Consider the following 56,103-nt stretch of genomic DNA (forward strand, 5'->3'; position numbering starts at 1 on the left):
TATTACGACACATTTCCCGAAGATTTGCGAAAAGCCATCGATTTTTGGAAGGAGTTCGCCAAGGGTGATTAGTTTCCCCAGAAGCCCTAGCCCCGCCAGCGGCTGGGGCTTCTTCGTGGCACGGCCCGGCGGGAGCGACAGCCTTTTGCTGGTCCCTGGCTGCTTCCCGGGGTTGTGGCGCGGCGGCAAAGGAGCGACATAGCAGTGCGGGCACGGGTTGCGGGCAGCGTGCTACTTTGGCCCGGTGCCAAACAGGAAACGTAGCGCGTCGTATTCCGCAATAAAGGGAACCGACATGTGGCTGTCGTTCGGGTAGTATTTTCCTCGATACTTCAACCCGTTTTGCTGGTTGTGTTCAAAATAGCCCTGCAATTTTAACACGCTCCGCATGTGCAGGGTAGCTGCGGTGGTGTCGGTGAGCACCCTCGCTACGCTCATGCCCTCGTCTGCCGTGTTGGCGATGCCCAGGTAGAGGGAGGTGCCGGGAAAACGCCGGGTTTCCAGCGCCCGTTTTGTTTCTTTCAACAGGGCTTGGTTGTCCCACCACATGCTGGGGTCAAGGCAGATGTAGGAATCAAACAACTGGGTATGGTACACAAAAACCTGCATTACGGCAAGCCCTCCAAGGGAGTGGCCGATGAGCATTTTGCGGGGTTGGGTGGGGTAATGGCGGTCGATGTACGGCATCAATTCCTGCTCGATAAACGCAATAAAAGCTTCGCCCCCTCCGCTGGTTTTGCTGGCCCCCGCTGGCCAAAACGGCGGGTCGGCGGTTACGTGGGTGGGGGTCAAATCCTTGCGCCGGTCCGGATGCAGCAGGCCGACCACAATCATTTCCGGACACAGCGCATTGTAGTTGGTGCTCAGGTATTGAATCATGCTGGTCGTGGCGGCAAACTGGGCGTCGGCATCGAAGAGGTAAACCACCGGGTACCGTTTGGCCGCCGCCGGGCCCGCCGCACCAGCGGGCACATGGACGTAAAATTTTCGGTTTTCTTTCAGTATCGTGGACCGCAGGCTGTCTAGGTGCCCCAGCACCGTTTGGTTGCCTGGCTGCGCCGCGCTGTGGAAGCAGACAAAAACGCACGAAAGGAAGAGAATGAACTGGTTCATGTGAGTAGCGGCGTCTGAGGTGTCAAAGGTCCGCCGCATCGATGGAAGTTTTTCGCTGCACCTCGTGTGACGATGAAACCAGTGCCTGGATAAGGTGGCGCGGTTAAAACGCCGCCCGGAAATAGGGCCACATGAAATACAGAGCTGCCCCTTGCAGCAGCGTCAGCCCCAGGGTAACGCCCCAGAAAGCGGCTTTGCGGTTTTTATGGTGCAGCAGTAACATTGCGGCCCACGCGCCGGGGGCCGCACCCGGCAGCGTGGCAAGGTGCAGCGTTTTTTCGGCAATGCGCCGCTGGCCCCGTTGGGCTTTGCGCTTGTCCAGGGCGAAGAGCAGGAAACACAGCAGATTGAAAAACAACAGGCAGCTCAGGAGAATGGTCATGGGGCGGGCGGCGGGCCTTGCGGCTTAGGCTGGGCGGGGTTTCGGCCGGGGTGGTTCCGGCATGGGTCTGAACCGGTTGGGCGGGTTCAAAAAGGGGCGAGGAATACGGGCTACTCGTGGTTTGGCCGACGAAGAGGACACCAGCGGGGCCGCAAGTTATGGCGCTGCCTTCAAGGGAAAGGCGGGGTATCTGCCAGAAGCCCCAGGCGGGGGTTTCTTCGTGGCACAGCCCGGCGGGAGCCCAGCACCCGTGGTTTTCGCACTACCTGCCCAGTGCCGACCTTTGCGGCACTCATGCCCGCAACTGCTGCTCCCGCTTCCCGCCCCTACTCCGCCGGCTTTTGGCTGATGTGCCTGTCGTCGTTCCTGTTTTTTCTCAGCTTCAACCTGCTGCTGCCCGAGCTGCCCGACCACCTCACCCGGTTGGGCGGGGGCGAGTACAAGGGCTTCATCATTGCCCTGTTTACCCTCACGGCGGGGCTGAGCCGGCCGTTTTCGGGCAAGCTGGCCGATACCGTGGGCCGCATTCCAGTGATGGTGTTTGGCTCGCTGGTGTGCTTCGTGTGCGGGTTTTTCTATCCGTGGGCGCTCACGGTCACCGGGTTTCTGGGGCTGCGGCTGCTCCACGGCTTCAGCACGGGCTTCAAGCCCACGGGCACGGCCGCTTTCATCGCCGACATCGTGCCCGTGGAGCGGCGCGGCGAGGCCATGGGCCTGCTGGGCGTGACGGGCAGCCTGGGCATGGCGGCCGGGCCGGCCTTCGGCTCGTGGGTGGCGGCCACGTTCTCCCTCAACACCATGTTCTACTGCTCCAGCGCGGCGGCCCTGCTCTCGCTGGTGGTGCAAGGCACCCTCACTGAAACCCTGCCGGTGGCCCAGCGCGAGAAGTTCAGCTTCAAGTTGCTGAAGCTGAACTGGGGCGAGGTGCTGGAGCCCAAGGTGCTGCCGGCGGCCCTCACCACGCTGCTGTGCCTGTTTCCGTTTGGGGCAGTGCTCACGGTAATACCCGACCAGAGCCGGCTGCTGGGCCTCACGGGCTCGCACAAGGGCTGGTTTTACCTGTGCTACACCATTGCCTCGCTGGTGGTGCGGCTGGTGGCGGGCAAGTCGTCGGACAAATACGGGCGGGTGCCGGTGCTGCGCTGGTCCACGGCCGCCCTCGCCCTGGGGCTGGCCCTGCTGGTCTGGTCGCCCTCGGTGCCGGGGTTTCTGCTGGGCGCGGTGGTGTTTGGGCTGGGCACGGGCCTGAACTCGCCCACTCTCTACGCCTGGACCATCGACCTGAGCGACCCGCTGCGCCGGGGCCGGGCTGTGGCCACCATGTACATCGCCCTCGAAGCCGGCATCGGGCTGGGCGCGCTGGCGGCGGGCTGGATTTTTAGCAACCACGCCACCCACCTGCCCTACGTACACGGCCTGAGCCTGGCGTGCGTGCTGGCGGCGCTGGTGTACCTGCTGCGAGTGCCCGCCGACCGGCCCGCCGGCCATTCGGCCGCCACCGATGCAGTGCCCGAGCCCTCGGCCGAGGAAGTGGTATAGCCGCGCCGCGCTGTGATACTGAAGTTCAAAAAGTCGGTTCGCCGATGTAGAGATGCATATTTGCGTTTCTACTTTCCAGACAACTTTATTCTACGGGCAGAAGGTTTAACACCTACATGCGCCAGCACAGTCCGCATAAACAATGGTAGCCGCCAGCTATGCTTTCTTAACGATATGAATTCCCCCAATGCTATAGGCTAAATCAATAGAGACTGGTTTGCCTTTTAAATAAAAAACGCCGTTTTGAAAAGGCGTAATTCTATCGTCAATTAAGAAAAAATAATGTTCCCTATCTGTCAGAATGCTTAGGTTGTCGCTGTTGAGCGCTACTTGTTCAACGTACTCAACCAAGCCCAGCTTATTTAATTCAGGAACGGTAGTTTCCTGCCCATTTATTTCACAAACGTGTTTCTCGCCAAGTCCTGGCATTCCAAACCAAGGCGTAGCTTGTCCCACTTGCAGTGAAACTCCTGAAGTATCGCCGGCAAAAAGAAAATACCTGGTTTTAAACGTTTCAAATTCCGGTGGCAACGATTTTCTCGGAAACGGTTCTTCCGCTTTCCAGAAGAACATGACTTTATTTCGCCATGCCGGGTCATTGCGGTCAGTACCAACCAGATTATCTGTCCAGTAATGCATGTAAAGCTGTCCGGTTCTAAGCAGGATTGTTGATTTAGCAATTGCCCCTTTTTGTTCTTCAGTTAATGGCCGGACAACCTTAAAGGCCTCATTATCGCCGGTCGAAATAAGGGTGTCGCCTTTTTGTAATTGCACCGTCACTGTTTCATCGGAGCCAGGCCCTTTGCCAGCCGAGGGTTCCTTGCCAAATAACTTATCAAATAGTCCCATGGGTATTGTCTATTGAAATGGTGGGGTTGCGGTGGTGGGTAATATTACAGCCAACAACCGAATACGCGTAGTTTTAGGGGTTCAACGATTGTCTACTCCCTTCTTGATGCCAATGCCCGCCGCTTTCCTGCGTTGTTTTTTTTGGCGGGTGCTGCCCGCGTTGTTCGCCCTGTGGCCAGCCCTTTGCGCCGCCCAGGCCCAGCCCGAGCCCATTACGTTCGGCAAAATCGACCCGCGCGACCTGACGGCCGCGCCCTTCGCCGCCGACAGCGCGGCCGCCGTGATACTGTGCGACTACGGCAGCGCCAGCATCGCCACGGACGTGGCCGCCACGCGCAAGGTCCGCTTCACCCGAACCACGCGCATCAAAATCCTAACCAAGGCGGGCCTCGAATGGGCCAACGGGCAGCTGCTGCTGCACCACGAGCAGCCGGGCTACACCGAGCAGCTGACCAGCCTGCGGGGCTTCACCTACAACCTGGTAGATGGGCAGGTGAAGCAGGAGCCCCTGGCGGCGGCTGGCATTTTCACCGACGATGCTTCGGAGACGTATGCCATCAAAAGGTTTGCCCTGCCCAACGTGCGCGTGGGCTCGGTGATAGAGTTCAACTACACCATCGTCTCGGATTACGTGGTCGGCTTCCGAAGCTGGCCGTTCCAGCACAGCATTCCGGTGCGCTGGAGCGAGTTTCGGGCCACCATGTTCCATCAGTACGCCTACAAAATCCTGCTGCAGAACAAGCAGCCGCTGGCCCTCGACGAAGGAACCGGCCAGAAAAGCCTGACGCCGCGCTTCCGGTGGGCCATGCGCGACGTGCCCGCTCTGAGCCGCGAGCCATACATGACGGCCACGGCCGACTACGTTGACGGCCTGACGTTTGAGCTGGACAGCTTCGACGGCCAGGCATTCCTGCGCACCTGGGCAGAGGTGGACCGCTTCGTGCTGAAAGACCCCGCCCTGGGCGTACAGCTGGACCAGTTCAGCTTTATGAAAGCCGACCTGGCCCGCCTGGTGCCTGCCCCCGCCCCCGCCAACGCCCTGGCGCGGGTGGCCGCCGTGCGGGCGCTGGTGATGGCGGCCGTGAAGTGCAATGGCAAAACGGGCAATACGACCTCGGCCGTGCTGCGCAAGGTATACCAGGAAACCCACCAAGGCACGGTGGCCGAAGTGAACCTGCTGCTCATCGCGGCCCTGCGCGGGGCCGGCTTCGTGGCCAACCCCGTGCTGCTGAGCACCCGCAGCCACGGCCAAATCCGGCCCACCATTCCGCTGCTGGGGCAGTTCAACTACGTAGCGGCCCATGTACTGCTGGCCGATGACCAAGAGCTGGTGCTCGATGCCACCGACCCGCTGTTGCCTTACGACCTGCTGCCCGAGCGCTGCCTCAACCAGCAGGGCCGGCTGGTGCTGCCCGCGCCCGGGGCTTCGCGCTGGGTATCGCTCACGCCCCGGCAGCGCCACACCCACCTGCAGCAGGTGCAGGGGCAGCTGAGCGCCACCGGGGCTTTCAGCGGGCAGGTGCATGAGGAATTTGGGGGCTATGCCGGGGGCACGGCCCGAGCGGGCCTGCACGAGATGGGCGACCGGAAATTTGCCGCCCGCCTGGCTGACCAGCACCCGGGCATGACGCTGGGCCCCCTGGCCATTGCCAACCGCGATAGTGCCCAGAACCCCCTGGCGCTGGACTACGCCTTTGCCCAGGCGGCGGAAGCCACCAGCCCGCCGGACCAACTGTACGTGAGCCCGCTGCACGATTTCGGCCTCACCCAAAACCCATTTAAGGCCGAACAACGGGCTTTTCCGGTCGATTTTGGCTACGCCCGCGAAGAAACCCTGCTCATGACCCTGACGCTGCCGCCCGGCTACGCGCTGGCCGACGCGCCCCGCCCCTCGGCCCTGAACCTGCCCAACGATGGCGGCCGCTACGTGTGCAGCATCACGGCCCCGGCCCCCGGCGTGGTGCAGCTCAGCAGCCGCCTGGTGCTGCGCAAACCCATCTACGCCGTGGCCGAGTACGGGCAGCTGCGCGAGCTCTACCGCCTGCTGCTCGAAAAGCAGGCCGGGAAGCTCCTCATTCAGAAGAAAACTGGTGGCTGAGAAGCTGTTCGGTCATTCCTCGGGACGTCAGGCTCATCTGGTGTCCTGAATTATTTTCCTAAATCACTAAATGGATTCATTCAGAAAAATCGAGATGAATAATAGATGATTTTCAATTGAATTCCAGTAGTTTTAGGGGTTCAAAGATTGTCTACTCCATTCTTTTTTCTGCATGCAAGCATCTGTACTTTCCGGCCGCTGGCGGGGCCTGCTTTCGGCCTTTCTACTGGTTATCAGCTATTCGGCCCGGGCTCAGAACGAGCCCATCAGGTTTGGGGTGGTTGATAGCCGGGAGCTCACGGCCGCGCCTTTCGAGGCCGACAGCACGGCATCGGCCGTGGTGCTGTGCGACTTTGGCCGCTCGCGCCTGAAGGGGCAGGGCGGCGGGTTTCAGGTGATTTTTGAGCGGGTGACGCGCATCAAAATCCTCAAAAAACCCGGCTACGAGTACGCCACCGTCGAAATCCCGCTCTACCGCCGCAACGATAACCAGGAAAAAGTGACCAACCTGCGGGGCTTTACCTACAACCTGGTGAACAACGCCGTGGAGAAAACCCGGCTCGAAACCAGCGGCGCGTTTCTGGAGAAGCGCACGCCCACCGTCAGCGTGCAGAAGTTCACGCTGCCCAACGTGCGGGTAGGCTCGGTGATAGAATTTGCTTATACACTGACCTCGGATTTCCTGTTCAACTTTCAGGACTGGACGTTTCAGCGCGATATTCCGGTGCGGTGGAGTGAGTACCGGGTGAGCATTCCGTCGTTTTATCGCTACAAAATCATTTACCAGGGCGCGCAGGCCTTCGCCGTGAACCAGGCCACGGTGGGCTCGACCAACCTGCTACTCGACAATAAAATCCCCACCAGCGCGGGCATCGCGGCCGGGCAGTCGGTGGGCAGCCTCAACATCAGCGCGCCCACCGAGGAGCACACCTGGGCGCTGAAAGACGTGCCGGCCTTTAGTGAGGAGCCGTTCATGACCACGGCCGGGGACTACGTGGCCCGGCTCGATTTTGAGCTGACCGGCGAGCAGTGGCCCGACGAGCCCTACCACGACCTGACCGGCACCTGGGAGAAAGTCAACGCCACGCTGCTGGCCGACGAGGAGTTTGGCGGCCGCCTGGGCCACATCAACTTTATGCAGGCCCAGTTGCAGGGCCTGGCCACCAGGTACCCGGCCATTACCGACCGCGCCGCCGCCGTGCGCCAGCTGGTGATGGCCGCCGTGCGCTACGACGGCACCGACCGCTACTACGCCCTCGACCCGCTCCGCAAGGCCTACGAAGCCCACCGGGGCACCTCGGCCGATGTGAACCTGCTGCTGCTGGCCGCCCTGCGCGAGGCCGGCATCCCGGCCCAGCCGCTGCTGCTGAGCACCCGCGCCCACGGGGCCGTGAGCAAGGAATACCCGCTGCTGGAGCGTTTCAACTACGTGGCCGCGCTGGTGCCGCTGGCCGATGGCAAAGACCTGCTACTGGATGCCACCGAGCCCCTGCTGCCCTGCGGCGTGCTGCCCAAGCGCTGCCTCAACCGGGTGGCCCGCCTCATCACCAAAAACCCGGACGACAGCCGCTGGGTGGACCTGGCTCCCGCCCAGCGCCGCGTGCATTACCAGCAGGTGGCCCTCACGCTGGACGCCCAGGGCGGCCTCACGGGCAAGGTGCATGACGAACACGGCGGCTATGCCGGGGCCGAGGCCCGCGCACGGCTGGCCGGCCAGGGCGAGAAAAAGTACCTGGCCACCGCCACGCAGCGCCACGAAAACTGGACCCTGAGCAAGCCCACCCTGGCTCACGCCGACAACGTAGATAAGCCCCTGACGCTGGACTACGAATTTACGCAGCTGGCCGGGGGCGCGGCCGCCACCGGCCCCCTTTACCTAAGCCCGCTGAGCGAGTTTGGCCTGGGCCAAAACCCGTTCCGGCGCGAGCAGCGGGACTTTCCCATCGACTTTGGCCTTCCGCAGGACGAGACGATGGTCGTCAACCTGACGCTGCCCGCCGGCTACGAGCTGGCCACCGTGCCCAAGCCCGCCGTGGTGGAGCTGCCCGACGGCGGCGGCCGCTTCCTGTGCAGCGTGGCGGCGGCCACGCCGGGCACGGTGACGCTCATCAGCCGCCTCACGCTGCGCAACCCCGTGTACAGCGCCGCACAGTACCCCAACCTGCGCGAGCTGTACCGCCTGATGCTGGAAAAGCACGGCGAGAAGCTCATCATTCAAAAGAAAGCCGGCAGCTAAACAGCGGGGGTTTTCTGCAATTAATTACCTCATTACCCTTTCCTAACCCGCTCTATTTATGAAGCACTCATTACGCTACCCGGTGGCATTGGCCGCCCTGGTGCTGGCCAGCCTCACGGCCCAGGCCCAGACCGAACCCATCAAATTTGGCAAGCCCGACCCCAAGGACTTCACGGCCGCGCCATTCGTGGGCGACTCGGCCGCCGCGGCCGTGGTGCTCTGCGACTACGGCACGACCAACTTCCAATACAACAACAACGACTTTCAGCTGATATCGGAGCGCACCACGCGCATCAAAATCCTGAAAAAAGCCGGCTACGACGCGGCTACGGTGGAAATCCCCCTCTACCACCGCGGCGACAGCCAGGAGAAAATTTCCGGCCTGCGCGGCACCACCTACAACCTGGTGAATGGCCAGGTGGTGAAAACCAAGCTGGACGGTACCAATACCTTCACCGAGGACCGCACGGCCAACGTGCGGGTACGCAAGTTTACGCTGCCCGACGTGCGCGAGGGTTCGGTGATTGAGTTTAACTACACGGTGATTTCTGACTTCCTGTTCAACTTTCAGGACTGGACATTCCAGCGCGACATTCCCGTGCGGTGGAGCGAGTTCCGGGCCAACATTCCGGAGTATTTCCACTACAAGATGCTGCAACAGGGCTACCACGCGCTGGCGGTACAGTCGCAGAGCGAGAGTGCCATGCAGTTTACGGTGCATACGGCGGGGGGATTCACGGGCAGCGGCATGGCGACTACGCGCGAGGCCGGCAGCAGCGATGCGGTATCGACGCGCTCCACCAGCTACGACTGGGCCATGAAAGACGTGCCGGCTTTCCGCGACGAGCCCTACATGACCACGTCGGAAGACTACCTGGACCGCATCAGCTTCCAGCTGGCCGGCGAGCAGTTTCCGAACCAGCCCTACCGCAACGTGTCCGGCACCTGGGCCAAAATTGACATGGAGCTGCTGAGCAGCGACGACTTCGGGGCCCAGCTGGACCGGGGCGGCTTTTTGAAGGACCAGATTGTGCCGCTGGTGGCCAAATACCCGGACCTGCTGGCCCGCGCCGCCGCCGTACGCGAGGTGGTGATGGCCGCCGTGCGCTACGATGGCACCAACCACTACGCCACCACGGCGTCGTTGCGCAAGGCCTTTGATGCTCACCGGGGTACGTCGGCCGACGTGAACCTGCTGCTCATTTCGGCCCTGCGCATGGCCGGCGTGCCGGCCAATCCGCTGCTGCTGAGTACCCGTAGCCACGGCCGCGTGGACCAGACCCAGCCCATGCTTTCGCGCTTCAACTACGTGATGGCGCTGGTGACCCTGGCCGACGGCAAAGACCTGCTGGTGGATGCCACCGAGCCCCTGCTGCCCTGCGGCGCGCTGCCCAAGCGCTGCCTGAACCAGGCCGGCCGCCTCATCATGAAAAAAGCCGAAGACGGCCGCTGGGTCAACCTCACCCCCGACCAACGCTACGTGCATTACCAGCAGGTGGCCCTCACGATGGATGCCAAGGGCGGCCTCACGGGTAAGGTGCATGAGGAGCACGGCGGTTACGCCGCCGCCGACGCCCGCCAGGAGCTGAGCAGCCTGGGCGAGAAGAAATACCTGGCCCAGATGACCCGCCCGCACAGCGGCTGGACCGTGCCCAAGCTAACCGTGGCCGAACGCGAAAACGTGGCCAAGCCCCTGGCCCTGGACTACGAATTCACCCAAGCCGCCGACGACAACGCCACCGCCGACCTGCTCTACCTCAGCCCGCTCCGCGAGTTTAGCGGCGAGCAAAACCCCTTCCGGCACGACGGCCGGCTGTTTCCCGTGGACTTTGGCGCGCCGCAGGACGAAACCACGATGGTTACCCTGACCCTGCCCGCCGGCTACGAGCTGGCCGAAATGCCCAAGCCGGCCATTGTGGACCTGCCCGAGGGCGGCGGGCGCTTTATGTGTACCGTCACGGCCACCGCGCCCGGCGTGGTGCAGCTCATGAGCCGCATGAGCCTGCGCAAGCCCGTGTACGCGGCCGAAGAATATACCCAGCTGCGCGAGTTCTACCGCCTGATGCTGGAAAAGCAGAGCGAGCGACTCATTATCAAGAAGAAAGCTTAACTCACAATCTGATGAAAGTCCTGCTCTCTTTCCTGGCCGTGCTGCCGCTCGGCAGCTTTCTGATGCACCCGGCCGCGCCCGCGCCCAAATACGCGGTGGCCGACATTCCGACGGCCCTGCGCGAGGGGGCCAATGCCGTGGTGCGGGCCGATGACGAGGTGGTAACCGTGAAATCGTCCGGCCGGCTGGTGCATACCGTGCATCGCGTGGTGACGGTGCTCAGCGATGCCGGCGACGACCTGGGCCGCCACATGGTGAGCTACGACGCGCTGAACGCGCTGAGCTACCTGCGCGGGGCCGTGTACGATGCCGACGGCCGCCTGCTACACCAGCTGCGCGCCGCCGAAATCCACGACCAGGGCGTGGGCGACGCGGGCGGCAGCTTTATGACTGACGTGCGGGTGCGCTACGCCGACCTGCGCCAGCCCCAGACGCCCTACACGGTGGAGTTCGACTACGAAATCGTGTCCGACAACACCTTGTTCTATCCCAGCTGGCAGCCGCAGGAGGCCGAGGGCGTGGCCGTGCAGTCGGCCACGCTGCACGTCATCACGCCCAGCGCATTGCCCCTACGCTACCAGGAGCGGCTGTTGCCCGCCGGCACCGCCCTGGCCCACACCACCGCCGGCAGCCAGGAAACCTACGAGTGGAAGCTGGCCAACCTGCCGGCCATGGACGAGGAAGAGGCCGCCCCGCCCCTCGTCGACCTCACGCCCGCCGTGGCCCTGGCCCCCGGCACCTTCGAGGTGCAGGGCCACAAGGGCACCTGCGCGACCTGGCAGGGCCTGGGCCAGTGGAGCTACGAGCTGAATGCCGGCCGCGATGTGCTGCCGCCCGCCACCCTGGCCAAGGTGCAAGCCCTGGTGCGCGACGCCCCCGATGCCCGCGCCCGCGCCCGGCGCGTGTACGAAATGCTACAGGGCAGCACCCGCTACATCTCGGTGCAGCTGGGCCTGGGCGGCTGGCAGACTTTCCCGGCCAGCGCCGTGGCTAGCAGCGGCTACGGCGACTGCAAAGCCCTGAGCAACTACACCAAAGCCCTGCTGGCCGCCGCCAACGTGCCCGCCTACGTGGCCCTGGTGGGCGCGGGCTCCGACCACGGCGACCTGCGCGCCGACTTCCCCAGCTCGCAGTTTAACCACGCCATTCTGTGCGTGCCGCCGGCTAAGGGCAGCCCGGCCGATACGCTGTGGCTGGAATGCACCAGCCAGACCAATGCCTTCGGCTACATGGGCAGCTTCACGGGCAACCGCCACGCGCTGCTGCTCACGCCCGAAGGCGGCAAGCTGGTGGCCACGCCCCGCTACAGCACCGCCGAAAACCGCCAGGTGCGCCGCCTCGACCTGTTTCTGGATGCCACGGGCAGCGCCACGGCCACGGCCCGCACCCTGCGCACCGGCCAGGAGCAGGACCTCTACGCCCAGCTGCTGCACGAACTGGGGCCGGTAGAGCAGAAGAAATACGTCACCGACCATCTCCGGCTGCCCACCTTCACCCTCACCAGATTTAACCTGGCCGCCGCGCCGGCGGGCCCGCTGCCGGGCGTGGTCGAGAACCTGGCGCTGGCGCTGCCGGGCTTTGCCCCGCCCAGCGGCAAGCGCGTATTCATCAACCCCAACCTGCTGAGCCGCCTGCCCGCCCTGCCCGCACAGGTAGGCGAGCGCCAGGCCGACCTCTGGCTCGACCACGCCAGCCTGCACGCCGATACCGTGCGGCTGCACCTGCCCGCCGGCTTCCACCCCGAAAACCTGCCCGCCCCCGTGCAGCTCAGCACCGCCTACGGCACCTACGCCAGCCATTACGCCGCCCTGCCCGATGGCACCATCCAGTACGTCCGCCGGCTGGAGCTGAAGCGCGGCCACCTGCCCAAAACCGCCTACGCCGGCTACCTCGACTTCCGCCGCAAAATCAGCGTGGCCGATAAGACGCAGGTGGTATTATTAAAAACGGAGAGCTAAGATAAAGTAGCCTGGACTCTGCGAGTCCAGGCTACTGCTTAAAATTTTAGCCGCAGCTGCGCCTTCACTTCGCCACGCAGCGAGCCCTGGATGGCTTCCAGGCCCGTGCCCACCACGTCCTGGTGGCGGTAGCGGGTTTCGGCGTAGCGCAGCCAGAGCGTGATGGCGCGGTTGACGCGGATTTCGGCGATGCCGTACACCCGCGTGCCCTGGCCGTAGAGGGCCGGCACCGATACGGCCAGCAGCACGTCCTGCTCGAACACATACTGGCGGGAGTCGTAGTCGTCGGCATCGAAGATGGAGTAGCGGGCCGTGAGCTTAAGGGTGCGGTTGAACTGGTAGCCCACGTCCTGGGCCAGCACGTAGCCGCTGCGCCAGGCCAGGCCGTCGTCGTCGCGCAGGCGCAGGGCCTGCATGCGGGTGCGTAGCTCCAGCTGGGGCGAGATAGCCGTGTTGTAATACACCAGGATACTCTGGCGCAGCTGCTCGCCGGGCAGCGGCAGGGCGCGGTTGGGGTCGAGGCTGGCGAGGTCGGCGCTGGCCAGGTCGCGGGGCTTGAGGCGCTGGCGCAGCTGCACGTAGAGCAGGCTGGTTTTGGTGGGCGAGTAGGCGATGCGGACGAGGGCATCGTGGCCGTCGGTGGGGGCGCTGGCCCGGTAGCGCAGCCACGGGAAGCGGAACTGGTCGTAGTAGGCCGATATTTCCCAGCGGGCCACGGGCCGCACTTTCAGTCCGATGTAGACGCCGGTTTCGTTGATGTTGCGGGTGTTTTCGCTGAAGGCATTGCCGTAGAGGGTGTGAAAATTAACATCGTAGTGCCGCACCAGCAGGGCCGCGTCTACGTTGGAGCCGAGGCTGGCCAGCAGGCCGTTCACGGTGCCCAGGCCGCCGCCGGTGCTACGCGCCGTCTCGCCAAACAGCAGAAAGTTGCGGTACACGTAGCTGTAATTCAGGCTCAGGGCCAGGTTTTCGCGGCCGCTGAACTCGAAGTAATTATATGCCTCGGGGCGCTTGAGAATGGGCGTGCCGTAGTGCGTGAACACGCCGGTGGCCCCAATGGCCAGGTTGCCATCGCGGCTGGTGTAGGTGGCATTGCCGCCCCCGATGGTTTCGGAGAGTCGGTGCCGGTTGGCAATTTCCGAGGCCGTGCGGTGGAAACCGGTGTAGAGCAGGCCCGAGGTAAACTCGTCGTACTGCGCCAGCGAATCCTGGGTTTGCTGGAGGTTGGCATCCACGTTCTTGTGCGATACGAAGCCAGTGACCTGAACCGTGGGCGCCACCTGGTACGTAGCTGCGCCACCCCGGAAAAACGAGTTTTCGAGCAGCGACGAATACGCCCGCACGCCCACCGACGAGCGGCGCAGCGTGGTAATCGTCTCCGCGCCCTTGCCCACACCCAGCCCCGACGACAGCAGCAAACCCTGCCCGAATTGCAGTTGGTAGTCGCCCAGTGCCAGGGATTTCAGCTTGCCCCGCTCCTGAATGAGCAGGTGTGCAGACACGTAATCGGCCCCGAATTGCCCGTTCTTCGGGTTCCACACGATGGGCTCGCCGGCATCCTTTTCCAGCGAAAAGCCCACGCTGAAATCCTTGGTGTGGCTCACGCGGTAGCGAATCAGCATCTTATCGGCCGAGCCGAGGTAACGCGTGGTGGGCTGGCCTTGGTAGAGGGTGGGCGGCGTATAGCCTTGGCGCTCCTGCAACACCCGCTCGTAGCGCAGGTAAAGAGCGTTATTATCCTCGCGGGCAATGCGCTGCCAGAGCGTGCCCCGCGCCGAATTCCGGCCGCTACTCTGCACGCTCACGAAGGGCAGAATGCGGTTTATGGTGCGTAAGTCATAGCCCTCAATGCTTTGCAGCTCATACACGCTCAGCAGGTCGCCGTTGGCCTGGCGGTGATTGAGCAGCGACGTTATCTGGTTTTCATTGAGCAGCAGCAGCGAGCGCAACTCCTCGCGGGTCGCGACGTTGAGGTTGATGGGCGTTTGGTAATACTGGAGCAGCGTTTCGTAGAGGTCCTCGTAGGGCACTTCATCCGATTGAATTTCGGCAAAAAGCTCCTGCGTCAGGCGGTCCAGGTCCGGGGCGCGGCGCACGTAGTCCTGGGCGTTTGCTGCCTGCCCGATGAGCAAGGCCGCGCAAACCGTGAGCCCGGCCAATCCATTGCGCATATTAAACCCATGGGGAAAGCGTAGATTTTTCCTCATTGCTTCCCGCCCCACGATTTACTCACGCTCAAGTGCTGGCTAAAGCCCAGCGCCTGCTGAAAAGCCGCCGCGTAGTCAATCTGAAACGCGCCGGCCAGCACGCCAATGCCCGCGCTGGCCTGCTCCGTGAGCGAGGCCAGGCCCAGGCGGGCGGCAAGCACCGGCACCGGCCGGTACTCCAGCCCGACTTTGAAATTGGCGGCGCGCTCCACGTCCTTTTCGGTTTCCAGCAGCAACAGCACCTGGCTGCCGGGGCGGTAGGCCAGGCCGGCCTTGAGAATGGTGGGCACCCGCTCGTCCTGGTAGCTGGCCAGCTTGGTTTGGCTGATATTATAAAGCGAAGCGCCGAAGCTGAGCCGCCGGGGCACTATTTCAATCTGACCACCCAGCGTGCCCAGCACCACGCGCCGGCTGCCCAGGCCCTCGATGCTTACTTGCAGCATGTCGGCCCGCGCTCCCAGGCTGATTTGGCCGAAGCGGTAGGCGTAGCCCGCGCCCACACGGGTTTCGTTGTAGAGCACCCCGCCGAAGCGCTGGACCTCGAAAGCCACCACGCCGTTGCGCGCCCAGGTGGGCGTGGGCGCAGGGCTCAGCGACGGCGCGGCTCCCTCCGCTCCCTGCATCACGCCGCCCGCATCAGGGGCGGTGGTGCGGCCCAACGGCAGCGCCACCGTGAGCGCGCCCACGTTCAGAGCCGGGCTGAAATAGCGGTTTTCGGCGTAGAAACCCACGCTGGGCCGCTGAATTTCGCTGATGCCAGCCACGTTGTTGCCCATGCTCCATACCTCACCGGCCAGCGCCACCGAGGCGTTGCTGAGTGCGGCGGCGCGGGCCCCGCGCACGCCGGGGCCGTTGCCCTGCGCCCGCGCACCCGCCACCGGCCAGAGACTGGAGACGACGAGTAAAAAGCAGAAAGTAGAAATATATTTAGGTAAACAGTGTTTCATAACGGTAAGGTAGCAACTTGGCCGCCATTGAATCAATTCGGCCCGAAATTATTTTGCCGGCCCCGGCGGTTACCCATTTCGGCACCACTGCCGAACTTGCCGTCCCATGCCCCGCTCCTTCTCTGCCGCGCCCCGCCGCGAAACCATTGCGTACCGCAATCACTCCCTCAATTACACGCTCGTATTCCGGTCACGGCGCACCATTGGCTTCGCCGTGCGGCCCGATGGCAGCGTACACATCAGCGCCCCCGCCGGCACCTCGCCCGAGTGGGTGGCCCAGCAAGTGCTGAAAAAAGCCGACTGGATTCTCAAGCATCAGGAAGCCTTTGCCAGCCGGCCCGCCCCACCTCCAACCCGGCATTTTGAGGCCGGCAGCCCGCACTACTACCAGGGCCAGCCCTATCAATTGCGCTTTGCGGAAGCCCGCCGGGCTACCGTGATGGTGGAAGGCAATGAGCTGATTCTGGCTACGCCCGTGCCCCTCACGCCGGCCCAGGCCGAAGCGCTGCTCCACGCCTGGTACGCCCGCCAGGCCGGGCCGCTGTTTGCCGAGGCGCTGGCGCGGGTGTGGCCGCGCTTTGCGGAATTCAACCTGACCCGCCCCACCCTGTCCGTGCGCCAGATGCGGACGCGCTGGGGCAGCTGCACGCCGCGCTCGGCCCGCATTCGCCTCTCGCCGGAGCTGGTGCGCGCCCGCCCCGAGTGCCTCGACTACGTGCTGCTGCACGAGTGCTGCCACCTGCTGGTGGGCGACCATTCCAAAGCCTTCTACGACCTGCAAACGCGGCTGCTGCCCGATTGGGAGCGGTGGAAAGCGGAGCTGAATGCGCTGCCGAAGTAGCTTTCGTTTTAATATCTATCAGCAATGCTGTCCAGCCTTTTCCGCGCCCTATTTCTCGGCCTCGTCTGGTTTTACCAGCGCTTTATTTCGCCGCTCACCGCGCCGAGCTGCCGCTACGCGCCTACATGCTCGGTGTATGCGGTGCAGGCCATCAACAAGTACGGGCCGTGGCGCGGTGGCTGGCTGGCCCTGCGGCGCATTGCCAGCTGCCACCCCTGGGGCGGCCACGGCTACGACCCCGTACCCTAAACGGCAGATTGCGTATAGGCAGGCTTAACTTCCCGCTTTACGTAAATGCGCTTTATTCCCCTCGTGCCGGCCGCGCTGGTCCTGTTATTCACCGCTGCCTGCTCCCAGGCCCAGTCCGATAAAACCACTGATTCAGCGTCCAACTCAGGGGCTGATATGCCCAAAGGCGGCGACCGCCGCAAAGACAAAAACGCGGCTTCCGAAATTGCCGGCCTCACCAAAGTCGGCTCCGTTAAGGGCGTGGTGCCCGAAAGCTCGGGGCTGGCCCCGGCCCCGGAAAGCGGCAGCTACTTCAGCTTCGGCGACGACGGCAACTCCCCCACGCTCTACGAAATCAGCGGCGCGGGCCAGCTGGCGCGCACGCTGGAGGTGCCGGCCACCAACACCGACTGGGAAAGCCTGAGCCGCGACGGCAGCGGCAACTACTACATCGGCGACTGCGGCAATAACGAGAGCCAGCGCCGCGACCTCAAAATCTTCAAGTTCCGACCCGATAATCCCAAGTCCGTCGGCACCATTGCCTTCACCTACCCCGACCAGCGCGAATTTCCGCCCAAAAAGAAGCAGCGCAACTTCGACTGCGAAGCGAGCCTCTGGCACGATGGCCAGGTGTGGCTTTTCACCAAAGACCGGGGCCAGGACCACACCAGCAACGTGTATACTGTGCCCGACCAGCCTGGCACCTACACGGCCAAAAAAATCACCGGCCTGGCCATTCCCGGCCAGGTCACCGATGCCGCGCTGCGCGCCGATGGCCATCGCCTGGTGCTGCTGGGCCGGGGCGAGCTGTTTATTCTCGACGGTAATTCCTGGGCCGAAATCCTGAAAGCCACGCCCCGCCAGATTTCCCTGGCCGGGGCCGGGCAAACCGAAGGCGCGGCTTTTAAAGACGATAATACGTTACTCATCAGCACCGAGAAAGGCGATTTGTACGAGTACAAATTGCCGTAAGCGCATAGATTCGAGCAACGCAAAAAGCGGTTTCGCAAGGCTTGGCACAATGCCCAACTTTGCGAAACCGCTTTTTGCGTTGCTCGAATCTGCGCTAAACCCGCGGTTGTTCCAGGCCGGGCGCGGGCTGCGGGTCGCCTTCCTTGCCCAGGTCACGCGGGGCGTAGCCGTAGGGGTTTTCAGGGTCTTTGCCGGCCCGCCACAGCACCCAGATGCCGATAAAAATCAGCGGAATACTCAGCAGCTGGCCTTGGTTGAGTGCATGGCCATTTTCAAACGCTACCTGGTTCTCCTTCAGGTACTCACCGAGAAAACGCTGGATAAACAGCAGCACCACAAACAGCCCGAACAACTGCCCGCGCGGCGTGTGCTCTTTGGTACGGTTCCACATCGAATAGAGCACGATGAGCAGGAAAACGCAGAACAGCGCCTCGTAAATCTGGGTGGGGTGGCGCGGCACGGCCATGAGTGTATCAGCGGTTGTTGGCTGGCCGGCCGCATGAAGCGGGTAAGCATAGATGCCATTCGGCTGCACTACGCGGTCAATCAACACCGCCCCGGTGGGCAGCGGCGTGGTAGCGGGCAGCAGGTGTTCGGTATCGCGCGGGAAGGTGAAGGCCCACGGCGCGTTGGTGGGCTTGCCCACGATTTCGGAGTTCATCAGATTGCCGGTGCGGATGCATGCTCCGCCCAGCGCCACCACAATCACAATGCGGTCGAGCACCCACAGGTAATCGAACTTATTATTGCGCGCAAACAGCCAGCAGGCCAACAAAATACCAATAGTAGCGCCGTGGCTGGCCAACCCGCCCTGCCAGATTTTGAACACGACCATGGGGTCGGCCTTCAGGGCATCAAAGTCATAAAACAGCATGTGGCCCAGCCGCGCCCCCACGATGGTGCCGATGAGCATGTAAATTGTAATCACATCGACCCACTGTGGCGACACCCGTTCGGAACGGTAGATGTGCGTGAGGATGAACGTGCCCACCACGAAGGGCAGCATGAAAAACAGCCCGTACCAGCGCAGCGTGAGCCAGCCGATATGAGCGATAATGGGATTAACGTTCCAGAGAATAGCGTTGAGAAAAGGATGCATGGGGCGAAGAGGTTATAAGGCGTCAAAGGTACTCAGCCCTCCGAGGTTGCGACTTTACGGCAGCGGGGCACTGATAAGATGGTAGCAGCGACTGAAATCAGCGCGGAGTCAACGGCTGTAGCCCGCTCGGTGGGTCGGTGTGGTACCGCGCGGCGGCCGAAGGCAGGGCCGGTCCGTCGCCACTGAGGGCCAGTACCAACGCCCCCAGCAGCGCCGCGTAGGCGGGCTGGCGTAGCCAGACGGGCAGCCATTGCCGGGAACCCGGCGCATTGGCAATAAGCCGGGCCTGCACCCGCGCATAAAAAAACGGCCGGGGCTGGGCTACGGGCTGGTTGCGCAGCTGGCGCATCAGGGCCTCCCATTCTTCGTCGGAACCGGGGCGATTGATGATATCAGACATGGCGAAGGGGAGATTGAACGTGTTTGCGAAGGGTTTGCCGGGCGCGGAACAGCAGGGATTCGACGGCGGCCACGGTGGTACCGAGCACGGCCGCGATTTGCTCGTAGCTCAGCTCCTGCTCGTGGCGCAGCGTGAAGGCCACCTGCTGCTGGTCGGGCAGGCGCGCGATGTGGGCCAACAGCAGCTGGAGTTGCTGCTGGCCCTCCAGCAGCGCCAGCGGGTGGGCGTGGTCAGGCGGCTCGTGCAACACGCCGTTATCAAAACCCAGTAGGCTGGTGAAGTAGGCAAAGCGCTTTTTGGCCTGGGCGCGGCGGCGGTTTTTCAGCGCGCGAGAGGTGGCCAGGCGGTAGAGCCAAGTGCTCAGGGATGCCTCGCCCCGAAACTGGCCAATGGTTTGGTAAACCTCCACGAAAACATCCTGGGCCACATCTTCGGCTTCTTCCTCATTGCGCAGCAGGGAAAATACCGTACGGTAAATCCGGTTCTGGTAGCGCGCTACCAACGTGCGAAACGCGGCTTCGCTCCCTGATTGCAGCTGCTCTATCAGTTCCGCGTCGGCGACGGTAGTTGGAGCGGCCAACCGGTCGCAGGTTGGCGGTTCATGAGCCGGAAAGAGCGGAAGCAGGCAGGTCACAGGGGCAGGACTGAATTTTAGAATTACGCTACTCTGCTTCGGTATCAGCCCATTGCTGCGCGTACCAAGGTTGCATAGCTTGGGACCCATTAGTGCCCAAAACTTGCGCCAGGGATTAACTATTTTTATAAAACCTTAATTATCAATAATTAAATATCAAACGGCCACGTAGTAAATCTAGGTTGCGAACCAGCCGCGTAGCGGCGACTGGTTTGTAGAAACCCACACAGGTGAGCGGTAGAGCCGCGTAGCGGTGCCAGTCTTCATGAGGTTTCTGTCACCGCTACGCGGCTTTTTTTCCACTTTTCGCCTACTTACTGCAGACCGGTCGCCGCTACGCAGTTGGTTCGCAACCTGGGTCAATTATCCTCCTCTACCGGCACAAGCTAAAGCATGTGCTACAGCGCCGCCAACTCCTCCGAAAACCCGCCGCTGAGAATCGGGAACCGCAGCCAGGAGCGCGGGTCCACGTTATAATCGTCTAAGTGAAACGACGGCGCGTACCGCTCGCGCTTCCACTGGTTGCGGCTCCAGAGGCTGTAGAAGCGGCGCACGTAGGCTTTGAGCTGCTCATGGTCGAATCCGGTTCCCTCCGTTTCCAGTGTGGCCAGCACTTGGCGCGGGCTGAGGCGGTTGTAAAAGGCCAGCCGCTCGATGCGGTTGAGTAGCGTGTAGGGCATGAGGTCGCGCTCGTCGGTCTGCTTGTCGGCCAGCGGGCGCAGCTCGGCGGTGGGTTGCAGGGCGTTGACGTGGCGCAGGGCCGGGTAGCCCAGCTCGGTTTCGGCCCAGCGCAGCCACTTTTTCACGAAGTCCTTGTCCACGCCCGCAATGGGCGAAATGCTGCCGGCCGTGTCACCGTCCATGGTGCAGTAGCCCACGCTGGCTTCGGAGCGGTTGGAAGTAGTGATGAGCAGGCAGTTCAGCACGTTGGCCATCATCCAGATGCCGGGGGCCCGCACCCGTGCCTGAATATTTTGCAGGGCCAAATCGTCGGTTTGCCAGGTCAGCTCCCGGCCCAGCGCACCCTCAATTTTGCCCACGTAGCCGGCCACTTCGGCATCAATCTCCCAGTTAAAAAACCGCGCCCCAATGCTATCAGCCAAATCTTTGGCGGAGATGAAAGTGTCATCGGAAGAATTGACGGTACCCTGATAAGCGCAGGTGAGCAGTAGCCGCACCAGTTGCTGGTTGGTGCTCAAGTCACTTTCCGTCGCTGGCGTTTCTACCACCTGAGCCGCACTGCCGCCCGCTCCAGCCTGCTGCACCACCGTAGCAGAAGCCGCCGGGAAGCAGCCACTGCGCCGCTTAAATTCGTCCAGTCCCAACTCCTCCACGCCCAGCCGCACCATTTCGGCCACGCCCACGGCGCAGAAGCAGGAGTCGGCCCCGCCGCTCAAACTCAGCACGAAGCCCCGGCTACGGGCCTTACGCAGGTAGTCGAACAGGGCCAGGCTCATGGCTTGGTTCAATTCCTTGTATTCGTCGGGCGCGGGCAACGGCACTATTTCGGCCGCCGGCTCCGGCTTGGTCGTAAAATCTACGTCCACCCACTCCAAATCCACTTCCTTGAAGCTAAGCAGCTGGTTGCGCTTCAATAAATGGCCATTGCGGGCCACCAGAATTTCGCCGTCGAAGATGATTCGGCCGGCCTCGTTGCCCAGCAAATTGGCGTAGAGATACGTGCAATCAAACGTGCGCGAAGCCTTCATCACCAGCTGATAGCGCACGTCGGTCTTGCTCATCGCAAAGTGGCTGGCCGAGGGATTTACAATCAAATCCACCTTGCCCTGGAGCCGGCAGGCGGGCCGCACATTATCGGCCCGCCAAGCATCCTCGCAAATCTCAAAGCCGAACCGCACGCCCTCGTGCTCAAAAATGAGGTCGCCCAACGGCCACGTCTCCGCTTCCCAGCTCACGGTACCGGTTTCGCCCGCCACCCAAGGCGCAAAGAAGCGCGTCTCATAATGCACGCCGTCATTGGCCAGAAACTGCTTGGCCGCGAAGCCCAGAATCTGCCCGTCGCGCAGCACCGCCGCCGTGTTATAGGTGCGGCCCGGCAGCCGCACCGGCAGCCCCACTACCACACAAATGCCCTGCGTCCATTCACGCACCTTCTGTATATGCGCCAGCGCCGCCTCGGGCATCCAGTCGCTCAGAAACAGGTCCTCGCAGCCGTAGCCGGTCAGGCACAACTCGGGCAGGCACAGCAGCTCAACGCCCGCGCTTTTGGCCTGCTCAATGGCAGCCTGAATATTCCGCAGGTTGTTTTCCCAGTCGATGGGAATCTGGTTGAGGGCAGCTCCGGCAATACGCATGGCATTAGGTATATTTTATTCTGGGTAGCACTTACTCCAATGCCACTATCCTATTTTCTCGTAGCGTCCTTAATTATTTCCCGAGCTGCATCAATAAGCCGTTCGCCACTAGGGTGACTGAACTTCCCAATGGTCATCTGGCTTTCGACCAAATTACAAATCTCCCTGTTGGTTCCATCGGTATTATTTGAGGTAACCTCACCAAAAGCAGCCAAGTAAACCCTGACTTTGTAGTGAGAGTGTTTTATCCAACCGGCTGAGGGCTCAAATGATATTTCTACCGGATACCCATCAACTTCTCCTTTGTAATACTTCCCCGATTTTAAGCCATCTTTCTCGTAGTCACCCCGCGTTTGACCAACTTTAAACCCATTGGCTTCTAACTTCAGCCGCGATAGAATCTTTTGAATCCTCAACGCGCTCTTTGGTCCTTTGTACCTCGCGTTATTCAAGCAGATAACCGCTTGCGCAAATGCCAGAACGGATATTAATTCGACGAAAAGCCAAGCCCAACTATTCATGGTTCTCGGAGATGCTACGCCACCCCCAGCTCCGCCAGTGCCCGCTCCGCCGCCAGCTGCTCCGCCTGCTTCTTACTCAGGCCCATGCCGGTGGCGATGATTTCTTCATTCAGCAGCACGTTGGCGGTGAATTCCATCATGCCGCCCGGCCGGGCCTCGCCCGTGATGTCATAGCGTAGCACTTTGCCCTCCCGCTGTGCCCATTCCACCAGCTTACTCTTGAAGTTAGCCGTGGTGGTCGTGATGGTGTGTACATCCACAAAGCCCTTCACAAGGCGCGTCAGGATGAATTTGCGGGCCGATTTATAGCCCAAATCCAGGTACACGGCCCCTACCAGCGCCTCCAGCGCGTTGCCGTTTACGGAGCGCGAGCGGGCGGCGCGCCCCTGCGCGGCATCCAGCTTCACCAGCTTATCGAGGCCCAGCTTGAGGGCAATGCCGTTCAGGCTTTCGCGGTTCACGATGCGCGAGCGTACTTCCGTCAGGAAGCCTTCCTGCTCGTAAGGGTACTTTTTGAACAGGTATTCGGCCACTACCGTGCCCAGCACGGCATCGCCAAGAAACTCCAGCCGCTCGTTGGTCAGGTGGCGGCCGATGGCCGGCTGCTGCCGCACTGCCGACGAATGCGTGAAGGCCAGCCGATACAATTGGGCATTTTTGGGCGTCTGGCCCGTCACGGTGGCTACGGCCTGCCGAAACGACTTGTCAGAAGCAAAAAAACGGGAAACGAAACCAAGCAAAGGGAGAGAATTTAAAGATTCGGTAGAAAAGAAAGCCCAAAAAAGAACGTCATGCTGAGCGTAGCCGAAGCATCTCACGTGCAATAGTAATTCAATCGAGAGAATTACCTACGCGGTAGAGATGCTTCGGCTGCGCTCAGCATGACGTTCGGAAAACTGTTCGTTGACAACGTCAACCTACAGCTTGCGGAAAACCACCGACGTGTTGTGCCCGCCGAAACCAAACGTATTGCTCATGGCCACGCGCACCTCGCGGGGCTGCGCCACGTTCGGCGTGAAGTTCAGTGCCTGGTTAATTTCCGGGTCGGGCGTGTGCAGGTTGATGGTGGGGGGCACCAGACTGTTTTGCATGGCCAGCAGGCAGGCCACGGCCTCGATGCCACCCGCGCCGCCCAGCAAGTGGCCGGTCATGCTTTTGGTCGAGGAAATGTTCAGTTGGGTGGCGTGCTCGCCGAAAACCTGCTCGATGGCCTTGATTTCGGCCCCGTCGCCCAGCGGCGTGCTCGTACCGTGGGTGTTAATGTAGTCCACGTCGGTGGTGGCGATGCCGGCATCGCGCAGGGCATTTTTCATCACCAGCACTACGCCGCTGCCGCTGGGGTCGGGCGCGGTGATGTGGTACGCGTCCGACGACATGCCGCCGCCAATCAGCTCGGCGTACATCTTAGCGCCGCGCGCCTTAGCGTGCTCGTACTCTTCGAGCACCAGCGCGCCCGCGCCTTCGCCCAGCACGAAGCCGTCACGGTCCTTATCGTAGGGCCGCGAGGCCGAAGCCGGGTCGTCGTTGCGCTCGCTCATGGCCTTGAGGGCATTGAAGCCGCCCACCCCCGATTCGGTGATGGCCGCTTCGGAACCGCCCGTCACCACGGCATCAGCCAAGCCGAGGCGGATGTTGTTGAAGGCGGCGATGATGGCGTCGTTCGACGAGGCGCAGGCCGACGTCGTCACGAAATTCGGCCCACGAAAGCCGTTTTTGATGCTGATATTGCCCGACGAGGAGTCGGCAATCATGCGCGGAATGAAGAAGGGCGAGTACCGGGGCGTGCCGTCGCCGCGCTCAAAGGCGAAGCATTCTTCCTGCAACGATTTCAGGCCACCGATGCCGGAGCCCCAAATCACGCCCACGCGGTCCTTATCTACGCCGCTTGCCAGCAGGCCCGAGTCGGCAATGGCCTCATCGGCCGCCACCACGGCGAACTGCGTGAACAGGTCCATTTTGCGGTGTTCCTTGCGGTCGAAGAAATTATCGGCTTCATAGCCTTTCACTTCGCAGGCGAAGCGGGTTTTGAACTTGGCCGGGTCGAAGCGCGTGATGGTGGCTGCGCCGCTTGCGCCCGTGCGCAGGCCTTCCCAATAAGCCGGGGCAGTATTGCCCAGCGGTGTGATGGCTCCAAGGCCGGTAACGACAACCCGTCGGATGGACGACATAAGTCAGGCGCCAGGGGCGCGAAAGGTGAAGCAGGATGAAACAGCAAAACCGGCCGGCGGCTAGCCGGCCGGTATGCGCAGAACTTGGTTATTCATTCTAGGCAAAACGCGGAAATCGGGTAAGGATTATTTACGCAAATTGCTCGCTTTGCTCAGAATGAGGGACTACTTAGCGTGCTCTTCGAGGTAGCTGATGGCCTGGCCCACGGTGCCGATGTTCTCGGCCTGGTCGTCGGGGATGCTCACGTTGAATTCCTTTTCGAACTCCATAATCAGCTCGACGGTATCTAGCGAGTCAGCACCCAGGTCGTTGGTGAAGCTTGCCTCGGGGGTAACCTCGGAGGCTTCAACGCCCAGTTTATCAATAATAATGGCCTTTACTTTTTCTGCGATTTCAGACATTTCCGTGGGGGTTTAGGGAAAACTACAGCGCAAAGTAACGAGAGATTTTCCAACTAACCCACGGCCGTGCTTCCGAAATGCGGGTACAAGATTATGGCGGCGGCCCGTTACGGGCCGTAGCTTTGCCGCTTCCCGCTCGCGGGTGCCCCTTTTGTGGCTGCTATGAAAACTTTCACCCTGGATGTTGACTACGAGTGCGACTTCGCCCTGTTTGGGCTGGTGAGCAGCACCCGTGACTATACGCTGGCCTGGACGCTGAACCGGGCCCTGCGCCTGCGCCTCGTCAAGCAGCCCGAATTGCTCCTGAACCTGTTCAGCCAGGGCCGGCTGGTGTTCACGCACTACCTGTACGCCACCGAGAGCCTCACGCTGCGGCTGTTGCGCAACCGCTCCATTGCCCCTTCCAGCCTCAAAAAGCCCTACCTGGCCCCTGATATTAAGGAATACGACTACCTGCTGGCCGTAACCAATGGCAGCGGCCACTTGGCCGACGACGAACTCCTCCAACGCCTCACCGCGCTCGAGGCCGTGCAGTACGCCTGCCAGTTCGACCCGAATTCACTTAAATACAAGGAGAACCTGATGCTGTGATTGCCGGTGCTGACGGAATTTGCTGCTTTGCTTCGGTGAAATAGTTGGATGCGTCTATGTGCTCAAGAAGGCCACAAACAAACGTTTGCCCCGAAAAACTCATGTTAAGTCCAGCGGCGAACCATAGGCTTTTCGGTTAAATTAAACGACTTTTGCGATGACGGGCGGCATTTCAGGCCCGCTACGGCTCCAGTTGGCGCACCGCGTCAGCGTCCCCTTCTGCCTACGAAGGGGAGTTTTTTTGTTCCGACATTTCACCCCAACGCATGGAAACCCCCACTTCATTTAACAAAACTAAAATCGTGGCCACTGTCGGCCCCGCTTCCAATACGTATGAGCGCCTCGGCATTCTCATGCGCGAAGGCGTGGACGTGTTCCGGCTCAACTTCTCGCACGGCGCGCACGAGGAGCACCTGTCGGTTATCAACACGGTGCGGCGGCTGAACAAGGACATGCGTACTTCGGTGGGCTTGTTGCAGGATTTGCAGGGACCGAAAATCCGCCTGGGCGAGGTAGAAGGCGGCGGCGTTGAAATCAAGGCCGGCGACAAAATCAAGCTGGTGTGCGGCGAGAAGGAAACCAGCACCGCCACCCGCCTGAGCACCATTTACATGGGCCTGGCCCGCGATGTGAAAGCCGGCGACCAGATTCTGATTGACGACGGCAAGATTGAGCTGAAAGTGCTGGCCACCGACCGCGACAAGGAAGTGGACGTGGAAGTGATTTACGGCGGCCTGGTGAAGCCCCGCAAAGGCATCAACCTGCCCGACTCCGAAGTATCGGCCCCGAGCATGACCGAGAAGGACATCGAAGACCTGAAATTCGGCCTGGAGCACGATGTGGACTGGGTGGCGCTGAGCTTCGCCCGCAAGGCCGACGACATTCGCTTCATCAAAAAGCTGATTGCCGATGCCGGCAAAACCACCCGCGTAGTGGCCAAGATTGAGACGCCCGACGGCCTGCGCAACATCGATGAAATCATCGCCATCACCGACGCCGTGATGGTGGCCCGCGGCGACCTCGGCGTGGAAGTGAAGATGGAAGAGGTGCCGATGGCCCAGAAGATGATTATTGCCAAGTGCAACGCGGCCGGCAAGCCCGTTATCGTGGCTACCCAGATGATGGAGTCGATGATTACGGCCCCCCGCCCCACTCGCGCCGAAACCAGCGACGTGGCCAACGCCGTGCTCGACGGGGCCGATGCGGTGATGCTTTCGGCCGAAACCGCCGTAGGGGCTTACCCCGCCGAGGTAATCCGCTCGATGGTGGGCACCATCCTGAGCGTGGAAAGCCGCAGCCCGCAACTGTTCCATAAGTGGTGGCCCATCGACCCGGCCGGAGCCAACTTCATGGCCGACAGCATCCTGTCGGCCTCGTGCCACCTGGCCAAGAACACGGGGGCCAAAGCCATTACCGGTATGACGCACCGGGGCTACACCGCCTTCCAGCTGGCCAAGTACCGCCCCAAAGCCAACATCTTCATCTTCACCGACAACCGCCCCCTGCTCACGGCCCTGAGCCTGGTGTGGGGCGTGCGCGGCTTCTACTACGACCGCCTCGTGAGCACCGACAGCACCGTGGCCGACATCCGCTACGTCCTCACCACCACCGGACACCTCGAAACCGGCGACGTGTACATCACCACCGGCTCAATGCCCATTCAGGACAAAGGCAAAGCCAACATGGTGAAGGTGAGCATCGCCTAAGTTCCCAACCAAGCCAATTGGCCGGATACCAAAAGAGCCCGCTACGAAAGTAGCGGGCTCTTTTTCGTGGTGATGCTTGGCCTATTCGTGGGTCAGCTTCCAGGTGGCAGTAGCGCCATCAGGGCCGGCGAGGTGGAGCAGGTAGAGGCCGGCAGGCTGCCCGGCCAGCGGCACGGCCACGGCCGACTGCCCGGCGGGCACGGGTGCGCTCCACACAGAGCGGCCCAGCGCATCGGTGAGACGCAAGGAGTAACCTGCACGGGCGGGCTGGGCCAGCGTGAGCGTGGCAGCTTCGGCGGCGGGATTGGGGTGTAGCGTGGCGATGGCAGCCGCCTGGGCGGCGCGGGTGGGCAGCAGACTGGCAAACGCCAGCGGGCTACCGCAGATGCGTATTATGCCGTTTACATTTTTACGGGTGTATATCTGGCCTAAAAAACCAGGCCCTTCTGACAGCGTGGTAAGCCCTTGACCAAAACTGTATTGCCATGCCGCGTAATCAAGCCCCGTCTGATAGGAGGGAGTAACCGCGCCGCTTTGCAGATAGTATGGTCCGTAGCTGATGCGTGGGCCGGCGGTGCAACTACCGGACCCGCTGATGCTAACTGGAAAACCAACCAGGAGATTGGCCGAAAATCCTGCTGTACTCGGCACGTACTCCCCCGTTAGCAGGCGCAGAACGGCGGGTTGAAGGGTAGAGACAATCGGCTGCCATTGGTAACCCCTGCGGGCCAGTGCCCACTGTTTTACGGCAATTGGCGAGTAGTTAATCTGGGCCGGAGCATAGCAGTAGCCAGCATAACCAAATTCCTGAACCCGGCTTTGTTCTTGGTAGCTAATAAATATACTGTCGGCAGTGATACGTTTGCTTATAATGCGGCGCAGCACTTTATAGTTGGAACACTGGACTGTAACGAGCCCTATGTCAAACGGTTCGTAGCCAAATTCATCGCCCGGCTGCACATCAAACAGTTGCAATGGGCTATAGATGGAGTCTTCAAAGCGCGCCGGGAGTACGGCTTGTTCGAGTTGGCTACCCGTGGCCCCGCCCAACCATTGCGGACCAGCCAGCAGGCCATGGTTGCGGCTAAGCCGCACCGTTGTACTGGCTCCCGCAGCGGTGATGGTGATAACCGCCACCGTATCCTGTACGCCGGGGCTGATGGTCTGCCAGCTCCGACTGGTGAGGGTAGCAGTGCGCAACGGCTGGTTGCTGGCATTCCAGCTGCTGCCTACGGCCGCCCGAGGAAATAGCTCCAAGCTCACGGCCGTCTGCACATTGGGTTGCGCCTGAGCTTCCAGCGTGTAGCTGGCTTGTCCCGGACGCCAGCGCATCAGCGCCCCAAACAGGTTGTCGTGGCTTTTCACCATGCCTCGGAGCGCGGCATTACTTGGGGCCGCACGTAGTAGCCGGTTGAACGCGTAGATGGAATCGCCGCCGGCGGTGGCATACGCCGAATCGACCCGGAGCGTATAAACTAAGCTGCTTGTGCTGCCAGTACCGGCGGCCTCCCGATAGCCGTAAATCAGCCCCGGCCGAAACGGCCGCCACGCCTGCTGTGCATTGGCGCCAAAGTGAAGCGCAAAAAGCACGACTAACGTAAGCCATTTGTAGTTGTAGTTATTTTTCATAATGAGCAGAAAAAAATGAATTACTCTTTTTACCATTGGGGACTTATGTCCTGAGCCGGCCCACCATTTTATTCGTGGGTCAGTTTCCACGTCGCGGTAGCGCCATCGGGGCCGGTGAGGTGTAGCAGGTAGAGGCCGGCGGGCTGCCCGGCCAGCGGCACGGCCACGGCCGACTGGCCGGCGGCCACGGGCGCGCTCCACACGGCCCGGCCCAGCGCATCGGTCAGGCGTAACGCGTAACCGGCGCGGGCCGGTTGGGCCAGCGTGAGCGTGGCGGCTTCGGGGGCGGGGTTGGGGTGTAGCGTGGCGATGGCAGCCGCCTGGGCGGCGCGGGTGGGCAGCAGGGTAGCAAACGCCAGCGGGCTGCCGCAGGTGGTCGTCGTGCCACTCAGCGTGCGGCGATAATAAATTAAACCAGTATCACCCGAATAAAAAGCCCCAACGCCTAATGAAATCGAAAATTCCTGCCGCCAGCCAATATCGATGCCCGTATTGTACTGCCCAGCAGGTGAACCACCTGCGTTAAAAAGGCCGATAAAGTTCACATTCCGCCCACTTGGCATACAGCCGCTGCTGCTGGAATTCATGATGAGGCCTCTGCCCACATACAGCGGCGCAGAAGTGCCCTGATACATGCTGCCATACTCTCCCGTGAGCAAAGGCAGCGCAGGGAATTGCGCCGATTTGCCCGTGCGCAAGGAAAGCGCCCAACGCCCCGTTCGCGCGGGCATAATCTGTACCCCTGCCGTGGAGGTAGGAGAGAAAAATGTCTCTTCTCGCGTCTGTTGCTGAAACGTGAACAATAAACTGTCGGCAGTTTGCCGGCGGGTTATAATGCGCAGCAGCGTTTTGCTTTCCGAAGTGGGAAAAGGGCTGATGGTGAATGGCTGCGTCAAATATCCCAATTCATCACCGGGCTGTAGATTGAATAGCTGAGTCGGGTTGTATGACGACTGAGTCAGGGTAATGGGCAATAGTGCCTGCGTCCACTGCGGAGTATTGCCAGCAGTTGCCAGCCACTGCGGAGCCGCCAAAAGGCCATACGTTCGGCTCAGGCGCACCACTTGCCCCGAACTGAGGGTAATGACAGCCACTGAATCAAGGACGGTGCCCACTAATTGCGGGCTGCGACTAGTGAGCGTGGCCGTGAGGGCGGGACTGCTGCTGGCCACCCAGGTGCTGCCCACGGCCGCCTGAGGCCGCAACTGCAACGCAAAGGCCGATTGCGCACTGCCTTCTGCCAAATTTTCGAGTACGAAAGCCGCTGGCGTACGCTGCCATACAAGGCGTGCGCCAAATAAGTTGTTGCGGCTTTTGCGGTAGCCGCCGTACGGATTAATGCTCTGCTCGCGGCCGTCGCTGGTTTTCACCAGTCGCTTAAACGTCCACGCCGAATCGCCGGCAGTGGTAGTGTAGGCCGAATCGAGACGCAGCGTATGCACGCTACTACTGCCAGGCCCGCTAAAACCATAAATCAGCCCCGGTCGAAACGGCCGCCACGCCTGCTGCGCATCGGCGCTTAAGGCAATAAATAAGAATAGCGCGGCCAGCAAAGGCCGCGCCCAAGGGTAGGCGTGTTTCATGATTCGGAGGTAGTTGATGTGGAATACTGCCCGTAAGGTAAGCAACCCACCCAAATACTCCCGAATAAATATATGTTAACCCGCCAAGAAGCCTATTTTACACGCAAAAAGCCCTGCTCAAATTTGAGCAGGGCTTTTTGTAAGGAGCGCGAGACCAGACCTTGGGGCGGCGCAGTCTGGCCTCGCTAGGCTCGTCTCGCACTAAAGCGCGTTGACGAGCTTTGTCAGCTTACTTTTGTTGTTAGCAGCTTTGTTTTTGTGGATGATGTTCTTCTTGGCCAGACGGTCCAGCATGGAAGTCACCTTCTTCAGCAGCTCCTGGGCGGCCGTTTTGTCGGTCGTCGTACGGAGCTTTTTGATAGCCGTGCGGGTGGATTTGTGCTGGTAACGGTTCAACACGCGCTTGGCTTCGTTGCTGCGGATGCGCTTGAGGGCCGACTTATGGTTTGCCATGAGCAGGAATTATATAGGAGCGTTATGCTTGAGTTCTGTGTTTGGGAGGGCAAAGGTACGAATCCGCCTGACAAATTCAAACCCTGCCACCAAAAATCTTGATGCCAAGCTGATTCTATCCCATGGGGGAAATCAGAACCATCCTTAAAACGGCCAATACTCATTCCACATTCACTTTGGAGCCTCTAAATTAGTATGCATGCCGATTAGGTGCGAACTTTACGAGACCTCCTCTCCCACCCAGCACGCCCAGCCACTTCCTAGCTCTTCCGTGCCATGCCGCTCGTTGCCGAAACCCATTATCAGTCGCCGTTTTACCTGTTCAATGGTCATTTGCAGACCATTGTACCCAGCCTCTGGCGTACCGTGCCCGACGTGGCCTATCAGCGCGAGCGCCTGGAGCTGCCCGATGGCGACTTCCTAAACCTGGACTGGAGCCGCCTGCCCGAACACCGCCCCACCAATGGCCTCGCCATCGTGTCGCACGGCCTGGAGGGCGACGCCTCACGGCCCTACATGCGCGGCATGGTGCGCGCCCTCAACCGCGCCGGCCTTGATGCGCTGGCCTGGAACTACCGCAGCTGCGGCGGCGAAATGAACCGCCTGCTCCGCTCCTACCACCTCGGCGACACGGAGGATTTGGACCTGGTGCTGCGCCACGCGCTGGCTACTAGGCGCTACCAGCGCGCCTATCTGCTGGGCTTCTCGGCGGGCGGCAATGTGACGCTGAAGTATTTGGGCGAGAATGCGGCCCGTGTGCCGAATGAAGTAAAACGGGCGGCCGTGTTTTCCGTGCCGACGGATTTGCAGGCCAGCTCAGTACATATCGGGCGGTTGCAAAACCAGGTGTACCTGCGGCGCTTTTTGAAATCGCTGCGCGAGAAGGTGCGGGCCAAGGCCGAGCTGCTGCCGGGCCAGGTCGACTTGGAAGGGATTGAGGAGCTGCGCGATTTCCAGCAGTTCGATGACAAGTACACCGCGCCGATGCACGGCTTCGACTCGGCTGATGCCTACTACCACTATGCCAGCTCCGGCCGTTACCTCAGCGGCATTCGGGTGCCCACGCTGCTGGTGAATGCCCAGAATGACCCGTTTCTGCCAGCGTCCTGCTACCCGCGGGAGGTGGCGGCCAGTTCGCCCTTCGTGTTTTTGGAAACGCCGCCGGAGGGCGGGCACGTTGGCTTTGCTGAGAGTAGTGGCGAATACTATTCGGAGCGGCGCGCGGTGGCGTTTTTGACGGCGGAAGTACCAGCGTAGTTAGGTACTTGTCATTTGGAGGATACACGACGAAGCAATGACAGGCGGCTATTTGGCCGGCACGAAAACCACTTTTTTCGTCTCGTAGAATTCTTCGCTAAAAAAGTCGCTCAAGTCCGTGACTTTAGCCTTCAGGCCGGATTCGGCGATTTCCTCCGTCAAATCCCCGCCTTTGAGGTAATAGAGGCCGGAGCCGGATGCGCCCTGGGGCTTAAAGCGGTGGGCAATCCACGGATGGAAGGTGGCGAGGCGGGCCACGGCGCGGCTCACCACGAAGTCGTATTTGGTGCGGAGCTGCTCGGCGCGGGTTTGCTCGGCGGTCACGTTGTGCAGGCCCAGCGCGGCGGCCATGAACTGCACGGCGCGGATTTTCTTACCGATGCTGTCCACGAGGTGGAAATGCACTTCGGGAAACAGGATGGCCAGCGGTAGGCCGGGTAGGCCGCCGCCGGTGCCCACGTCGAGCACGGCGCTGCCTTTGGGGAATTGCACGACTTTGGCAATGCCCAGCGAGTGCAGGACGTGGCGCTCGGTAAAGTGCTCCATGTCGGGGCGCGACACGAGGTTGATGGCTTCGTTGGTGGCGCGGAACTCGGTTTCGAACTCCTGAAAAAGCTGGAGCTGCTGCGGGGTGAGCGCGGGGAAGTGGTGCTGGAGGATGTTCATGTGAGGTAAGCTTTAGCTTGCCGTGAAGAGACAGGGGAATTAGGGAAACGGCAAGCTAAAGCTTACCTCACAAAAAAAGCCCCGAAGGGCTTTTTTAGGCTTAAATAATCTGCTTGGTGTGCTTCACCATGTCATAGAGCAACTCGCGGGCGCGGTGCAGCTGGGCTTTCACGGTGCCGAGGGGGGCTTTGAGCTCAGTGGCGATTTCTTCGTAGCTGAGCTCGTCGAAATAGCGCAGCGAAACAAGGCGCTGGTACTTATCGGGCAGGCGCGACACGACGTGGCGCATGATTTCGATTTTCTGGTTGCGCACGGCGTGCTCGGCCGGGTTCAGGTCGTTGTCGCGGAAATCGATGGTAATTTCGTCGCCGTTATCGACCTTGATGGCCGAGTCAATCGACATGGTTTTGATTTTATTCTTGCGAATAAAATCAATGCAGTTGTTGGTGGCAATGCGGAATAGCCAGGTGCTGAACGCGTACTCCGGGTTGAACTTGTGCAGGTTGCGGAACGCTTTGGCGAAGGCTTCGATGGTGAGGTCTTCGGCGTCGTCCTGATTGCGCACCATCTTGAGCACCACATGGTACACGGGCTTTTTGTAGATGTGCATCAGCTCGGCGTAGGCCTTCTCGTCGCCGTGGTCTACGGCAGCGCGAATCAGCTTAAAGTCGTGCTTGGCTTTAGCTGAAAACTGCTTTTGAATATCTTGGTTGTTTACTTCCATCGAAGGGTGCGGTTAAGGAACAGCGAGATTCCCAGGGCCAGGTATTGGGAAAAATAAACCGCATCGAGCACCGGCAGGAGCCCGACGATTACGGGCTGGCCGAGCCGCTGGCTCAGACGCGCATATACGGCGCTTACGAACAAAGTTCGCAGAACCCATACGACTGCCAAAGGTACCCAATTGTTTGGCGAAAAAACTAGCACAACGGTAGCCAGATAGAATAACATATTGGCCAGCACGAAGGTGCCCACCCGTAAACGGTCGGCCAACTTATACGCGCGGCCAGCCGACAGGTGCCGGCGCTTCTGGCGCCACCACGCGGCCCAGGTTTGGGCGGGCTCGCTCAGGGTGTGGGCCGAGGGGGAGGCCACCACGGCTACGCGCTGGCCCTGGCGCACCGCGTCCTGCACCAACAGGTCGTCATCGCCGGAAAGCTGGCGGATGTGCGAGGCAAAGCCTTTGGTGGCCGTGAAGCAGGCGCGGGTATAGGCCAGGTTGCGGCCTACGCCCATGTAGGGCCAGCCGCGCCAGGCAAAGCTGAGGTACTGAGCGGCAGTGAGCAGCGTTTCGTAGCGGATGAGCTGGTTGAGGAAACCGGGGGATTTCGCGTAGGCCGAGAAGCCGAGGACGAGGTCGGCCCCGTCCTTTTGGGCAAAGCCGCGCTGCATGAGGCGTAGCCACTGGTTGGTGGCCGGAATGCAGTCGGCATCGGTGAAAAGCAGGCGGGCGTAGCGGGTGGCTTTGATGCCAAGGGTGAGGGCGTATTTCTTGGGCGCGAAGGTGTCGGGAGTACGGTCGACGGTGACGAGGCGGACGGTGTTGGGGTAATACTGGGCCAGTTGCTGGGCGTATAAATACGTGTCGTCCTGACTGCGGTCGTCGATGAGGACGATTTCGAAGGCGGCGGGATAGTCCTGCTGGAGCAGCAGAGGCAGCAGCCGGCGCAGGTTGTCGAGCTCGTTGCGGGCGCAGACCACGATGGACACGGGCTCGGCGTCCGAGCCGGGCGCATCGGCGGGCGCTTCGGGGGCGCGGCGGGCGAAAGGCCAGAAGAAATACGCGGCATAGAACAGCTGCACCAGCACGCACGCCAACAAAAGCCAGAAAAACGGGGACGTGGGTACGGGTGGAAGCAACAAAGCGGCGGGTACGAATGAGCCCGCAAAAGTACGGGGCGCGAAACGGGCGGGTTACCTTTGCGGGAAGTAGCGCGGACTTTGCCGTCCGCGTCCCCGCGTGGTGTCGGCGAATGCGACTTGCGCGGGGACGCGGACAGCAAAGTCCGCGCTACTGCACTCCGCACTTCCCCTGCATGACCTTCGACCTCCTCGCCCAAGACCCCGCCACCAAGGCCCGCGCCGGCCGTCTCACCACGGCCCACGGCACCATCGAAACGCCTATTTTTATGCCCGTGGGCACGGCCGGCACCGTGAAGGCCGTGAGCCAGGCCACGCTAAAGGACGACGTGCAGGCCCAGATTATCCTCGGCAACACCTACCATCTCTACCTGCGGCCGGGCCTGGACGTGCTCAGGGCCGCCGGCGGCCTGCACAAGTTCAATGGCTGGGACCGGCCGATTCTAACCGACTCGGGCGGCTACCAGGTGTATTCGCTCAGCAACACCCGGAAGATTAAGGAGGAGGGCGTGAAATTCCGCTCGCATATTGATGGCAGCCAGCATTTGTTCTCGCCGGAGGGCGTGATGGATATTCAGCGCGTGATTGGGGCCGATATCATCATGGCTTTCGATGAATGCACGCCCTGGCCTTGCGAGTACGACTACGCCGCCCGCTCTCTCGACATGACGCACCGCTGGCTAAAGCGCTGCATCGAGCGTTTTGATAGCACCGAGGGGCTTTACGGCTATGAGCAGGCTCTTTTCCCGATTGTGCAGGGCAGCACGTTCAAGGACCTGCGCATCAAATCGGCGGAGTTTATTGCCGAGCAAGGCCGGGCCGGCAACGCCATTGGCGGGCTGAGCGTGGGTGAGCCCGCCGAGCTGATGTACGAGATGACCGAGCTGGTATGCGATATCCTGCCCAAGGACAAGCCGCGCTACCTGATGGGCGTGGGCACGCCGGCCAACATATTGGAGAACATTGCTTTGGGCGTGGACATGTTCGACTGCGTGATGCCGACCCGCAACGCCCGCAACGGCATGCTCTTCACCACGCAGGGCATTATGAACGTGACGAACCTGAAGTTTGCCACCGATTTCACGCCCATCGACCCGGTGCTGGAGGGTGCGGCCAGCAACTTCTACACCCGCGCCTACGTGCGCCACCTCTTCCAGTGCCAGGAGATGCTGGGGCCGCAGATTGCCTCGGCCCACAACCTGACGTTTTACCTGTGGCTGGTGAAAGAGGCCCGCAAGGAAATCATCGCTGGCACGTTTGGGCCGTGGAAGGAGCGCATGGTGAAGCAATTGATGACCAGACTGTAATTATAAATTTTGAATTATAAATTATAAATTCCGTTTTCACATTTCCCTTCTTTGAATCGCCCATTTATAATTCAAAATTTATAATTTATAATTATTTCTCCCATGAATATCCTCGACAAATACATCATTAAGAAATTCCTCGCCGCGTTTTTTTTCTCGGTGGTAATTCTGGTGACGGTGATTTGCGTGATTGATTTCACGGAGAAAAACGACGACTTTATTCAGCATAATTTGCCGATGTCGAAAATCGTTTTCGGCTATTATATTTATCTGTTTCCCTATTTCGCCAACCTGCTTTCGCCGATTACCATTTTTATCGCCGTCGTATTTGTAACGGCGCAGCTGGCGGCCCGAACGGAAATTGTGGCCATCCTGGCCAGTGGGGTGAGTTTCCGGCGGCTGATGCTACCCTATGCCATGGGCGGCGCGGTGGTGGGGCTGTTGATATTCGGGCTCATTGGCTGGGTGCTGCCCATTGGGAATAAGTCGCGGGTGGCGTTTGAGCGGTCATATATCAAATTGCCCTACCGGTTTCAGGGGCGCAACGTGCATATCAAAATCGGGCCGCGCAGCTACGTGTACATGGAGAGCTATGATAACCTCAGCAACATCGGCTTCCATTTCGCGCTCGAAACCGTGGACAGCACCGTGCTGCGCCGCCGCCTCACGGCCGATGCCATCAACTGGGATTCGACCAAGCACATGTGGCATTTGTCGCCGCAGCTGATACGCACCTTCAAGGGTCCGCAGGACGAAATCCTGAAATCCGTGCCCGCCCGCGACACCACCCTGAACCTGTTTCCGAAGGATTTCGCCAGCACCTACAAGCTGGCCGAAACCATGACCCTGCCGGAGCTGAACGCCTACATTAAAACCAAGATTGAGCGCGGGGCCGACGACACGCAACTCTACCTGAGCGAGAAGTACGAGCGGTACGCCTACCCGTTTTCCATCGTCATTCTCACCCTGATTGGCGTGACGCTCAGCGCCCGGAAGTCGAGAGCCGGCGTGGGTGGGCAAATTGCGCTGGGGTTTGTGTTGGCCTTCGTGTTCATCATTTTCGTGATGCTGAGCCGCAACCTGGCGCAGGTGGGCAGCATGTCGCCGCTGGTAGCGGCGTGGGTGCCCAGTACGGTCTTTTCGGTAATCGGGCTGGCGCTGTACCGGTTTGTGCCGAAGTAGGTAGCGCGAAGCACCGCTTCGCGCATCGCCGCAACGCGGCGATGCTACCCTGTACAACCTAATGCCGTAACCACATTCTTCTGTACCATTCTCGCCGCGTTGCGGCGATACGCGAAGCGGTGCTTCGCGCTACAGCCTATGCTCCGCGACTACCTCAAGCTTCATTTCATTGTGCTCCTGTGGGGCTTCACGGCCATCCTGGGCAAGCTGCTGACGGTGCCGCCGGTGGAGCTGGTGTTCTGGCGCACGCTGCTGGCGGCGGCGGGCCTGGCGGTGCTGCTGGCGGCGCGGCGGCTGCCCTGGCGGGTGTCGGCGGGGCAGGCGGCGCGGCTGCTGGGGGTGGGAGCGCTGGTGGCAGCGCACTGGATTACCTTCTTTCTGGCGGCGCGGCTGTCGTCGGTGAGCGTGTGCCTGGCGGGCCTGGCCACGCTGGCGCTCTGGACCTCCCTGCTGGAGCCACTGCTGCTGTGGCGGCGGGTGCGCGGCTACGAGGTGGGCCTGGGCCTGATTACGATGGTGGGCCTCTATCTGGTGAGCCAAGCTGAGCTGGACAAGCTGCTGGGCCTGGGCGTGGCGGTGCTATCGGCGGGCTTGTCGGCGCTGTTCAGCGTGCTCAACTCGAAGCTGATTAAGACGCACCCGCCGCTGCGGCTCACGTTTTATGAGATGCTGGGCGCGTGTCTGAGCATCGTGCTGTTCTTCCCGATTTACAGCCATTATTTCACGCAGGGCCGGGGCTTGCAACTGGCCTGGCAGGGCTACGACTGGCTCTGGCTGGGGCTGCTGGCGGGCGTATGCACAGTGTACGCCTTCTCCACGTCGGTGGAGTTAATGAAGCGGATTTCGCCCTTTGCCGTGAACCTGACCATTAATCTGGAGCCGGTGTATGGCATTTCGATGGCGGCGGCCATTTACTGGCTGCACACCAAAGGGCTGCTGCACGCACCCCAGTTCAACGGCGAGCGCATGAGCACGGGTTTCTACATTGGCACCCTGCTCATTGTGCTCAGCGTGCTCATCCACCCGCTGGTGGCGCGGCTGATGAAGGACAAGCAGCCGGATTTGGAGCCGGCGATGCCGGTTTGAGTTAAGAATTAGGAGTGAAGACTTGATTCAGCAGACGCTATTGGTTCAACTCCTCACTCTTCATCCCTAACTCTTAACGCTTCACAGTGCGCCCTGCCACACGGTGTACTCCGCTGGCCATTCCGATGCCGCTGGCTCCCCGCTTTCCCACAAGCCGTACACGGCCGAGCCGGAGCCCGACAGACTCGCATAAGTAGCGCCGGCGGCGTATAGCTGCTGCTTGATTTCGGCCAGTACCGGGTGGCTGGGCGTGAGTGCCGTTTCGAAATCGTTGATTACGGTAGTGCGCCAGGTATTCATGGGCCGGGCCAGCGCCTCGCGTAGCGGGTGTTTCGGCGGCTGCGGGGTGATGCGGGCGTAGGCCTCGGCGGTACTGAAGTGGAGGCTGGGGTACACGACCAAGCAGAAAACCCCTGTCAGATTCAAGTCGATTTCCTCGAATACGTCGCCTTTTTCCACGGCCAGCACGGGCTTGTTCCGGATGAAAAAGGCGCAGTCGGAACCCAGGCGGCGGGCGTAGCTTTCCAGGGTTTCGGCGGAAAGGTTGAGGCTGAACAGGTCGTTGGCGGCCCGGAGGGCGAAGGCGGCATCGGCAGACCCGCCGCCTAGGCCGGCCCCGATGGGCACTATTTTGTGCAGGTACAGCTGCACGGGCGGCAGCTGGGGGTAGTCGGCCTGCAGCAGCTCGTAGGCGCGCACGCAGAGGTTGGTGGCCGGGTCGCCGGGGATGGGGCGGCCGGTAAGGGTGAGGCTGGTGGCGGCCCCGGCGGGCGCAGGCAGCATCTCCAACGCATCGGTCCAGGGCAGGGGCACAAACACCGATTCGAGGGTGTGGAAGCCATCGGGGCGGCGCTGGGTGACGTAGAGGCCGAGGTTGAGCTTGGCGTTGGGGAAGGTGAGCATTTGGGAATAGAGAAGTTTGACGAAACAAAAGAACGTCATGCTGAGCGCAGCCGAAGCATCTCTACCGCTTCGTTGTAGTCGATTGGGTTGCGTTGCGTGGTAGAGATGCTTCGGCTACGCTCAGCATGACGTTCTTCCACGACCTTTGCCGCCTCGTTCAATCAACCCAGTGCCCACCCCCACCACCTTTTACGCCCGTCACGGCAAGCGCCTGCTCGACCTCGCGCTGGCCGGGCCGCTGCTGTTGCTCGCGCTGCCGCTGCTGGCGGGGGCGGCGGCGCTGGCGGCGGCCCAGAACCGGGGCCGCTGGCTGTTTCGGCAGGTGCGGCCGGGGTGGCACGGGCGACTGTTCACGCTGTATAAGCTGCAAACCATGACCGACGCCCGCGATGCCGCCGGCCAGCCCTTGCCCGATGCGCAGCGCTTGCCGCCGCTGGGCCGCTGGCTGCGCGCCACCTCGCTCGATGAATTGCCGCAGCTTTGGAACATCGTGCGCGGCGATTTGAGCCTGGTGGGGCCGCGCCCGCTGCTGCCCGAGTACTTGCCGCTGTACTCGCCCGTGCAGGCCCGCCGCCACGCCGTGCGCCCCGGCCTCACCGGCTGGGCGCAGGTGAATGGCCGCAACGCCATCGGCTGGGAGGAAAAATTTGCGTTTGATGTCTGGTACGTCGACCACCTTTCGCTGCGGCTCGACCTGCTGATTCTGTGGCGCACCGCCGGGCGGGTGCTGGGCGCGCGCGGCATCAACGCCCCCGGGCAGGCCACCACGGCGGCGTTTCGGGGCAGTCCGCCAGTGCCGCCTTCTTCGTAAAGCTTTTATATGACGCAATTATTCTTTTCGGACTACGAGGTGAGCGAGGCCCTGCCGCCACTCGTCATTTTTGGGGCGGGCGGCCTGGGGCGCGAGGTGCTGCTGTTGCTTCAGCAGCTCAACGAAGCCCAGCCGACGTGGCTGCTGCGCGGTTTCTACGACGACCACGCGCCCGCCACGCCCACCGTGGGCGGCCTTCCCTACCTCGGCACCAGCGCCGACCTGAACGCTACCACCGAACCGCTGGCCGTGGCCGTGGCCGTGGGCAGCTCGGCCAGCCGGGCGGCCGTGGTGGCGCGGCTCACGTCGGCGCAGCTCAGCTTTCCGAGCCTCGTGCATCCGGCCGTGGGGATGGGGCCGATGCAGCGCATTGCGATGGGCGCGGGCTGCATCATCCAGCAGGGCTGCCTGCTAACGTGTGATATTTCGCTGGGCCGGTTCGTGCTGCTCAACCTGGGCTGCACCGTGGGGCACGATGCCGAGCTGGCCGATTTCTGCTCCCTGATGCCGCACGCCAACGTGAGCGGCGCGGCCCGCCTGGGCCGGGGCGTGTACCTTGGCACAAATGCCACCGTGATTCAGGGCGTGCATATCGGCGAAAACACCATTCTCGGGGCCGGCGCGGTAGCCGTGCGCGACCTGCCGGCTAACGTGACAGCAGTAGGCGTGCCGGCGAGGGCAATGGGATAATAATAGCTGCGCCGGTCCGACCGCCCTAGGCGGTCCGACCCGGTTGCCGCAAGAACGAACTACCAACGACAACCGTCCAACGACAACCGGTCGGACCGCCTAGGGCGGTCGGACCGGGCCGAAAATGCCGGCCAATCTATATTAGTAGCAATACACCAGTTAAATGCGCAGCCAGGATTACGACCGTCTCTACCTCTCCCCTCCCCACCTCGGCCGGCACGAGTTGAACTATGTCCACAAGGCCATTGAGGACAACTGGGTGGCCCCGGCCGGCCCCAACCTCACGGGCTTCGAAGCCGACATCTGCGCGGCGGTGGGCGTGCCGTACGCGGTGGCGCTGAACTCGGGCACGGCCGCCATTCATTTGGGACTACTACTGCTGGGCGTGGGGCCGGGCGATGAGGTGCTGTGCCCCTCCTTCACCTTCGTGGCCACGGCCAATCCCGTGGTGTACCTCGGGGCTACGCCGGTGTTTGTGGATAGTGAGGCCGATACCTGGAATATCTGCCCCGAGCGCCTGCGCGAGGCCATTACGGACCGCATTGCCAAAGGCAAGAAGCCCAAAGCCCTCATCCTGGTACATCTCTACGGGATGCCGGCCAAGCTGCCCGAAATCCTGGCCCTGGCGCAGGAATTCGACATTCCCATCCTCGAAGACGCGGCCGAGGCGCTGGGCTCGGAGTGGCAGCAGCAGCCGCTGGGCGGTTTCGGGCGGGTGGGCGTGTTTTCCTTCAACGGCAACAAGATTCTGACCACCAGCGGCGGCGGCGCGCTGGTGACTTATGACAAAGCCCTGGCCGAAAAGGCCCGCTTCCTGGCCACCCAGGCCAAGGACGACGCGCCCTACTACCAGCACTCCGAAACCGGCTACAACTACCGCCTGAGCAACATTCTGGCCGGCATCGGGCGGGGCCAGATGGAGCTGCTGGCCGAGCGCGTGAAGCGCCGCCGCCAGATTTTCGACTGGTACCGCGAGCACCTCGCCGGCCTGCCCGGCCTCACGGTGGCGCCGGCCCCGGAGCCCGCCGGCAGCCGCTCCAACCGCTGGCTCACCACCGTCCTCCTGGCCTCGCCCGACCCTGAGAACGGTGCGCCCGCCCTCACCCCCGAAGCCGTGCGCCTCCACCTCGAAACCCGCAACATCGAGAGCCGGCCGCTGTGGAAGCCGCTACACCTCCAGCCCCTGTTTGCCGCCGCGCCCAGGTATGGCGGCGCGGTGTGCGAAGACCTGTTTGCCCGGGGCCTGTGCCTGCCCAGCGGCACGGCCATGGGCGATGCCGAGCTGCGGCGGGTGAAAGAGGCCCTGACGGAAGCGCTGGGGTAAGCCGTGTTATTGGCGGGCTGTTGGCGCATGTGCCAACTGAATTTTCGAGTTCACGAAACTCATCCCTCTGAGGCATTTCGTAAACTTTGATTCGTAGACGAGTTTCGTAAACTCGTATTATCCCGCAACAGGCACGTCGCTACCTAATACCGAGCGTCAGTTAAGGGTTTACTAAAAAGAGCCAATAACTGAACCACTGCTTGGCACTATCTAGTGGCCTTTTGTTTTGGCCGCCAGCGTCGGAACACTGTTCGCACAGCCGTGAATATGAGGGCTGGCAACAAACTTCCCACCAGCATCACAAACCACCATGTCGCTATGACCATGCCATGGTAAAACCAGAACCTCGCCAACGTCTGCACGGGGTCGAAAGAGTAGTCGTATGCTGCGCCAACAAGCGACAGGAGCACCCAACAGCCCAAGCAGAGAAGAAACGATTTCCCGAATGTTTTCATGGCGAAAGGTCCTGGCTGCTTTGAACTCGAAAAGTAAGGCAGTAAGAGTTCGTGCAAACGGTGGGTTTTATTTCCATTACCAAAACCCACCCCCACCGAGACGGGAACGTGTTTTGGTGATACAAAAGCCCATCCCACCGAGGTGGGGCCGGGTTCCGGATAATCAAAACCCGACCCCACCGAGGTGGGACCGGGTTTTGGAAGTTCAAAAGTGCATCCCGCCGAGGCGGGCATCGGTTTCGAATGCTCAGAAGCCGACCCCACCGGGGCGGAATGAGATTCCGGTAGCTTAGGAAGCCGCCCCCGCCGAGGCGGGAGATACCGCAGCCGCTTTTTTAGCGGCCCGCTTCTGGGCCTTGCGGGCACTTTCGGCTTTCGAGAAATCAAAGAAGCTGTACACCTTCTCGGCCTTCTCGAAGGTGAGTTCCAGCTGGGCCTTGAGGCGGCGCTGGGCGTGGGCGATGGCGGCGCGGTCGTCGGCCAGGTCGAGCACAGCGGCGTCGATGGTGGCCGACTGGGTGTCGCGGGTTTCGGTGGTAGTGGCCAGGGCGGCGTACAGCTTCTGGGCCTCGGCCCCGAGCGTGGGGTACAGGGCCGCCTGGTGGGTGCGGTAGAGGGCCACCAGGGCCTTGGAGTCGGTGAGGAGCTTGGGCTGGGCCTGGGTGGCGAGCTTGCTCTTGCCAAACTTCTTGAAGTCGGCATACGCCGGCAGCTTGCGCAGCTTGGGGGTCACGTAGTCCTTCATGGTGTCGTCCACGAAAGCCAGCCATTCGGTGCGGGCCAGGTGGTAGGCATCGGTGCCGCCGGCCGTGGACTGGTTGCGGTCGGTCAGGTTCTCATCGAAGCCGCCGATGGCCGTGGCCAGGGCAGCCAGCAGGGGCGTGAAGGCCGCGCCGAGGGCGGCTTCGGTCACGGCGTGCAGGCTGTATTCGGCCTGGGCCTTGTAGGCGGGCCGGTCCATGCGCAGGCTGGCGAAAGGGTTTTCGAAATAGGTAGTGTAAGCGCCTTTCATGCGGGGGATTGAGTGGAAAATGGGAAAGGAAAAGAATCGCCGGAACCCCGGCGGCGGGCTGGGCCTCAGCCGCGCCGTAAGAGTACGGAATTTCCCGGAATTGGCACGGCCCGCGTACCGTGGCCCGGACTTTGCCGTTAAAGGCAAACCTCAATTCTTTATTTCCCCATGAAAACCTCCCGTCTCCTCGCGCTGCTGTTGCTGGCCTCACCCCTCGCCGCCCTGGCCCAGACCAAACCCACCACGACTACGACCACCACCATTCCGGCCGGCACCCAGCAGCAAACCGAAGTAACCGAGGACCTGGACCCCGCCACCGGCAAGGTCATCCGCCGCACCACGCGCACCATCAACGTGCCGGTGGGCAGCACTACTAGCCCCTCTTCTACCAGCAGCAGCACCATGGACGCCCCCGCCACGGCCGCCACCGATGCCCAGGTCACGGCCTTCCTGCGCCAGAAAACCGTCGTGAGCAACCTCACCACCACCGGCCTGCTCAAGGCCTACGAATACTTCATTGAGCGGGTGCGCGACGACCGCCAGAGCTGGAAACCCGCCGACTGGGCCAACGCCGCCAACATCATGAGCAGCCTCAACGACCGGTACCAGCAGCTGCGCGGCAGCTATTCGCTCGATGACAAGCTGACCATCCGCGCACAGCAGGGCGAGTTCCAGGCCCTGCGCACAGCCAAGCAGATTTCCACCCAGGTATCGGACAAGCTGTAGCAGGCGGGGCAAGCCGAGCGCAAACAGAACGTCATGCTGAGCGTAGCCGAAGCATCTCTGCTGCAATACTAAAATCAATTAGTTGCGCGGTAGAGATGCTTCGACTGCGCTCAGCATGACGTTTTCTTATTCCTCTGTCCCCTCCAAAACAACCCCGGCCTGCGGAATGGGGTATTACTCTTACCCCATTCTCTCCCCTATGACCAAACACACCTATGACCTCGGCCTGATTGGCAACTGCGCCTTTCTCGGCCTCATCGGCACCGATACGGCCGTGCGCTGGCTCTGCTGGCCCCGCTTCGATAGCAGCTTCGTGTTCGGCAGCCTGCTCGATGACAACAAGGGCGGCGAGTTCAGCATCCGGCCCACGGCGGCGGGCGGCTTCACCTCCAACCAGACCTACCTGCCCAACACCAACGTGCTGCGCACCGAAATCACGGCGGCCGACGGCAGCTACCGCGTCACCGATTTCGCGCCCCGCTTCGCGCAGTACGACCGGTACTACAAGCCGCTTATGCTCATCCGCAAGTTGGAGCCCCTGAGTGGTACGCCCCGCGTGCGCGTGGCCTGCCGCCCCATGGGCCAGTACGGCGAGCTGGAGCTCACGCGCCGCCGCAGCTCCAACCACATTGCCTTTCTGGGGCTGGAAGAGGAAATCCGCCTCACCACCAACATACCCCTCACCTACGTGCTCGATGAGGAAGACTTCGTGCTGAACGAAACCAAGTACCTCGTCCTCACCTACGGCGCGCCCCTCGAAGCCCCGCTGGAAAGCACCTGCCAGCAGTTTCTGCGCAACACCACCGACTACTGGCACAAGTGGGTGAAGAGCACCAGCATCGGCACCTTCCACCAGGATGCCGTCATCAGGTCGGCGCTGGCCCTCAAGATTCATCAGTACGAGGACACCGGGGCCATCATCGCGGCCAGCACCACCAGCCTGCCCGAGGCCCCCGGCAGCACCCGCAACTGGGACTACCGCTATTGCTGGATGCGCGACACTTACTACATCCTCACGGCCTTCAACAACATCGGCCACTTCGAGGAAATGGAGCGCTATTTCCACTTCATCGCCAACATCAGCACCAAGGTGCAGGACAAGTACCAGCCGCTCTACGGCATCAGCGGCAAGGCCGATTTGGTGGAAACCGAGCTGCCGCTGGCCGGCTACCTCGGCAACCAGCCCGTCCGCATCGGCAACGACGCTTACACCCACATCCAGAACGACGTGTACGGCCAGGTGCTGGTGGCCCTGCTGCCGCTCTACGTCGATTGCCGCTTTGCCCACCCCGACCAGCTCCCGCCCGCCAAGCTGGCCACCGAAGCCCTGCGCCTCATGGAAGCCACCCTCGACCAGCCCGACGCCGGCCTCTGGGAGTTCCGCCACATCGCGCAGCGCCACTGCTACACCTTCCTCTTTCATTGGGCCGGCGGCCATGCCGCGCAGCAAGTAGCCCGCTCCCTCGGCGATAAGGACATGGAGGCCCGCGCCACGCGCCTCATCGCCGCCGCCACCGACCGCATCGAGCAGTGCTACGACGCCGAGCGCGGCGTGTACACCAACGCCATCGGCTCGCCGCACCTCGACGCCAGCACCCTGCAGCTCATCCTCATGGGCTACCTCGACGGCAACTCCGACAAGGCCAAAAAGCACCTCATCGAGCTGGAAAAGGAGCTAAAAACCCCCGAAGGCCTCTTCTACCGCTACCGCCACCCCGACGATTTCGGCACACCCGAAACCACCTTCCTCATCTGCTCCTTCTGGTACGTGGAGGCCCTGGCCTGCGTCGGCCGCCTCGAAGAAGCCGCCGCCGAGTTTGAGAAGCTTATTAAGTACGCCAACCATCTGGGGCTGCTTTCCGAGGATGTGGACGCGAAAACCGGCTCGCAGTGGGGCAACTTCCCGCAAGCGTACAGCCACGTCGGGCTGGTGAACGCGGCTTACCGCATTGCGCACCGGCAGGACAAGCCGCGGTTTGTGGGGTAAGTAGTCTGCCATATCGGGCATCGCCTGGTATTACGAGTGAAGCGCAGCGAGTGAAATGCGGCAATCCGTCCTGTAAAACCAGACAAGCTTTTACATCAAAAAGCCTCGGCGCTGTGCAGTGCCGGGGCTTTTTGGTGTAAAATCAGAATTGATTGAGATTAGCAGCTACGCTCGCTTGAACCAGTTCTCCATTTGGATGCCGTTCAAACGGTGAAAATCCTTCTGATTGTCTGTCACCAACGTTAGCTGATGCTCGATGGCCGTTACGCCAATCAGGAGGTCGAATTCATCGTGCATGGGATTGCCCATTTTACGTAACCGAACTTTTTCCTGCGCATACCGCCTGATGCAACCGAAAATGGGAACGATGGAGAGTCCATTCAGGAAATCATCAACGGCTTGGTGTGATTTGGCAGCGTTGTCGCTATTCTCGGCCCCGTAGCGAAGCTCTGCAACGGTAACTTCCGAAACGTAGCAGTTTTCACGCCCCTTCTCCCTGACAATCTCATCAAGGTCGAGTTTTCCGCGCAGGAAGAACACACAGATATTGGTATCGAGCAGGTACGGCATTAAAAGTTGATTTCCCTCTGCTGAAACTGCCGACCGGCTTTGAGCTCAGCCACGATTTCTTCGGCAGATTTTTCCGATGCAAAGGCCCCGAATGACTGGTAAAAGCGGCTTTCTTTCGTGGCAGGTGAGGCCTTGAGCGACTGCGCAAGGCTATCCATTAATTCCCGCTTGCTGAGAGCGCTCAAGCCTTCAAAAAGCCCGGCGTAGGTTTCGACAAGGTGGCGCTCGGTATAGGTCATTGGATTGGAATTGAAAGCAACAGAAGGAAATTGGCAAGCCCGGCCGATGCAAAGTACTCGTAAGTTACGACCAAACGATGTACTGTCCTGCACTCCTGCCCTACCCAATCAGCTTGCGCAGCAGCTGCCGCACCTCTGTGGGCGACTCTACATGGAACCGCGCTGACGAGTGCGGGGCCGACCCCACCCGCACCGTGAACGCATCCGAGGGCAGCGCCCGGAAGGTGTCTTCATCGGTGCGGTCGTCGCCCAGCGCCAGGATGAAATCGGGGTTGTACTGGCTGACCCAGCGGGTGGTGGCCGTGCCTTTGTTGATGCCGGCGTTTTTGATTTCCAACACCATGTTGCCCTCCATCACCTGCAAATCGGTGTTAGAGGTCATGAAGGTGAGGTGATTGAGCAGCTCGCGGGCGCGCACGGCCCCCAGGTCGGCATCGACGCGGCGGTAGTGCCACACCAGCGAGTAGTCCTTCTCCTCAATGAAAGAGCCGGCGGTGCGGGCCACGTACAGCTCCAGTACCGGGCGCAGCTCGCGCTTCCAGTCGTTGCGCATGGCCTGGAACAGGGTCCAGTCGTCGCCGGCCGCCCGCATCCATACGCCGTGCTCGGCAATGAAATCGACGGGCAGGTCGCCCAGCCATTTCTCCAGCGTATTCCGGTCGCGCCCGCTGATAATGACCACGCGGTTGTGCGGGTTGTCACTCAGGGCCTTTAGGAGCAGGAGCAGCTCCTGGTCGGGCTGGGCGCGCTGCGGGTTGGCGTGGAAATCCACCAGGGTGCCATCATAGTCCAGCAGCAACAGGCGCTGCTGGCTGGCGTGGTAGGCTTCGAGCAGCTGGCCGGTGGGCGCGGGCGTGAGGGTTTCGGTGGCCAGGGTTTGCTGCTTCATTTTGGTGTAAGCGAGTTGATTGAGGAAGAGTTTGGTCCAGGAAAACACGTTGTAGCGCTTCACCAGGGCCTGCATGGCCATCATGCGCTGGATTTGCTCATCCTCGGGCATCACCAACGCCTCGTGCATGGCCTCAGCCAGCTGGTTGATGTCGGTGGGGTTGATGATGAGGGCATCGGACAGCTCCCGCGCCGCCCCGGCCCGCTCGCTGAGGATGAGAACGCCCCGGTGGTCGGCCTTGCTGGCCACAAATTCCTTGGCCACGAGGTTCATGCCGTCGCGCATTGGCGTGACGAGCGCCACCTCGGCCAGGCGGTAGAGCGAGGCCAGCTCCTCCGGCGGCAAGGAGCGGTAGAAGTAGTGAATCGGCGTCCAAGCAATGGTACGGTACGAGGCATTGATGCGCCCCACCAGCTCGTCGATTTCCACCTTCAGGTCGGCATACTGCGCAACCTGGTCGCGCGAGGGCACCACCAGCATAATCAGGCTCACCTGCTCGCGCCACTCGGGGTAGCGCTGGAGCAGCAGCTCGAAGGCGCGCAGACGCTGGGCAATGCCCTTAGTGTAGTCGAGCCGGTCGATACTCAGGATGACGCGCACGTTGTGCAGCGCCTGGCGGTAGGTGGCCTCGTGCTGCATGGCCATTTCCGAAGCGGCGGCATCGGCATAGCGCTGGTAGTCGATGCCCATTGGAAAAGCATCGACGCGCACGGCGCGGTGCGCCACTTCCAGCTGCCCATTCACGGACGTGATGCCCAGCACCTGCGACACCGAGCTGAGAAAGTGCCGCATGTAGCCGAAGGTGTGAAAGCCGATAAGGTCGGCCCCCAGCATGCCGCGCAGCAGCTCGGCCCGCCACGGCAGCACCCGAATCAGCTCGTAGCTCGGAAACGGAATGTGCAGGAAAAAGCCGATGGTGGCCTCGGGCCGGGCCTTGCGCAGCATTTCCGGCAGCAGCAGCAGCTGGTAGTCGTGCACCCAGATGGTGTCTTCCGGGCCGGCCTGGGCCAGCACGGCGGCGCAGAATTTCTCGTTCACGGCCACGTAAGCATCCCACTGGGCCTGCTCGTAGATGGCGAACTGCGTGAAGTAGTGAAAAGTGGGCCAGAGCGTGGAATTGCTGAAGCCCTCGTAGTAATCCCGGATTTCGGACTCGGTCAGAAACACCGGGGCCATGCTGTCGGCCTGGAGCTGTTCGGTGACGTATTGTTCTTCTTCCACGTCGTTCACGAACAGCCCCGGCCAGCCCACCCACACGTTGCCATCGGCCCGGTAGATGGAGCCCAGACCCGTGGCCAACCCGCCTTCGCTGGGCTGAAACGTGAGGCTTTCTTCGGAACGAATGACTTTAGTGGGGAGGCGGTTAGAGACGATTATCGTGCGGGACATAGGCAATGGGATAGGTTAAACAACCTTATGGTTTACGGTAGTTAACCAGATTCAGCCCATATCCTCCCATTTATACCCACCGGTTTTGCTCTCGGCGGCGGCATTTTCGGCAGCCGTTGCCGGGACCATTTAGTGGTGGTGATGCTCCTCCTCCGGGGGCGGGGGCAGCTCGGCCGCCGCCCGGTAGAGCAGGGCCGTGGGCACCCGGGGATAGTGGTGGTGCAGGTGATGAAAAGCAAACGAGGCCGTGATGGGCGTCCAGGCCTGGGCCAGCGCGGCGGCCGTGCGCGCCGCCGGGTTGCGCGACGACACATGGTGCGGCACGTAAGACGCCCAGATGGGCATGGTCGCGCTCATGAAAAACGCCACGCCCCAGTACCCCAACCCCACCCACGAGCCCGTGGCCCAGTACAGCCCCGCAAACCCCACCAGCAAACCCAGCGTCAGCCCCGTTTCGATGAGCTGAATCCGCCGCGTATTCGGCGCGATGCGGAGCGACTCGCGGCGCAGCATCAGGGTATGCCACGGCCCCTGCCACAGCACCCGCCCGAAGCTCCAGGTGGCGGGCGCGCCCTCGGGGTCAGCCTCGGTGAGGCAGCGGCCGTGGTGGCGCAGGTGCGTCACCTGCAAGCCGTGGCCGCTTTTGAGGATGAGCAGGCCGCTGAGCGTGAGCACCCGCTCGTTGGCGGGCTTGGGCAGGCCCAGCGAGTTGTGCATGGCATCGTGCATCTGCACGAAGGCCGCCAGGCACACCACCACGGCCAGCGGCAGCGCCAGCCACCACCAGCCGGCCAGGGCTACCAGCACGTAAAGGGCCAGCAGTACCCACGGACGGGCCAGCTCGATGCGGCGTTGGGCGGGAGTGAGTTCCAGTTTCATGGCTGATGTTAAAGAGGCTGAGCGAACAGGTTATTCCCGGCTTTCGTGCCGCAGCGGCAGGGCGTAGGCCGGAATCCGGTCTGGAGCCAAATGCTGCCAGCTTGCCCGAAACGAGCCGGAATACCCAAATAGCTTGCCCAGAATGGGGTTGCGCACCTCTACCCGGATGCGGTAGCAAGCGGCCTCGTCGTCGTACCACTCTTCCACATCGGCCAGGGCTGCCAGCATTCGCGGCAAGCCAAAGGCGAACCAGCCCTCCCGAAATCGCTGCGCCCCCGAGCGCAGCCGCAGCCCGCCCTGCGCCGTCACGGCTAGGTCGATGTCCACGGCTATGTGCTGGTGCGTGCCCAGGTAGTCCACCACGCAGTTGCGGGCCGCGCTCCGAATCATCGTCGCATCGAAGCAGCGGGTGTGCTCCGGGAAGGCAAAGCGCCGAATCCAGGTCACGGTTTCGCGGCCCAGCGGGTCGATGTAGGCGTAATTTTCGATGCGAAACGGCACGTTTAGACCAGCCTCGGGAAAGGTAATCTGACGCGCCAGCCCCATCCGCAGAAAGGGCCGCGTGAAGGACGGCCCGTGCCACACGCGGTCCATCATGCCCTCGCCCACAAAGGCGCGGTGGTCGCGGCTACTAAAAGCCAGCCGCTCCTGAATGCGCGGGTGCAGCTTCTGGAAATCGGCCCCCAATTGCTGCTGATAGATGGAAAGCATGAACTAAAGCGGTTGATGAGCGGCGGAAGAATGAAGGTTAGCCCACCGCAACGGGCGCAGCGTGCGGGACTTTGGCAGCCGTGGGCCGGGCCGCCGGGGGCTGGCGCAGGCAGCGAGCGGCGCTGGGCACTAAGTCTGGCGGGATGAGCAGGGCCACGGCAGCCAAGGCCATCAGTGCCAGGTTCAGCGTGAGCGGGTTGAAGGGTGCCACAAACACTGCCGGCTGACTAAACAGCGCCCCCGTCCCCAGCCCCAGCAGACCCAGCATGTTCAGCCAGTACACGGGCCGCAGCCGCCGCGCCGGCAGCAACCAGAACAGCAGCCCAAACAGGATTTCGCCTACACCCACGCCGGCCGCCACCATCCGCGCTGCCTCGGCCGAAAAGCCCGCGCCCTGCAAAATGCTCAGTTCCCCAGTATCGGGGAACAGAAGCTTAGGCACCACGCCCTGGTACAGCCACACGAAGCCCAGCGTGGCCCGCACCAGCGCCACCGTGGCCGCCAGCGCCCGCGACAGGCGCGGGGCCTGCCCTCGCTCCAGCCATAGTCGCAGGCAGTCGAACCCCCAGGCCGTGGCCCAGCCGATGAGCGGCCGAAACGCCAGCTGGTCAAGCCCACGCCCTACCGCGCCGAAGCGTGTCTGGTAGTCATATTTAGTAAAAAACCGCAGCCCGTCCTCCGTCGGCACGTACTTCCAGAAACCCGCGCCTTCCCGAATGAGCGACGCCCATTCATCGGACCAGAACTTGAGCACCGAAGTGCGCTCGCCGTTCTTTTCGCGGGTGCCCAGGCTTTCGCCGCCGCCCGCCACACCCAGCCCAAACCCAATGCGGGTAGCGTACAGAAACTGCTGCGGCACCGCCTCCGAGGACCGGGGCAGGTAAGCTATTTCGGTGAAGCGCAGGTCCCACTGCTGGTGCAGCTCCGGCTGTTGGGTGTGCGCCCAAAGCTGCTCCATGGAACAGCGGATGCGGGCTTCTACGTAAATCGAGGGTAGCTTCATTTGGTATAATGAAGATAGCCGCTAAGCGCGAATAATAAGCCGAAAACCGCGTCAAATCAGCGCGCTGCTCCTTATTTTCCTTGCCCCTACTCCAGCGCGTGAGCCAAATCGGCCAGCAGCTCCTCCACCGGCTCAATGCCCACGCTCAGCCGCACCAGTCCTACGGTAATGCCCAGCTCCGCCCGCTGCGCATCGGTCAGCGCCCGGTGCGAGGTATAGAGCGGGTGCGAGCATGACGAATCCACACCCGCCAGCGAGGGCGCGAACGGAAACCGCTGGCTGCGCTGCATGAAGCGGTTCACCGCCGCCGCATCGTCCGGCAGCCGGAACGAGAGCATCCCACCAAACCGTCCCGCGCCCTGGTGCGCCGCTAGGTCGTGCTGCGGGTGCGCAGCCAGCCCCGGGTAGTACACCGCCGACACGGCCGGGTGCCGGTCCAGAAAGTCGGCCACGGCCCAGGCATTTTCACTGTGAGCGGCCACGCGCAGGCGCATGGTTTTCATGCCGCGCACGGCCAGCCAGCTTTCCATCGGGCTCAGCGTGAGGCCGAATACAATGCCGATTTGGCGCAGCCGGGCCACATCCTCAGGCGTGCGGGCTACCACGGCCCCGGCCGTCACGTCGGAGTGGCCGGCCAGGTATTTAGTCACGCTGTGCAGCACGAGGTCGGCTCCGTAGGCCAGCGGCCGGGTCAGCACGGGGGTCGAAAACGTATTATCGACCACCAGCTTCAGGCCGTGGCGGTGGCATTCATCGACGGCGGCGCGCAGGTCTACCACGCGCAGCAGCGGGTTGCTCATGGTTTCGCATAGCAACAATTTGGAGGTTGGCTGCACATAAGCCGCGAGGTCATACAGGCTTTCAAACGGCACGTATGTCACCGTGATGCCCAAACGCGACAGCTCCAGGTTCAGCAGCGCCGCCGAGCCGCCGTAGATGTCAGCCGCGCACAGCACATGGTCGCCGGTCTGGCAGTAGGTGAGTAGCGCCGCGAAGATGGCCGCCATGCCCGAGCCCGTGGCTACCGCGCCCGCGCCGCCTTCCCAGCGGGCTACGGCGGTGGCTAATTCGTCAGAATTGGGGTTACCATTACGCGAGTACAGGTAGCGGCTGCCTGGCTCGTCGAAGTATTGCTGCACCGCATCGAGGTCCTCAAATTTGAAAACCGACGTTTGGTAGATGGGCGTGATTTTAGGTTGAATGTTCGGATGGTCCATGAGGGCGGAAGCGGAGCGTGAGGCGCAAAGGTCGGCACGCGCCCGGCTTTGGCGCTACTTCACCGGAGTCTGCATATGCTGGCGGTTTTCGCGCCGGAACACCTCCATCAATACCATGAAATACGAGACAAGCAACGGCCCCACTACCAGCCCGATGATGCCAAATATCTCCACGCCCAGCACAATGCCCACCAGCGTTATCAGTGGGTGAATATTGCCCATACGCTTGGCCAGCACTATGCGCAGCACGTTGTCAATGTTCATAATCAGGATAAACCCCACCAGCAAAATTCCCAGCGCTTGCCCATTGTGCCCCTGCGAATACTGGTAGAGCGCCGCCGGCCCCCACACCAGCGGCGTGCCCAACACCGGCAGAAACGCCGCGAAAAAGGCTACCACACCCCAGAATACCGCATCGGGCACCCCAAAAATTAGCAGCGTGGCCCCCGTCAGAATCCCCTGCACCACCGACACCAGCACTTGGCCCAGCACATTGGCATTCACGTTGTTTTTCAGCGACTCGCCCAGCTCCTGCAGTGTCTCGTTGCGGAACGGCAGGTAGCGGTGCAGCCCTAGCAGAAAAAACGTCTCCTGCATAAACATGTAGTACATCGTGAACAGCATCAGGCCCACAATCACCAGAAAATTGAGGGCGCTGCTGGCCAGCGAGGGCAGCCAGCCCGACACCTTCGCGCCGCCCTGCAACAGCAGTTGGCGCACGTTCACCTGCTCGGTCATTTTGAAGCCGGTGGCTCTTTCCAGCTTGTGAATCACCTCCAGCAGCCGTTCAGGATTTTGCGCGAAGGCAATGAGCCGGTCGAGTAGCAGCGAAGTGAGGGCATAAAAGGGAATCACCAGCACCACCACCGTCACGAGCAAAATGCCCACCGCCACCAGCTGCCGGTTCCAGCGCCGCTCATGCACCAGCGCCACCCACCACGGCCGAAACACCACGAACAGGATACCCGCCGCCAGAAACGCCGTGAGGTACTGCGCCAGCCCGAATACCATGAGGGCCGCGATGCCCACCAACGAGGCGACCAGCAGCACATAGCGCTGCCGATGGGTGTAAATATTTTCAACGGCAACAAACGGGTCCGAAGATTTCATAAAAACAAAGGCAAATGGGTTTGCGGGTAGTATAGCTATACGGCATTCTCCCGCTTGGGCCAGCTAATATCACAAAAAAGCCGCTCCTGCCAGGCAGGAGCGGCTTTTAGCCAGCTACCAAAGTCCGCTATGGCGTTACGCCACGGCACCTTCGGCCAGCACAATCACGTTGTTGCGCAGCACTTCCACCACGCCGCCTTCGATGCGGATAACCTCGCGGCCACCTGCGCCGCCGGTCAGCGTCACGTCGCCGGCCTTGAGGGCCGCTATGAGCGGGGCGTGGTTGTTCAGCACTTCAAACGAGCCATCGGCCCCCGGAAACTGGGCTGCCGTCACTTCGCCTTCGAATACCTTGCGGTCGGGGGTGATGATTTCTAAATGCATGTTTTTGAATGAATTGTCAAACTAAAGAAGAACGTCATGCTGAGCGAAGTCGAAGCATCTCTACCGCGCAAGTAATTAGTTACTGCTGCGGTAGAGATGCTTCGACTTCGCTCAGCATGACGTTCCACCGGACGTTTTTAATTATTTGGCTTCCGCAATCAGGCGTTCGCCTTTAGCTACGGCATCCTCGATGTTGCCAACAAGGTTGAAAGCCGCCTCGGGCAGGTGGTCATACTTGCCGTCGATGATTTCGTTGAAGCCTTTGATGGTGTCCTTGATGTCAACCAGTACACCTTTGAGGCCGGTGAACTGCTCGGCCACGAAGAAGGGCTGCGACAGGAAGCGCTGCACGCGACGGGCACGGTTTACCACCTGCTTGTCCTCCTCCGACAGCTCGTCCATACCCAGGATGGCGATGATGTCTTGCAGTTCCTTATAGCGCTGGAGCAGCTCTTTCACGCGCTGGGCGGTGTTGTAGTGCTCGTCGCCGAGGATGTCGGCCGACAGAATGCGCGAGGTCGAGTCCAGCGGGTCAACGGCCGGGTAGATGCCCAGCTCGGCGATTTTGCGGCTCAGTACCGTCGTGGCATCCAGGTGGGCAAAGGTGTTGGCCGGGGCCGGGTCAGTCAAATCATCGGCAGGCACGTAAACGGCCTGTACCGAGGTAATTGAACCGCGCTTGGTCGAGGTAATGCGCTCCTGCATGGCACCCATTTCGGTAGCCAGCGTGGGCTGGTAACCCACGGCCGAAGGCATCCGGCCCAAGAGAGCCGATACTTCCGAGCCCGCCTGCGTGAAGCGGAAAATGTTGTCGATGAAGAACAGGATGTCGCGGCCGGCACCGGTGCCGTCGCCATCGCGGAAGCTCTCGGCGATGGTCAGACCCGACAGGGCCACACGGGCACGGGCTCCGGGGGGCTCGTTCATCTGGCCGAACACGAGGGTAGCCTGCGATTTTTCCATCGCCGCCATGTCCACCTTGCTCAGGTCCCAGCCACCTTCTTCCATCGAATGCTTGAAGGCATCGCCGTACAGAATGATGTTGGATTCGATGAATTCGCGCAGCAAGTCGTTGCCCTCACGGGTCCGCTCGCCCACGCCGGCAAACACCGACAAGCCTTCGTAGGCCTTGGCCACGTTGTTGATAAGCTCCTGAATCAGTACGGTTTTGCCCACGCCGGCACCACCGAACAAACCAATTTTGCCACCCTTTACATAAGGAGCCAGCAAGTCGATAACCTTGATGCCGGTGAAGAATACTTCCGACGACGTTGCCAGTTCCTCAAACGCCGGGGCGTTGCGGTGAATGGACAAACGCGGCCCGCTTTTGGGCTGCGGAATGCCGTCAATAGCTTCGCCAATCACGTTGAACAGGCGGCCTTTCACACCGTCGCCGGTGGGCATCGAGATGGGGGCACCCAGGTCGCGTACTTCCGCGCCACGGGCCAAACCCTCGGTCGAGTCC

At 61.6% G+C, this 56,103-nt stretch carries 51 protein-coding genes (2 of these 51 cut by a window edge); 20 read left to right on the top strand and 31 right to left on the bottom strand.

All coding sequences use genetic code 11. The annotated features are described in order from the left end of the window. Window positions 1-72, top strand: the final stretch of a protein-coding gene (locus ACVWYF_RS13710; RefSeq protein ID WP_457068890.1) for a hypothetical protein. Its footprint begins 804 nt before the window's first position; the window shows 72 of its 876 coding nt (coding positions 805-876); the start codon falls outside the window, past its left edge; its stop codon occupies window positions 70-72. 159 nt (window positions 73-231) lie between these two features. Here the strand turns inward: ACVWYF_RS13710 and ACVWYF_RS13715 are convergent, their stop codons facing one another. After that, the gene (locus tag ACVWYF_RS13715; RefSeq protein ID WP_457068892.1) at window positions 232-1,113 is read right to left on the bottom strand and encodes an alpha/beta hydrolase; all 882 of its coding nucleotides are present in this window, start codon (window positions 1,111-1,113) and stop codon (window positions 232-234) included. A gap of 103 nt (window positions 1,114-1,216) precedes the next feature. Further along, window positions 1,217-1,495, bottom strand: a complete 279-nt coding sequence (locus ACVWYF_RS13720) for a DUF1294 domain-containing protein (protein WP_457068894.1) — start codon at window positions 1,493-1,495, stop codon at window positions 1,217-1,219. Between the two features lie 294 nt (window positions 1,496-1,789). Between ACVWYF_RS13720 and ACVWYF_RS13725 the strand changes: the two genes are divergently transcribed. Beyond that, window positions 1,790-3,034, top strand: coding sequence for an MFS transporter (locus ACVWYF_RS13725; RefSeq protein WP_457068896.1), 1,245 nt, complete (start codon window positions 1,790-1,792; stop codon window positions 3,032-3,034). Between the two features lie 156 nt (window positions 3,035-3,190). Here ACVWYF_RS13725 and ACVWYF_RS13730 read toward each other — a convergent pair whose 3' ends face one another. Further along, window positions 3,191-3,883, bottom strand: coding sequence for a hypothetical protein (locus ACVWYF_RS13730; RefSeq protein ID WP_457068898.1), 693 nt, complete (start codon window positions 3,881-3,883; stop codon window positions 3,191-3,193). A gap of 112 nt (window positions 3,884-3,995) precedes the next feature. On the opposite strand from ACVWYF_RS13730, the gene ACVWYF_RS13735 reads away from it, so the two are divergent. The 4 genes from ACVWYF_RS13735 (at window position 3,996) to ACVWYF_RS13750 (ending at window position 12,285) form a co-directional block, all read left to right on the top strand. Beyond that, a complete protein-coding gene (locus ACVWYF_RS13735; protein WP_457068899.1) occupies window positions 3,996-5,981 on the top strand; it encodes a DUF3857 domain-containing protein in 1,986 nt (661 codons plus the stop codon). Window positions 5,982-6,153: 172 nt separating this feature from the next. After that, entirely contained in the window at window positions 6,154-8,217 is a 2,064-nt protein-coding gene (locus ACVWYF_RS13740) for a DUF3857 domain-containing protein (protein WP_457068901.1), read from the top strand. A 58-nt stretch (window positions 8,218-8,275) separates the two neighbouring features. After that, entirely contained in the window at window positions 8,276-10,327 is a 2,052-nt protein-coding gene (locus ACVWYF_RS13745; protein ID WP_457068903.1) for a DUF3857 domain-containing protein, read from the top strand. An 11-nt stretch (window positions 10,328-10,338) separates the two neighbouring features. After that, entirely contained in the window at window positions 10,339-12,285 is a 1,947-nt protein-coding gene (locus tag ACVWYF_RS13750) for a DUF3857 domain-containing protein (RefSeq protein ID WP_457068905.1), read from the top strand. Between the two features lie 38 nt (window positions 12,286-12,323). Here the strand turns inward: ACVWYF_RS13750 and ACVWYF_RS13755 are convergent, their stop codons facing one another. Next, a complete protein-coding gene (locus ACVWYF_RS13755) occupies window positions 12,324-14,456 on the bottom strand; it encodes a hypothetical protein (RefSeq protein WP_457068907.1) in 2,133 nt (710 codons plus the stop codon). Window positions 14,457-14,488: 32 nt separating this feature from the next. Then, window positions 14,489-15,439, bottom strand: coding sequence for a hypothetical protein (locus ACVWYF_RS13760; protein ID WP_457068908.1), 951 nt, complete (start codon window positions 15,437-15,439; stop codon window positions 14,489-14,491). Window positions 15,440-15,545: 106 nt separating this feature from the next. On the opposite strand from ACVWYF_RS13760, the gene ACVWYF_RS13765 reads away from it, so the two are divergent. From ACVWYF_RS13765 to ACVWYF_RS13775, 3 genes are read left to right on the top strand one after another with little or no spacing between them, the layout of a single operon-like run. Continuing rightward, window positions 15,546-16,280: a M48 family metallopeptidase gene (locus ACVWYF_RS13765; RefSeq protein WP_457068910.1), complete on the top strand. Its 735-nt coding sequence runs from the start codon at window positions 15,546-15,548 to the stop codon at window positions 16,278-16,280. A gap of 24 nt (window positions 16,281-16,304) precedes the next feature. Next, window positions 16,305-16,529: a membrane protein insertion efficiency factor YidD gene (gene yidD, locus ACVWYF_RS13770; protein WP_457068912.1), complete on the top strand. Its 225-nt coding sequence runs from the start codon at window positions 16,305-16,307 to the stop codon at window positions 16,527-16,529. A gap of 45 nt (window positions 16,530-16,574) precedes the next feature. Beyond that, complete coding sequence (locus ACVWYF_RS13775; RefSeq protein WP_457068914.1) at window positions 16,575-17,480, top strand: hypothetical protein; 906 nt, start codon at window positions 16,575-16,577, stop codon at window positions 17,478-17,480. A 94-nt stretch (window positions 17,481-17,574) separates the two neighbouring features. Here the strand turns inward: ACVWYF_RS13775 and lgt are convergent, their stop codons facing one another. The 8 genes from lgt to ACVWYF_RS13815 all read right to left on the bottom strand — a co-directional run bounded on the left by lgt (window position 17,575) and on the right by ACVWYF_RS13815 (window position 25,019). Then, entirely contained in the window at window positions 17,575-18,579 is a 1,005-nt protein-coding gene (lgt, locus tag ACVWYF_RS13780) for a prolipoprotein diacylglyceryl transferase (protein WP_457068916.1), read from the bottom strand. A 97-nt stretch (window positions 18,580-18,676) separates the two neighbouring features. Next, window positions 18,677-18,979 (bottom strand): hypothetical protein, encoded by a 303-nt coding sequence (locus ACVWYF_RS13785; protein WP_457068918.1) that lies wholly within the window; start codon window positions 18,977-18,979, stop codon window positions 18,677-18,679. Next, the gene (locus tag ACVWYF_RS13790; protein WP_457068920.1) at window positions 18,972-19,559 is read right to left on the bottom strand and encodes an RNA polymerase sigma factor; all 588 of its coding nucleotides are present in this window, start codon (window positions 19,557-19,559) and stop codon (window positions 18,972-18,974) included. Before ACVWYF_RS13790 ends, ACVWYF_RS13785 begins: the two co-directional genes overlap by 8 nt. 452 nt (window positions 19,560-20,011) lie before the next feature. Continuing rightward, window positions 20,012-21,928 (bottom strand): NAD(+) synthase, encoded by a 1,917-nt coding sequence (gene nadE, locus ACVWYF_RS13795; RefSeq protein WP_457068922.1) that lies wholly within the window; start codon window positions 21,926-21,928, stop codon window positions 20,012-20,014. Between the two features lie 50 nt (window positions 21,929-21,978). Then, a complete protein-coding gene (locus tag ACVWYF_RS13800; RefSeq protein ID WP_457068924.1) occupies window positions 21,979-22,449 on the bottom strand; it encodes a hypothetical protein in 471 nt (156 codons plus the stop codon). 14 nt (window positions 22,450-22,463) lie between these two features. After that, entirely contained in the window at window positions 22,464-23,189 is a 726-nt protein-coding gene (rnc, locus tag ACVWYF_RS13805) for a ribonuclease III (protein ID WP_457068926.1), read from the bottom strand. Between the two features lie 177 nt (window positions 23,190-23,366). Further along, entirely contained in the window at window positions 23,367-24,617 is a 1,251-nt protein-coding gene (fabF, locus tag ACVWYF_RS13810; RefSeq protein ID WP_457068928.1) for a beta-ketoacyl-ACP synthase II, read from the bottom strand. Window positions 24,618-24,782: 165 nt separating this feature from the next. Continuing rightward, window positions 24,783-25,019, bottom strand: a complete 237-nt coding sequence (locus ACVWYF_RS13815; protein ID WP_019948606.1) for an acyl carrier protein — start codon at window positions 25,017-25,019, stop codon at window positions 24,783-24,785. Window positions 25,020-25,181: 162 nt separating this feature from the next. Between ACVWYF_RS13815 and ACVWYF_RS13820 the strand changes: the two genes are divergently transcribed. Together ACVWYF_RS13820 and pyk are read left to right on the top strand one after the other, a co-directional pair. Then, window positions 25,182-25,610: an IPExxxVDY family protein gene (locus ACVWYF_RS13820; protein ID WP_457068931.1), complete on the top strand. Its 429-nt coding sequence runs from the start codon at window positions 25,182-25,184 to the stop codon at window positions 25,608-25,610. Window positions 25,611-25,876: 266 nt separating this feature from the next. Beyond that, the gene (pyk, locus tag ACVWYF_RS13825; RefSeq protein WP_457068933.1) at window positions 25,877-27,316 is read left to right on the top strand and encodes a pyruvate kinase; all 1,440 of its coding nucleotides are present in this window, start codon (window positions 25,877-25,879) and stop codon (window positions 27,314-27,316) included. Between the two features lie 81 nt (window positions 27,317-27,397). Here pyk and ACVWYF_RS13830 read toward each other — a convergent pair whose 3' ends face one another. From ACVWYF_RS13830 to rpsT, 3 genes are all read right to left on the bottom strand, one after another. Further along, a complete protein-coding gene (locus ACVWYF_RS13830) occupies window positions 27,398-28,945 on the bottom strand; it encodes a hypothetical protein (RefSeq protein ID WP_457068935.1) in 1,548 nt (515 codons plus the stop codon). A 68-nt stretch (window positions 28,946-29,013) separates the two neighbouring features. Further along, window positions 29,014-30,528: a T9SS type A sorting domain-containing protein gene (locus ACVWYF_RS13835; RefSeq protein WP_457068937.1), complete on the bottom strand. Its 1,515-nt coding sequence runs from the start codon at window positions 30,526-30,528 to the stop codon at window positions 29,014-29,016. A gap of 201 nt (window positions 30,529-30,729) precedes the next feature. Continuing rightward, complete coding sequence (gene rpsT, locus ACVWYF_RS13840; RefSeq protein WP_168674786.1) at window positions 30,730-30,981, bottom strand: 30S ribosomal protein S20; 252 nt, start codon at window positions 30,979-30,981, stop codon at window positions 30,730-30,732. A 276-nt stretch (window positions 30,982-31,257) separates the two neighbouring features. On the opposite strand from rpsT, the gene ACVWYF_RS13845 reads away from it, so the two are divergent. After that, window positions 31,258-32,238, top strand: a complete 981-nt coding sequence (locus tag ACVWYF_RS13845) for a YheT family hydrolase (protein ID WP_457068939.1) — start codon at window positions 31,258-31,260, stop codon at window positions 32,236-32,238. 48 nt (window positions 32,239-32,286) lie between these two features. On the opposite strand, the gene rsmG is transcribed toward ACVWYF_RS13845, so the two are convergent. From rsmG to ACVWYF_RS13860, 3 genes are all read right to left on the bottom strand, one after another. Further along, entirely contained in the window at window positions 32,287-32,904 is a 618-nt protein-coding gene (gene rsmG / locus ACVWYF_RS13850; RefSeq protein WP_457068941.1) for a 16S rRNA (guanine(527)-N(7))-methyltransferase RsmG, read from the bottom strand. A 100-nt stretch (window positions 32,905-33,004) separates the two neighbouring features. Continuing rightward, window positions 33,005-33,628, bottom strand: a complete 624-nt coding sequence (locus tag ACVWYF_RS13855) for an RNA polymerase sigma factor (protein ID WP_070728736.1) — start codon at window positions 33,626-33,628, stop codon at window positions 33,005-33,007. Next, on the bottom strand, window positions 33,619-34,767 hold the full coding sequence (locus tag ACVWYF_RS13860) for a glycosyltransferase (protein WP_457068943.1): 1,149 nt from the start codon (window positions 34,765-34,767) through the stop codon (window positions 33,619-33,621). Before ACVWYF_RS13860 ends, ACVWYF_RS13855 begins: the two co-directional genes overlap by 10 nt. Window positions 34,768-34,940: 173 nt before the next feature. Here ACVWYF_RS13860 and tgt point away from each other — a divergent pair, with 173 nt between their 5' ends. The 3 genes from tgt (at window position 34,941) to ACVWYF_RS13875 (ending at window position 38,339) form a co-directional block, all read left to right on the top strand. Beyond that, window positions 34,941-36,071, top strand: a complete 1,131-nt coding sequence (gene tgt / locus ACVWYF_RS13865; RefSeq protein WP_457068945.1) for a tRNA guanosine(34) transglycosylase Tgt — start codon at window positions 34,941-34,943, stop codon at window positions 36,069-36,071. A 102-nt stretch (window positions 36,072-36,173) separates the two neighbouring features. Next, window positions 36,174-37,253: an LptF/LptG family permease gene (locus ACVWYF_RS13870; RefSeq protein WP_457068947.1), complete on the top strand. Its 1,080-nt coding sequence runs from the start codon at window positions 36,174-36,176 to the stop codon at window positions 37,251-37,253. A 138-nt stretch (window positions 37,254-37,391) separates the two neighbouring features. Beyond that, the gene (locus ACVWYF_RS13875) at window positions 37,392-38,339 is read left to right on the top strand and encodes a DMT family transporter (protein ID WP_457068949.1); all 948 of its coding nucleotides are present in this window, start codon (window positions 37,392-37,394) and stop codon (window positions 38,337-38,339) included. Between the two features lie 81 nt (window positions 38,340-38,420). Here ACVWYF_RS13875 and ispE read toward each other — a convergent pair whose 3' ends face one another. Beyond that, complete coding sequence (gene ispE, locus ACVWYF_RS13880; protein WP_457068951.1) at window positions 38,421-39,242, bottom strand: 4-(cytidine 5'-diphospho)-2-C-methyl-D-erythritol kinase; 822 nt, start codon at window positions 39,240-39,242, stop codon at window positions 38,421-38,423. A gap of 169 nt (window positions 39,243-39,411) precedes the next feature. Between ispE and ACVWYF_RS13885 the strand changes: the two genes are divergently transcribed. From ACVWYF_RS13885 to ACVWYF_RS13895, 3 genes are all read left to right on the top strand, one after another. After that, on the top strand, window positions 39,412-40,053 hold the full coding sequence (locus tag ACVWYF_RS13885) for a sugar transferase (protein ID WP_457068953.1): 642 nt from the start codon (window positions 39,412-39,414) through the stop codon (window positions 40,051-40,053). Between the two features lie 9 nt (window positions 40,054-40,062). Then, complete coding sequence (locus ACVWYF_RS13890) at window positions 40,063-40,743, top strand: acetyltransferase (RefSeq protein WP_457068955.1); 681 nt, start codon at window positions 40,063-40,065, stop codon at window positions 40,741-40,743. A 163-nt stretch (window positions 40,744-40,906) separates the two neighbouring features. Further along, a complete protein-coding gene (locus ACVWYF_RS13895; RefSeq protein ID WP_457068957.1) occupies window positions 40,907-42,067 on the top strand; it encodes a DegT/DnrJ/EryC1/StrS family aminotransferase in 1,161 nt (386 codons plus the stop codon). A gap of 744 nt (window positions 42,068-42,811) precedes the next feature. Here ACVWYF_RS13895 and ACVWYF_RS13900 read toward each other — a convergent pair. Continuing rightward, a complete protein-coding gene (locus tag ACVWYF_RS13900; RefSeq protein ID WP_457068959.1) occupies window positions 42,812-43,534 on the bottom strand; it encodes a hypothetical protein in 723 nt (240 codons plus the stop codon). A 168-nt stretch (window positions 43,535-43,702) separates the two neighbouring features. Here ACVWYF_RS13900 and ACVWYF_RS13905 point away from each other — a divergent pair, with 168 nt between their 5' ends. Then, window positions 43,703-44,260 (top strand): hypothetical protein, encoded by a 558-nt coding sequence (locus ACVWYF_RS13905; RefSeq protein ID WP_457068961.1) that lies wholly within the window; start codon window positions 43,703-43,705, stop codon window positions 44,258-44,260. Between the two features lie 199 nt (window positions 44,261-44,459). Further along, entirely contained in the window at window positions 44,460-46,247 is a 1,788-nt protein-coding gene (locus ACVWYF_RS13910; RefSeq protein ID WP_457068963.1) for a glycoside hydrolase family 15 protein, read from the top strand. A gap of 165 nt (window positions 46,248-46,412) precedes the next feature. Here ACVWYF_RS13910 and ACVWYF_RS13915 read toward each other — a convergent pair whose 3' ends face one another. From ACVWYF_RS13915 to atpD, 10 genes are all read right to left on the bottom strand, one after another. Then, the gene (locus ACVWYF_RS13915) at window positions 46,413-46,817 is read right to left on the bottom strand and encodes a PIN domain-containing protein (RefSeq protein WP_457068965.1); all 405 of its coding nucleotides are present in this window, start codon (window positions 46,815-46,817) and stop codon (window positions 46,413-46,415) included. Further along, entirely contained in the window at window positions 46,817-47,056 is a 240-nt protein-coding gene (locus tag ACVWYF_RS13920) for a hypothetical protein (protein WP_457068967.1), read from the bottom strand. The genes ACVWYF_RS13915 and ACVWYF_RS13920 overlap by 1 nt, the downstream gene beginning before the upstream one ends. Before the next feature lie 100 nt (window positions 47,057-47,156). Beyond that, a complete protein-coding gene (locus tag ACVWYF_RS13925; RefSeq protein ID WP_457068969.1) occupies window positions 47,157-49,334 on the bottom strand; it encodes a bifunctional alpha,alpha-trehalose-phosphate synthase (UDP-forming)/trehalose-phosphatase in 2,178 nt (725 codons plus the stop codon). Between the two features lie 129 nt (window positions 49,335-49,463). After that, window positions 49,464-50,213, bottom strand: coding sequence for a fatty acid desaturase (locus ACVWYF_RS13930; protein ID WP_457068971.1), 750 nt, complete (start codon window positions 50,211-50,213; stop codon window positions 49,464-49,466). Window positions 50,214-50,243: 30 nt separating this feature from the next. Next, window positions 50,244-50,924, bottom strand: coding sequence for a DUF4166 domain-containing protein (locus ACVWYF_RS13935; protein ID WP_457068973.1), 681 nt, complete (start codon window positions 50,922-50,924; stop codon window positions 50,244-50,246). A 37-nt stretch (window positions 50,925-50,961) separates the two neighbouring features. Beyond that, window positions 50,962-51,927: a DoxX-like family protein gene (locus ACVWYF_RS13940; protein WP_457068975.1), complete on the bottom strand. Its 966-nt coding sequence runs from the start codon at window positions 51,925-51,927 to the stop codon at window positions 50,962-50,964. 86 nt (window positions 51,928-52,013) lie between these two features. Continuing rightward, the gene (locus ACVWYF_RS13945) at window positions 52,014-53,144 is read right to left on the bottom strand and encodes a trans-sulfuration enzyme family protein (protein WP_457068977.1); all 1,131 of its coding nucleotides are present in this window, start codon (window positions 53,142-53,144) and stop codon (window positions 52,014-52,016) included. A 54-nt stretch (window positions 53,145-53,198) separates the two neighbouring features. Next, on the bottom strand, window positions 53,199-54,254 hold the full coding sequence (locus ACVWYF_RS13950) for an AI-2E family transporter (protein WP_457068979.1): 1,056 nt from the start codon (window positions 54,252-54,254) through the stop codon (window positions 53,199-53,201). A 135-nt stretch (window positions 54,255-54,389) separates the two neighbouring features. Continuing rightward, complete coding sequence (gene atpC, locus ACVWYF_RS13955) at window positions 54,390-54,638, bottom strand: ATP synthase F1 subunit epsilon (protein ID WP_354585764.1); 249 nt, start codon at window positions 54,636-54,638, stop codon at window positions 54,390-54,392. A gap of 141 nt (window positions 54,639-54,779) precedes the next feature. Beyond that, on the bottom strand, window positions 54,780-56,103 hold the 3' portion of the coding sequence (gene atpD, locus ACVWYF_RS13960; protein WP_457068982.1) for a F0F1 ATP synthase subunit beta. It continues 182 nt past the right edge of the window; the window shows 1,324 of its 1,506 coding nt (coding positions 183-1,506); the start codon falls outside the window, past its right edge — the gene reads right to left on this strand; the stop codon is at window positions 54,780-54,782.

The sequence above is a fragment of the Hymenobacter sp. UYAg731 genome (genome assembly GCF_054061335.1).

Bases quoted from the DNA above. Each gene is read 5' to 3' on its own strand.
- ACVWYF_RS13715 (WP_457068892.1), bottom strand. From the start codon at position 1,113: ATGAACCAGTTCATTCTCTTCCTTTCGTGCGTTTTTGTCTGCTTCCAC.
- ACVWYF_RS13720 (WP_457068894.1), bottom strand. From the start codon at position 1,495: ATGACCATTCTCCTGAGCTGCCTGTTGTTTTTCAATCTGCTGTGTTTC.
- ACVWYF_RS13725 (WP_457068896.1), top strand. From the start codon at position 1,790: ATGCCCGCAACTGCTGCTCCCGCTTCCCGCCCCTACTCCGCCGGCTTT.
- ACVWYF_RS13730 (WP_457068898.1), bottom strand. From the start codon at position 3,883: ATGGGACTATTTGATAAGTTATTTGGCAAGGAACCCTCGGCTGGCAAA.
- ACVWYF_RS13735 (WP_457068899.1), top strand. From the start codon at position 3,996: ATGCCCGCCGCTTTCCTGCGTTGTTTTTTTTGGCGGGTGCTGCCCGCG.
- ACVWYF_RS13740 (WP_457068901.1), top strand. From the start codon at position 6,154: ATGCAAGCATCTGTACTTTCCGGCCGCTGGCGGGGCCTGCTTTCGGCC.
- ACVWYF_RS13745 (WP_457068903.1), top strand. From the start codon at position 8,276: ATGAAGCACTCATTACGCTACCCGGTGGCATTGGCCGCCCTGGTGCTG.
- ACVWYF_RS13750 (WP_457068905.1), top strand. From the start codon at position 10,339: ATGAAAGTCCTGCTCTCTTTCCTGGCCGTGCTGCCGCTCGGCAGCTTT.
- ACVWYF_RS13755 (WP_457068907.1), bottom strand. From the start codon at position 14,456: ATGCGCAATGGATTGGCCGGGCTCACGGTTTGCGCGGCCTTGCTCATC.
- ACVWYF_RS13760 (WP_457068908.1), bottom strand. From the start codon at position 15,439: ATGAAACACTGTTTACCTAAATATATTTCTACTTTCTGCTTTTTACTC.
- ACVWYF_RS13765 (WP_457068910.1), top strand. From the start codon at position 15,546: ATGCCCCGCTCCTTCTCTGCCGCGCCCCGCCGCGAAACCATTGCGTAC.
- yidD (WP_457068912.1), top strand. From the start codon at position 16,305: ATGCTGTCCAGCCTTTTCCGCGCCCTATTTCTCGGCCTCGTCTGGTTT.
- ACVWYF_RS13775 (WP_457068914.1), top strand. From the start codon at position 16,575: ATGCGCTTTATTCCCCTCGTGCCGGCCGCGCTGGTCCTGTTATTCACC.
- lgt (WP_457068916.1), bottom strand. From the start codon at position 18,579: ATGCATCCTTTTCTCAACGCTATTCTCTGGAACGTTAATCCCATTATC.
- ACVWYF_RS13785 (WP_457068918.1), bottom strand. From the start codon at position 18,979: ATGTCTGATATCATCAATCGCCCCGGTTCCGACGAAGAATGGGAGGCC.
- nadE (WP_457068922.1), bottom strand. From the start codon at position 21,928: ATGCGTATTGCCGGAGCTGCCCTCAACCAGATTCCCATCGACTGGGAA.
- ACVWYF_RS13800 (WP_457068924.1), bottom strand. From the start codon at position 22,449: ATGAATAGTTGGGCTTGGCTTTTCGTCGAATTAATATCCGTTCTGGCA.
- fabF (WP_457068928.1), bottom strand. From the start codon at position 24,617: ATGTCGTCCATCCGACGGGTTGTCGTTACCGGCCTTGGAGCCATCACA.
- ACVWYF_RS13815 (WP_019948606.1), bottom strand. From the start codon at position 25,019: ATGTCTGAAATCGCAGAAAAAGTAAAGGCCATTATTATTGATAAACTG.
- ACVWYF_RS13820 (WP_457068931.1), top strand. From the start codon at position 25,182: ATGAAAACTTTCACCCTGGATGTTGACTACGAGTGCGACTTCGCCCTG.
- pyk (WP_457068933.1), top strand. From the start codon at position 25,877: ATGGAAACCCCCACTTCATTTAACAAAACTAAAATCGTGGCCACTGTC.
- ACVWYF_RS13830 (WP_457068935.1), bottom strand. From the start codon at position 28,945: ATGAAAAATAACTACAACTACAAATGGCTTACGTTAGTCGTGCTTTTT.
- ACVWYF_RS13835 (WP_457068937.1), bottom strand. From the start codon at position 30,528: ATGAAACACGCCTACCCTTGGGCGCGGCCTTTGCTGGCCGCGCTATTC.
- rpsT (WP_168674786.1), bottom strand. From the start codon at position 30,981: ATGGCAAACCATAAGTCGGCCCTCAAGCGCATCCGCAGCAACGAAGCC.
- ACVWYF_RS13845 (WP_457068939.1), top strand. From the start codon at position 31,258: ATGCCGCTCGTTGCCGAAACCCATTATCAGTCGCCGTTTTACCTGTTC.
- rsmG (WP_457068941.1), bottom strand. From the start codon at position 32,904: ATGAACATCCTCCAGCACCACTTCCCCGCGCTCACCCCGCAGCAGCTC.
- ACVWYF_RS13855 (WP_070728736.1), bottom strand. From the start codon at position 33,628: ATGGAAGTAAACAACCAAGATATTCAAAAGCAGTTTTCAGCTAAAGCC.
- tgt (WP_457068945.1), top strand. From the start codon at position 34,941: ATGACCTTCGACCTCCTCGCCCAAGACCCCGCCACCAAGGCCCGCGCC.
- ACVWYF_RS13870 (WP_457068947.1), top strand. From the start codon at position 36,174: ATGAATATCCTCGACAAATACATCATTAAGAAATTCCTCGCCGCGTTT.
- ACVWYF_RS13875 (WP_457068949.1), top strand. From the start codon at position 37,392: ATGCTCCGCGACTACCTCAAGCTTCATTTCATTGTGCTCCTGTGGGGC.
- ispE (WP_457068951.1), bottom strand. From the start codon at position 39,242: ATGCTCACCTTCCCCAACGCCAAGCTCAACCTCGGCCTCTACGTCACC.
- ACVWYF_RS13890 (WP_457068955.1), top strand. From the start codon at position 40,063: ATGACGCAATTATTCTTTTCGGACTACGAGGTGAGCGAGGCCCTGCCG.
- ACVWYF_RS13895 (WP_457068957.1), top strand. From the start codon at position 40,907: ATGCGCAGCCAGGATTACGACCGTCTCTACCTCTCCCCTCCCCACCTC.
- ACVWYF_RS13900 (WP_457068959.1), bottom strand. From the start codon at position 43,534: ATGAAAGGCGCTTACACTACCTATTTCGAAAACCCTTTCGCCAGCCTG.
- ACVWYF_RS13905 (WP_457068961.1), top strand. From the start codon at position 43,703: ATGAAAACCTCCCGTCTCCTCGCGCTGCTGTTGCTGGCCTCACCCCTC.
- ACVWYF_RS13910 (WP_457068963.1), top strand. From the start codon at position 44,460: ATGACCAAACACACCTATGACCTCGGCCTGATTGGCAACTGCGCCTTT.
- ACVWYF_RS13915 (WP_457068965.1), bottom strand. From the start codon at position 46,817: ATGCCGTACCTGCTCGATACCAATATCTGTGTGTTCTTCCTGCGCGGA.
- ACVWYF_RS13920 (WP_457068967.1), bottom strand. From the start codon at position 47,056: ATGACCTATACCGAGCGCCACCTTGTCGAAACCTACGCCGGGCTTTTT.
- ACVWYF_RS13925 (WP_457068969.1), bottom strand. From the start codon at position 49,334: ATGTCCCGCACGATAATCGTCTCTAACCGCCTCCCCACTAAAGTCATT.
- ACVWYF_RS13930 (WP_457068971.1), bottom strand. From the start codon at position 50,213: ATGAAACTGGAACTCACTCCCGCCCAACGCCGCATCGAGCTGGCCCGT.
- ACVWYF_RS13935 (WP_457068973.1), bottom strand. From the start codon at position 50,924: ATGCTTTCCATCTATCAGCAGCAATTGGGGGCCGATTTCCAGAAGCTG.
- ACVWYF_RS13940 (WP_457068975.1), bottom strand. From the start codon at position 51,927: ATGAAGCTACCCTCGATTTACGTAGAAGCCCGCATCCGCTGTTCCATG.
- ACVWYF_RS13945 (WP_457068977.1), bottom strand. From the start codon at position 53,144: ATGGACCATCCGAACATTCAACCTAAAATCACGCCCATCTACCAAACG.
- ACVWYF_RS13950 (WP_457068979.1), bottom strand. From the start codon at position 54,254: ATGAAATCTTCGGACCCGTTTGTTGCCGTTGAAAATATTTACACCCAT.
- atpC (WP_354585764.1), bottom strand. From the start codon at position 54,638: ATGCATTTAGAAATCATCACCCCCGACCGCAAGGTATTCGAAGGCGAA.